At 52.2% G+C, this 49,989-nt stretch carries 53 protein-coding genes; 20 read left to right on the top strand and 33 right to left on the bottom strand.

What is annotated here, in order from left to right; genetic code table 11:
* The first annotated feature begins 260 nt into the window (after positions 1-260).
* Complete coding sequence (locus IBX50_RS02190; RefSeq protein ID WP_292252959.1) at positions 261-1,019, top strand: RNA methyltransferase; 759 nt, start codon at positions 261-263, stop codon at positions 1,017-1,019.
* 11 nt (positions 1,020-1,030) lie between these two features.
* Entirely contained in the window at positions 1,031-2,371 is a 1,341-nt protein-coding gene (locus IBX50_RS02185; RefSeq protein ID WP_292252958.1) for a M48 family metalloprotease, read from the top strand.
* Here IBX50_RS02185 and IBX50_RS02180 read toward each other — a convergent pair.
* From IBX50_RS02180 to fabD, 13 genes are all read right to left on the bottom strand, one after another.
* Entirely contained in the window at positions 2,341-4,434 is a 2,094-nt protein-coding gene (locus IBX50_RS02180; protein ID WP_292252957.1) for an ATP-dependent helicase, read from the bottom strand. The genes IBX50_RS02185 and IBX50_RS02180 overlap by 31 nt on opposite strands.
* On the bottom strand, positions 4,434-5,003 hold the full coding sequence (locus tag IBX50_RS02175; RefSeq protein ID WP_292252956.1) for a DUF1285 domain-containing protein: 570 nt from the start codon (positions 5,001-5,003) through the stop codon (positions 4,434-4,436). The genes IBX50_RS02180 and IBX50_RS02175 overlap by 1 nt, the downstream gene beginning before the upstream one ends.
* A 1-nt stretch (position 5,004) precedes the next feature.
* Positions 5,005-5,682 carry a TetR/AcrR family transcriptional regulator gene (locus IBX50_RS02170; protein ID WP_292252955.1) on the bottom strand — a complete coding sequence of 226 codons (678 nt, stop codon included), beginning with the start codon at positions 5,680-5,682 and terminating at the stop codon, positions 5,005-5,007.
* Between the two features lie 65 nt (positions 5,683-5,747).
* Positions 5,748-6,572, bottom strand: coding sequence for a TatD family hydrolase (locus IBX50_RS02165; RefSeq protein ID WP_292252953.1), 825 nt, complete (start codon positions 6,570-6,572; stop codon positions 5,748-5,750).
* Positions 6,573-6,611: 39 nt separating this feature from the next.
* On the bottom strand, positions 6,612-6,947 hold the full coding sequence (locus tag IBX50_RS02160) for a PilZ domain-containing protein (RefSeq protein WP_292252952.1): 336 nt from the start codon (positions 6,945-6,947) through the stop codon (positions 6,612-6,614).
* Positions 6,940-7,923 (bottom strand): DNA polymerase III subunit delta', encoded by a 984-nt coding sequence (locus IBX50_RS02155; RefSeq protein WP_292252951.1) that lies wholly within the window; start codon positions 7,921-7,923, stop codon positions 6,940-6,942. The genes IBX50_RS02160 and IBX50_RS02155 overlap by 8 nt, the downstream gene beginning before the upstream one ends.
* Positions 7,920-8,579 (bottom strand): dTMP kinase, encoded by a 660-nt coding sequence (tmk, locus tag IBX50_RS02150; RefSeq protein ID WP_292252961.1) that lies wholly within the window; start codon positions 8,577-8,579, stop codon positions 7,920-7,922. The genes IBX50_RS02155 and tmk overlap by 4 nt, the downstream gene beginning before the upstream one ends.
* The gene (mltG, locus tag IBX50_RS02145; RefSeq protein ID WP_292252949.1) at positions 8,572-9,621 is read right to left on the bottom strand and encodes an endolytic transglycosylase MltG; all 1,050 of its coding nucleotides are present in this window, start codon (positions 9,619-9,621) and stop codon (positions 8,572-8,574) included. Before mltG ends, tmk begins: the two co-directional genes overlap by 8 nt.
* Before the next feature lie 10 nt (positions 9,622-9,631).
* Positions 9,632-10,486, bottom strand: coding sequence for an aminotransferase class IV (locus IBX50_RS02140; RefSeq protein ID WP_292252947.1), 855 nt, complete (start codon positions 10,484-10,486; stop codon positions 9,632-9,634).
* An 8-nt stretch (positions 10,487-10,494) separates the two neighbouring features.
* The gene (fabF, locus tag IBX50_RS02135) at positions 10,495-11,733 is read right to left on the bottom strand and encodes a beta-ketoacyl-ACP synthase II (RefSeq protein ID WP_292252946.1); all 1,239 of its coding nucleotides are present in this window, start codon (positions 11,731-11,733) and stop codon (positions 10,495-10,497) included.
* Between the two features lie 150 nt (positions 11,734-11,883).
* Positions 11,884-12,117 carry an acyl carrier protein gene (gene acpP, locus IBX50_RS02130; RefSeq protein WP_292252945.1) on the bottom strand — a complete coding sequence of 78 codons (234 nt, stop codon included), beginning with the start codon at positions 12,115-12,117 and terminating at the stop codon, positions 11,884-11,886.
* Between the two features lie 130 nt (positions 12,118-12,247).
* Positions 12,248-13,000: a 3-oxoacyl-ACP reductase FabG gene (gene fabG, locus IBX50_RS02125; RefSeq protein ID WP_292252944.1), complete on the bottom strand. Its 753-nt coding sequence runs from the start codon at positions 12,998-13,000 to the stop codon at positions 12,248-12,250.
* Between the two features lie 22 nt (positions 13,001-13,022).
* Positions 13,023-13,967 carry an ACP S-malonyltransferase gene (gene fabD / locus IBX50_RS02120; protein WP_292252942.1) on the bottom strand — a complete coding sequence of 315 codons (945 nt, stop codon included), beginning with the start codon at positions 13,965-13,967 and terminating at the stop codon, positions 13,023-13,025.
* Positions 13,968-14,168: 201 nt separating this feature from the next.
* Here fabD and IBX50_RS02115 point away from each other — a divergent pair, with 201 nt between their 5' ends.
* Together IBX50_RS02115 and IBX50_RS02110 are read left to right on the top strand one after the other, a co-directional pair.
* Complete coding sequence (locus IBX50_RS02115) at positions 14,169-14,549, top strand: PA2779 family protein (protein WP_292252941.1); 381 nt, start codon at positions 14,169-14,171, stop codon at positions 14,547-14,549.
* 3 nt (positions 14,550-14,552) lie between these two features.
* Complete coding sequence (locus IBX50_RS02110; RefSeq protein WP_292252940.1) at positions 14,553-15,542, top strand: PA2778 family cysteine peptidase; 990 nt, start codon at positions 14,553-14,555, stop codon at positions 15,540-15,542.
* On the opposite strand, the gene IBX50_RS02105 is transcribed toward IBX50_RS02110, so the two are convergent.
* Positions 15,539-15,865, bottom strand: a complete 327-nt coding sequence (locus IBX50_RS02105; RefSeq protein ID WP_292252939.1) for a hypothetical protein — start codon at positions 15,863-15,865, stop codon at positions 15,539-15,541. The two genes, IBX50_RS02110 and IBX50_RS02105, sit on opposite strands and share 4 nt — an antisense overlap.
* A 63-nt stretch (positions 15,866-15,928) precedes the next feature.
* Positions 15,929-16,657 (bottom strand): 16S rRNA pseudouridine(516) synthase, encoded by a 729-nt coding sequence (locus IBX50_RS02100; RefSeq protein ID WP_292252938.1) that lies wholly within the window; start codon positions 16,655-16,657, stop codon positions 15,929-15,931.
* 48 nt (positions 16,658-16,705) lie between these two features.
* Between IBX50_RS02100 and hisC the strand changes: the two genes are divergently transcribed.
* On the top strand, positions 16,706-17,764 hold the full coding sequence (gene hisC, locus IBX50_RS02095; RefSeq protein ID WP_292252937.1) for a histidinol-phosphate transaminase: 1,059 nt from the start codon (positions 16,706-16,708) through the stop codon (positions 17,762-17,764).
* Positions 17,765-17,831: 67 nt separating this feature from the next.
* Here the strand turns inward: hisC and IBX50_RS20675 are convergent, their stop codons facing one another.
* The 5 genes from IBX50_RS20675 to IBX50_RS02075 are packed head-to-tail and all read right to left on the bottom strand — an operon-like array spanning position 17,832 to position 20,591.
* Complete coding sequence (locus IBX50_RS20675; protein ID WP_366930684.1) at positions 17,832-17,915, bottom strand: helix-turn-helix domain-containing protein; 84 nt, start codon at positions 17,913-17,915, stop codon at positions 17,832-17,834.
* Positions 17,916-17,940: 25 nt separating this feature from the next.
* Positions 17,941-18,666, bottom strand: coding sequence for an LrgB family protein (locus IBX50_RS02090; protein WP_292252935.1), 726 nt, complete (start codon positions 18,664-18,666; stop codon positions 17,941-17,943).
* Complete coding sequence (locus IBX50_RS02085) at positions 18,650-19,009, bottom strand: CidA/LrgA family protein (RefSeq protein ID WP_292252933.1); 360 nt, start codon at positions 19,007-19,009, stop codon at positions 18,650-18,652. The genes IBX50_RS02090 and IBX50_RS02085 overlap by 17 nt, the downstream gene beginning before the upstream one ends.
* Position 19,010: 1 nt before the next feature.
* Positions 19,011-19,865 (bottom strand): formyltetrahydrofolate deformylase, encoded by an 855-nt coding sequence (purU, locus tag IBX50_RS02080; protein ID WP_292252931.1) that lies wholly within the window; start codon positions 19,863-19,865, stop codon positions 19,011-19,013.
* A gap of 3 nt (positions 19,866-19,868) precedes the next feature.
* Positions 19,869-20,591, bottom strand: a complete 723-nt coding sequence (locus tag IBX50_RS02075; protein ID WP_292252929.1) for a YebC/PmpR family DNA-binding transcriptional regulator — start codon at positions 20,589-20,591, stop codon at positions 19,869-19,871.
* A 285-nt stretch (positions 20,592-20,876) separates the two neighbouring features.
* On the opposite strand from IBX50_RS02075, the gene IBX50_RS02070 reads away from it, so the two are divergent.
* Positions 20,877-22,118 carry an EAL domain-containing protein gene (locus tag IBX50_RS02070; RefSeq protein ID WP_292252928.1) on the top strand — a complete coding sequence of 414 codons (1,242 nt, stop codon included), beginning with the start codon at positions 20,877-20,879 and terminating at the stop codon, positions 22,116-22,118.
* A 114-nt stretch (positions 22,119-22,232) separates the two neighbouring features.
* Here the strand turns inward: IBX50_RS02070 and serS are convergent, their stop codons facing one another.
* Positions 22,233-23,504 (bottom strand): serine--tRNA ligase, encoded by a 1,272-nt coding sequence (serS, locus tag IBX50_RS02065; RefSeq protein WP_292252927.1) that lies wholly within the window; start codon positions 23,502-23,504, stop codon positions 22,233-22,235.
* Positions 23,505-23,510: 6 nt separating this feature from the next.
* Positions 23,511-25,970 carry a Lon protease family protein gene (locus IBX50_RS02060; protein WP_292252926.1) on the bottom strand — a complete coding sequence of 820 codons (2,460 nt, stop codon included), beginning with the start codon at positions 25,968-25,970 and terminating at the stop codon, positions 23,511-23,513.
* A gap of 111 nt (positions 25,971-26,081) precedes the next feature.
* On the opposite strand from IBX50_RS02060, the gene IBX50_RS02055 reads away from it, so the two are divergent.
* The 6 genes from IBX50_RS02055 to IBX50_RS02030 all read left to right on the top strand — a co-directional run bounded on the left by IBX50_RS02055 (position 26,082) and on the right by IBX50_RS02030 (position 33,291).
* Positions 26,082-26,954 (top strand): substrate-binding domain-containing protein, encoded by an 873-nt coding sequence (locus IBX50_RS02055; RefSeq protein ID WP_292252925.1) that lies wholly within the window; start codon positions 26,082-26,084, stop codon positions 26,952-26,954.
* A gap of 143 nt (positions 26,955-27,097) precedes the next feature.
* The gene (locus IBX50_RS02050; protein WP_292252924.1) at positions 27,098-28,747 is read left to right on the top strand and encodes a PAS domain-containing methyl-accepting chemotaxis protein; all 1,650 of its coding nucleotides are present in this window, start codon (positions 27,098-27,100) and stop codon (positions 28,745-28,747) included.
* A 42-nt stretch (positions 28,748-28,789) separates the two neighbouring features.
* Positions 28,790-29,704, top strand: coding sequence for a substrate-binding domain-containing protein (locus IBX50_RS02045; RefSeq protein WP_292252923.1), 915 nt, complete (start codon positions 28,790-28,792; stop codon positions 29,702-29,704).
* Positions 29,704-31,533, top strand: coding sequence for a HAMP domain-containing sensor histidine kinase (locus IBX50_RS02040; RefSeq protein ID WP_292252922.1), 1,830 nt, complete (start codon positions 29,704-29,706; stop codon positions 31,531-31,533). Before IBX50_RS02045 ends, IBX50_RS02040 begins: the two co-directional genes overlap by 1 nt.
* The gene (locus tag IBX50_RS02035; RefSeq protein WP_292252921.1) at positions 31,530-31,958 is read left to right on the top strand and encodes a response regulator; all 429 of its coding nucleotides are present in this window, start codon (positions 31,530-31,532) and stop codon (positions 31,956-31,958) included. Before IBX50_RS02040 ends, IBX50_RS02035 begins: the two co-directional genes overlap by 4 nt.
* 16 nt (positions 31,959-31,974) lie before the next feature.
* A complete protein-coding gene (locus IBX50_RS02030; RefSeq protein ID WP_292252920.1) occupies positions 31,975-33,291 on the top strand; it encodes a diguanylate cyclase in 1,317 nt (438 codons plus the stop codon).
* Between the two features lie 202 nt (positions 33,292-33,493).
* On the opposite strand, the gene IBX50_RS02025 is transcribed toward IBX50_RS02030, so the two are convergent.
* The 3 genes from IBX50_RS02025 to IBX50_RS02015 form a co-directional block, all read right to left on the bottom strand.
* On the bottom strand, positions 33,494-35,173 hold the full coding sequence (locus IBX50_RS02025) for an AMP-binding protein (RefSeq protein ID WP_292252918.1): 1,680 nt from the start codon (positions 35,171-35,173) through the stop codon (positions 33,494-33,496).
* 63 nt (positions 35,174-35,236) lie between these two features.
* On the bottom strand, positions 35,237-35,689 hold the full coding sequence (locus IBX50_RS02020) for a MerR family DNA-binding transcriptional regulator (RefSeq protein ID WP_292252916.1): 453 nt from the start codon (positions 35,687-35,689) through the stop codon (positions 35,237-35,239).
* 80 nt (positions 35,690-35,769) lie between these two features.
* Positions 35,770-36,651, bottom strand: coding sequence for an AraC family transcriptional regulator (locus IBX50_RS02015; protein ID WP_292252915.1), 882 nt, complete (start codon positions 36,649-36,651; stop codon positions 35,770-35,772).
* 141 nt (positions 36,652-36,792) lie between these two features.
* Between IBX50_RS02015 and IBX50_RS02010 the strand changes: the two genes are divergently transcribed.
* The 6 genes from IBX50_RS02010 to apbC all read left to right on the top strand — a co-directional run bounded on the left by IBX50_RS02010 (position 36,793) and on the right by apbC (position 42,311).
* Positions 36,793-37,959: an acyl-CoA dehydrogenase family protein gene (locus tag IBX50_RS02010; protein WP_292252914.1), complete on the top strand. Its 1,167-nt coding sequence runs from the start codon at positions 36,793-36,795 to the stop codon at positions 37,957-37,959.
* Positions 37,959-38,738 (top strand): enoyl-CoA hydratase, encoded by a 780-nt coding sequence (locus IBX50_RS02005; protein ID WP_292252912.1) that lies wholly within the window; start codon positions 37,959-37,961, stop codon positions 38,736-38,738. Before IBX50_RS02010 ends, IBX50_RS02005 begins: the two co-directional genes overlap by 1 nt.
* Positions 38,739-38,895: 157 nt before the next feature.
* Positions 38,896-40,017 (top strand): enoyl-CoA hydratase/isomerase family protein, encoded by a 1,122-nt coding sequence (locus IBX50_RS02000; protein ID WP_292252911.1) that lies wholly within the window; start codon positions 38,896-38,898, stop codon positions 40,015-40,017.
* A 51-nt stretch (positions 40,018-40,068) separates the two neighbouring features.
* On the top strand, positions 40,069-40,953 hold the full coding sequence (gene mmsB / locus IBX50_RS01995) for a 3-hydroxyisobutyrate dehydrogenase (protein WP_292252910.1): 885 nt from the start codon (positions 40,069-40,071) through the stop codon (positions 40,951-40,953).
* On the top strand, positions 40,943-41,242 hold the full coding sequence (locus tag IBX50_RS01990) for a hypothetical protein (RefSeq protein ID WP_292252909.1): 300 nt from the start codon (positions 40,943-40,945) through the stop codon (positions 41,240-41,242). Before mmsB ends, IBX50_RS01990 begins: the two co-directional genes overlap by 11 nt.
* Before the next feature lie 262 nt (positions 41,243-41,504).
* Positions 41,505-42,311, top strand: a complete 807-nt coding sequence (apbC, locus tag IBX50_RS01985; protein ID WP_292252908.1) for an iron-sulfur cluster carrier protein ApbC — start codon at positions 41,505-41,507, stop codon at positions 42,309-42,311.
* Between the two features lie 465 nt (positions 42,312-42,776).
* Here the strand turns inward: apbC and fdxB are convergent, their stop codons facing one another.
* The 8 genes from fdxB to IBX50_RS01945 all read right to left on the bottom strand — a co-directional run bounded on the left by fdxB (position 42,777) and on the right by IBX50_RS01945 (position 47,882).
* Positions 42,777-43,061: a ferredoxin III, nif-specific gene (gene fdxB, locus IBX50_RS01980; protein WP_292252906.1), complete on the bottom strand. Its 285-nt coding sequence runs from the start codon at positions 43,059-43,061 to the stop codon at positions 42,777-42,779.
* Positions 43,061-43,276, bottom strand: a complete 216-nt coding sequence (locus IBX50_RS01975) for a CCE_0567 family metalloprotein (protein ID WP_292252905.1) — start codon at positions 43,274-43,276, stop codon at positions 43,061-43,063. The genes fdxB and IBX50_RS01975 overlap by 1 nt, the downstream gene beginning before the upstream one ends.
* A 57-nt stretch (positions 43,277-43,333) precedes the next feature.
* Positions 43,334-43,795 (bottom strand): NifX-associated nitrogen fixation protein, encoded by a 462-nt coding sequence (locus tag IBX50_RS01970; RefSeq protein ID WP_292252903.1) that lies wholly within the window; start codon positions 43,793-43,795, stop codon positions 43,334-43,336.
* Complete coding sequence (locus tag IBX50_RS01965; protein WP_292252902.1) at positions 43,779-44,201, bottom strand: SoxR reducing system RseC family protein; 423 nt, start codon at positions 44,199-44,201, stop codon at positions 43,779-43,781. The genes IBX50_RS01970 and IBX50_RS01965 overlap by 17 nt, the downstream gene beginning before the upstream one ends.
* Before the next feature lie 3 nt (positions 44,202-44,204).
* Positions 44,205-44,693: a NifB/NifX family molybdenum-iron cluster-binding protein gene (locus IBX50_RS01960; RefSeq protein ID WP_292252901.1), complete on the bottom strand. Its 489-nt coding sequence runs from the start codon at positions 44,691-44,693 to the stop codon at positions 44,205-44,207.
* Positions 44,681-46,051, bottom strand: a complete 1,371-nt coding sequence (gene nifN, locus IBX50_RS01955; protein WP_292252900.1) for a nitrogenase iron-molybdenum cofactor biosynthesis protein NifN — start codon at positions 46,049-46,051, stop codon at positions 44,681-44,683. The genes IBX50_RS01960 and nifN overlap by 13 nt, the downstream gene beginning before the upstream one ends.
* 1 nt (position 46,052) lies before the next feature.
* A complete protein-coding gene (gene nifE, locus IBX50_RS01950; RefSeq protein WP_292252898.1) occupies positions 46,053-47,447 on the bottom strand; it encodes a nitrogenase iron-molybdenum cofactor biosynthesis protein NifE in 1,395 nt (464 codons plus the stop codon).
* A 177-nt stretch (positions 47,448-47,624) separates the two neighbouring features.
* Positions 47,625-47,882, bottom strand: a complete 258-nt coding sequence (locus tag IBX50_RS01945; RefSeq protein ID WP_292252896.1) for a hypothetical protein — start codon at positions 47,880-47,882, stop codon at positions 47,625-47,627.
* A gap of 439 nt (positions 47,883-48,321) precedes the next feature.
* On the opposite strand from IBX50_RS01945, the gene IBX50_RS01940 reads away from it, so the two are divergent.
* On the top strand, positions 48,322-48,609 hold the full coding sequence (locus IBX50_RS01940) for a helix-turn-helix domain-containing protein (protein ID WP_292252894.1): 288 nt from the start codon (positions 48,322-48,324) through the stop codon (positions 48,607-48,609).
* A complete protein-coding gene (locus IBX50_RS01935; RefSeq protein ID WP_292252893.1) occupies positions 48,606-49,946 on the top strand; it encodes a type II toxin-antitoxin system HipA family toxin in 1,341 nt (446 codons plus the stop codon). The genes IBX50_RS01940 and IBX50_RS01935 overlap by 4 nt, the downstream gene beginning before the upstream one ends.
* Positions 49,947-49,989 lie beyond the last annotated feature (43 nt).

Genomic DNA, 49,989 nt, shown 5'->3' with positions numbered 1-49,989 from the left:
CTTGAGCGCTTTTCTTCGTACTTAGGCCTAGACTTCAATGGCATAAAATCCCAGCTAGGTTTTGATGAGCTTTGCAACTACGGTGCTATTGCATCATGAAACTGTCTGAACCATTGAACATGATTAAGAATGAGAAAAGCACCAAGGTGGGTGTAAAAACAAAGCGAGCGAAAGCAGGTTGGGACAATGACTATCTGCTCAAACTACTGGGCATCAATTAAGCCCGATTGCCCTGCACCTCCGAATCAACAGGAAACCCTATGCTCAGTAAAAATCAGGCTAAAACCCTACGCGCCCTGCACCGCAAAAAAGCCCGTCGTGAACAGCAGCAGTTTCTGGTTGAGGGTGAAAAGGTGGTGGCCGAGTTGCTGGCATCGAACTGGTCAGTGCAGGCACTTTATGCCACACCCACTTTTACAGCACAGTATGCAGGGCTGATTCAGCAATCTGGAGTATCTATCACGGAATGCTCAGCTGCGGAGCTGACTTCTGTCAGCACCCTGGTCAGCAATGATGCCGCTCTGGCAGTTGTTAACTGCCCCGCTGTTGCTGACAATAATTCACCATCAGCAGATAAATGGGTGTTGGCTCTGGATGACATCAATGATCCCGGCAACCTAGGTAGCCTACTGCGTATTGCCGATTGGTACGGCATCCGGCGTATAGTCTGTTCACCACAAACCACCGAACTGTATAACCCCAAGGTCATTGCTGCCTCCAAAGGCTCTTTTCTGCGTGTACAGGTGGACTATCAGCCGCTGGATGCTTTTTTTGATGCTCTGCCTGCCAACACAGCGGTTCTCGGTGCCTATCTGGATGGTGAGTCCATTCATGCTTTTCGACCACAGCAGCGCGGCGGGATACTCTTGCTGGGCAGTGAAGCTCATGGTATCAGTAGTGCACTGGCAGCAAGGGTGACTCAACGTATCACCATTCCGGCCTTTGGTGCCGCCGAATCACTGAACGTTGCTGTGGCTGCCGCAGTTTTATGTGACAACCTGCGCCGTATTGAATCCTGAGGATAAAACAGATGCAAGACCAAGAATTAAAAACCATGGACCTAAGCCAGCATCAGCTGACCCGCCGCCAGTTGTTGTGGCTGATGGCCATTGCCAGTGGTGGTGTAATGACTGGCTGCTCAGTCAATCCTGCGACTGGCAAGCGCCAGTTGATGCTGATGTCAGCTAGTGAGGAGCACAAGATTGATCAGCAACATGCCCCTCACCAGTTATCCGGTGATTATGGTGTGGTGCAGGACAAGGCATTACAAGCCTATGTGGCCGGTCTTGGTCAGCGAATTGGGGGCCTTTCGCATCGGCCTGAAATGACCTATTCCTGTAATGCCCTGAATGCCAACTATATCAATGCTTATGCCTTTCCCGGTGGCACCATGGGTGTTACCCGTGGCATTCTGCTGAGTATGGAAAGTGAAGCCGAGCTGGCTGCCCTGATCGGCCATGAGGTGGCGCATGTTGCTGCCCGCCACACTGCTCAGCGCATGACCAAACAAACCCTGACCGGTATTGCTGTGGCCGGAGCGGGTGTTGCCATTGCCACCCAGACCAATAACACCACCACCGCTCTGGCACTGGGACTCGGTGGTGTGGCTGCCGGTGCTCTGCTGGCCAGTTACAGCCGCAGTGATGAGCGCCAGGCTGATTCACTGGGTATTGAGTACATGACCCGTGCCGGTTATTCACCCGATGGCATGGTGGATCTGATGGATATGTTGCAGAACTTATCTGGTAGACAGCCCAGCATGATTGAACAGATGTTCTCATCTCATCCAATGAGTGATGAACGCTACCGGGATGCCCAGCGGGAAGCCACTGGACGCTACGGCCAACACCGTAGCCTGCCGATGCATCGTGAGCGTTATATGGACAACACCGCTGGTCTGCGGCGTATCCAACCGGCCATTGAACAACAACAGCGTGCTGAAACCCTGCTGGGTCAAGGTCAGCACGCCGAAGCCATCACTGCACTGGAAAGTTCATTAAAAACCGCTCCACAGGATTACACCGGGCTGGTGATGCTGGGTAAAGCCTGGATGATGCAGGAGCAATACGACAAGGCTCGACCCTATCTGCAGCAGGCAATAGCAGTCTACCCGCAGGAAGCTCAGGCACAACATCTGGATGGTGTGGTGGCATTACAACAGAAACAGCCGGATGTGGCTCTCCAGCGCTTCCAGACTTACCAGCAGTTGTTGCCAGGCAACCCCAATACCGACTTTTTTCTGGGGCTCAGCCATGAAGGTTTACAACAAACACCGGAAGCCAGCCAAGCATTCCGGCGTTTTCTGCAGCAGGGTGGTTCCGGCAAACAGGCGGAATATGCTCAGGCGCGATTGGCAGCCTGGGGCTCCTGACGCACCACCAGTGCTGGCGGCGGTAATGAACTGACCGCCTGCCAGTACTGACGAATCAAAGCAGGAGAAGTGACTACCAGCGGTTTTTTATCAACCTTGTCCGGTTGCTCCAACAGTTTTGCCAGCTGTGAGGCATCTTCTATAGCTGCTTCCTGCAAAAACCGGCTGGGTTGACTGGCATTTTCACTGCGCGCCAGCACCAGCCAATGACGGGCGCGGGTGATGGCAACATAAAACAAACGCCGTTCAGCCTCTTCTTCTGCCGGTGTCAAACGACTAAAACCAGAGGTATAAGGAAAATCCCCTTCATTCAGCCCGTACACACCCACCCAGTCCCACTCCAACCCCTTGGCCGCATGCACTGTAAGTATCACCACCTGTGCGCTTGCTGAGGTCGCCTGATGAGCCGTGCCTTCCTGTCGTGCCTGTTCCAGCTCCGCAATCCACTCACCCAGATCCGTGGTTGGGCTTTTTGCCGCATAACGCCGTAAACCTTCAATCAGTCGCAGGGCTTCATCACCACTTTCCTTGCTGGAGGCTGTTTTGCGTATCTGTTCCAGAGCCTCTGTTTCCTGCAAGGTGCGTTGTATAAATGCAGCAGGTTTGAGGCTGCCTGCCTTTTTTGCCAGTTTCTGCAGGATCTGAAAACGCTTGCTGACCCTGCGTGCCTTGCCTGGTGGTAGCTGACCAACGGTATCTGCCAGTGCCTCGGCACCTCTGATGCGAGCTTGCAACAGAGCCTGGCGTTCCGGTTCGGTCAAATACAGGGTAGGAAAACTCAGCAACTGTAAAAAATCCTGCTGGGCATCCGGGTGCTGAAAATTGATTTGCATCCCTTCCTGACTGTGCAGCGCCAGTCGGGCATAGGCCAGCAAACCTCTTATCTGCGGGCGGTTAAAAATAAAATGCTCTTGCCTTGCCAGCAAAAAAGGTCGGTGTGCCTTGAGTAATTCCAGTTGTACATCCAGGCTTTGTGACCAGCTGCGCACCAGCACTGCGGCCTGCCCTTGCGGGTGTTTTTGTTGCCAGGCATCCAGCTGTTGCAGCAACCAGCCGGAACCCTGTCCCTGCTGCATCTCGGTGGTTGAGGTGGATTTTGCAGCCAGAGTAATCTGACTGGGGCGTTCACGATTATGGGTGATGGCCTGGTTGGCGGTGAGTGCCAGCCCGTGCCCAAAACGAAAGGTATGCGTCAGCGGGTAGTCGGTGACATTCGGAAAATCCTGCTGGAAACGCCGCAGCATGTATTCTGGACGAGCACCACGCCATTCATAGATGCACTGATCCACATCCCCCACCACCATCACGCGTGCGGCACCAGCCAGGGTTTTCAGCAGCGCCTGCTGCACTTCGTTAATATCCTGATACTCATCCACGATTAGGTGATCCAGATAACCCTGCAGCCGACTAACCAGCTCCGGCTGCTGTTGCAGCAGCTTTAAGGGTCGCCACAGCAGGTCATCAAAAAACATCAGCCGCTGGTCTTCCAGCAGAGTTTCCAGCTGTTCAAAAGCCGCCGGAAAATGTTTCTGAGAACCACCTGCATCCAGCGCTTCCAACACCAGCTGCGGATCATCCAGACCACTTTTAACCAGCGTGCAGAAGCTTTTAAAAGCATCCAGTGCATCTTCTTCCAGCCAGGGCTGAATTTCTGCACCCTGTTTTTCTGCCAGCGCAGTTAAGGCCTGACGGGTCAAGCGATCCACCATCCATTCTTCCTGTTGCAGCTGGCGGGATTGTAATAACCCCCAGCGACAGAAGGTTTGTGTCAGCCGGTGCCCAAGTGAATGAAAGGTACGTACATCCGGCAGCACTAAGTGGATGCCTTCACTGGCCTGGATTTCACTGGCTCGTTGAGTCAGTTTATGAATAAAGTCTTCACGGGCGGCTTTGTTGTACATCACCACCAGCAAACGGCTGGGGTTGATGCCTTGTTTCAGTAGATACACTACCCGCTCCACCAATGTGGTGGTTTTACCGGAACCAGCCACCGCCCGCACTCTGGCATGTCCCTGGGCATGGGTGATCACTGCTTGTTGTTCAGGAGTCAGGGATGCCAGCATCAGTCAAAACAGCCCAGCAAGAAGGTGTGACCAGCACTGCGCAGCTGCAGGCAGGTCTGCTGATTAACTTGTACTGATTCGGCCAGATCCACCAGCTGATAAAACACCTGCGGTAAAATACGGGCATCCAGTTGATCCCGCACTCGGACATAAGGCCGTGGCTCTCCATCTGCCAGGGTTTCTACCCACAGCGGATGATCGGCATCCAGCAATAGCTGATCACTGACATTGGTTTCCAGTCGGATCTGCTGATTTGTTCCTTGCTCTTCCACTGCAGCAGCAATAATCAGAAAAGGCACCTCTGCAACCTGCACCCGAACTTTTTCCGCCGGAGTAATCAGGTAATAACAACCATCAGGTTCTTTACGCAGCAGGGTGGAAAACAGACGCACCAGTGAGGTACGCAAAAAGGGTGCACCTTTGTGAAGCCACTGACCCTGATGGTCAATTTTCAGGTCGATATCCAGCACCCGTTGCGGATGCCAGTTATGAATGGGGGGTGAGCCTTTTTCGCCAGGGTTGATATCAATACGTGATGCCAGTTGCATCAGCGAGTCGGTGGTGGACATATCAGGACTTGAGCTGGGCGGGTGTTTCGCCTTCCATACGTTTTCTGCCGCGTTGACCACGATTACCCAGACGCACACCGATTTCCATCATAAAACGGAAAAATTCGTCTTTATCCTGTATCACGTCCTGAAAAAACTCGGATTGATACAGCACCGCAGCACCATGTACAAACGCCCAGGAAGCACAGTAGTGAAAATAAGGCGGCACACTTTCCAGTAGCCCTTCATCCATGCGACCACTGATCAAACCAGACAGGCTTTCCAGGTTCTGGGCACGAAAGCGATGTAATTCTTCGATCATATCGGGAATAACATTAGCCTTGACCAGTTTTTCTTCCAGCCGGTTGAACAACAGGTATTTGGCGGGTTCATGCATACGGAATTCAAAATAAGCACGAGAAAGGGCTTCTTTGTCTTCAGCAATATTGGGCAGGCTGAACAGTGCTGCCATTTCCCGTTCATAATCCAGCATCAGTCGCAGAAAAATTTCAGCCTTGGTGCTGAAGTGTTTGTAGATGGTGCCCTTGCCGATATTGACCTTCTCGGCAATCATTTCCACGGTGACCTTGTCTTCACCCTGCTCCAGGAACAGCTCCAGCGCAGCTTCCAGTATACGGGCTTCACGTTGCCGGAACTCTCTGACACGCCGCGCCTGTTTTTCTACCGGTGATTCAGCCATAACCTGCTCCCCAAGCTGTGACTAACATCGACTTTTCAGTCATCAGAGTAAACGCCTTTTTCAGTTCAGGCAAGAGTCGGGGTTAGTGTCCTTGCTTGCTGCAGCGCACAAGGAAACAGCCGGAAAAAGTTTTCAGTGGTCTGCTGAGCCAGAAACTCACTGTTGAGTCCGCGCAGTTGGGCGATAAACTCTGCCACATCCCGCACATAACCCGGCTCATTCTGCTGTCCACGATGAGGCACCGGTGCCAGATAGGGTGAGTCGGTTTCCACCAGCAAACGATCCAGTGGCAGCACTTTGGCAACTTCCTGCAGGGATTTGGCGGAATTAAAGGTTACTATGCCGGAAAAAGACACATACAAACCCATAGCAATCACACTACGGGCAAATTCCAGATCTTCAGTAAAACAGTGAATCACTCCCTGCCCGCCTTTTTCACAAAAAGGGCGCAGCAGATCCAGGGTGTCTTCACGGGCTTCACGGGTATGCACAATCACCGGTTTATTCAGCACCAGCGCTGCATCCAGATGCCGCTGAAAATATTCCATCTGCAGGCTGCGCTGATCACCGCCATAATGATAATCCAGCCCGGTTTCTCCCAGTGCCACAATATCTTTTGCCTGCCCCCATTCGATCAACTCTTCGGTGCTGACCGGCTGTTCGGGTTCATGCAGGGGGTGAAGTCCGAGTGTCAGGCTGACATCATCAAAAGGGGCTGTGATTTCACGCAGGTGGCCAATCTGCCAGGGGTTTACATTGATGCACAAAAAATGCTGCACCCCACGCAGACGTGCTTTATCCAGTACGCCTGCCAGACCTGCTGCCTCACCGCCAGAGGTTTTGGCAAGATCCAGCATATCCAGGTGACAGTGTGAATCAACCAGCCACATATTAATCCTTGTTTATATTCAAAGGGTTATCTTGAAAAGTTAAATGGTGTGAGTGGGTTTATCACTGTTCAGAATCCCCGCCAGCATATCTTCGATATAACGCTTGGGGGAGTCTTCTTCTTCCAGAAAATGCAGACCTACACCGGGCAATTTACGCCCCTGAGCACCGACGGGAGTACGCCAGACCATTGTGCCGCTGACCATCATGGGTTCATCTTCATCCGGCAGCTGCATGGACACCTGCACTACATCACCCGGACGAAAAGCACGGCTGGTGGGTACAAAAATCCCGCCGCGCTTCAGAAATGGCATGTAGTGGGCATTCAGTGCCTGTTTGTCTTTTAATACCAGTTGCAAGGGTTTGATTTCACTCATGACCCATCTCCTGTGTCAGGGTTATCAGCAGGCTTTCCAGAAACAGCTCAATGTTGGGATTAGCTTTAAGTTGCTGATGGGTGTGCTGCAGCTTTTGTTCCATCTGCAATAATCCCCGCGCACCCAGCAACTGAAACAACTGGCGATACAGGGGTAATTGTCGACTATCCTGTACTGCGGTATCTCCGGCCAGCCCCATTCTCAGGCTGTCTGCCAACCAGCTTTGCAGGTAGTTTAACAAGTGCTTGAGTGGAATGCTTTTAAGTTTACTCGCCTGCTCTACCGGATCTGCCCCACGTACCAGTGCTTCCAGCACCTGCAGCAGTAAATAACGCAGCTGTTCGGCTTCACCTGCTGCCAGTTTTAAAGCTTGTAAAGGACGTCCCCCTGCTGCTTTTAACAGCACTTCCGGATTCTGCTCTTCAGTCAGCTGAGGTTTTAACCAGGCCTGACCTTGTGCCAGCGAAGGAGGCGCCACGGGTGAGTACTGGCAACGACTGCGCAGCGTAGCAGGCAACCCGGATGGCTGGTCACTGACCAGCAAAAACAGGGTACGTGGCTCAGGTTCTTCCAGAGTTTTCAGCAGGGCGTTGGCAGCATTGATGTTCAGTGCTTCGGCTGGCCAGATCAGTACCACCTTGTAGCCTCCCTGCTGGGAGCTTTTTTGTACCAGACTGTTCATTTCCCGCACCTGATCCACCTTGATGGCTTTACCTTCATCCTCCGGCTCCAGCAGGTGCAAATCCGGGAAAAATCCGCTTTGTAGCAACTGGCAGGCATGGCAATGACCACAGGGATGATGAGCATTCGGCTGCTCACAGAGCATAAAATGTGCCAGTGCCCGCGCCAGAGTGCGTTTACCTAGTCCCGGTAAACCGGTAATCAACAAGGCATGAGGAAAACGGTCATCCTCGATCTGTTGCATCCATTGCTGCCAGATCACAGCATGCCAGGGTAAAGGCAGCGCCGGTTTCATGGTGTTTCACCTGAGTAATGCCAGTTTTCAATCAAGGGTTGCAGGTATTCATCCAGCTGCTGTTGTACCTGCGGCAGTGGTAAAGATGCATCCACCACCCGAAAACGCAGCGGATGCTGCAAAGCACGTTGTAAGTAAGCATCTCGCACTCGCTGGAAAAAAGCCTGCTGTTCCTGCTCAAAACGGTCACGCACTTCACCGCGTTTATCCACCCGTTGTGAAGCCAGCTCCACCGGCATATCCAGCAAGAGTGTTAAATTCGGCTGCAGACCTTCTTGTACCAGTTGCTCCAGCAACTCCAGTGTTTGTTCACTCTGTCCCCTACCGCCACCTTGATAAGCAAAACTGGCATCAGTGAAACGATCACACACCACCCAGGTTCCTTTCTGCAAGGCAGGCAGAATCACCTGCTGCAGGTGCTGAGCACGAGCAGCAAACATCAACAAGAGTTCGGTGGTATCACAGGGTTTTTCATCCCCACTATTTAATAACAGTTGACGGATATTTTCAGCCAGAGGTGTGCCACCCGGCTCACGGGTTCTGATCCAATCAATACCGGCTTGATCCAACTGGGCTGTAATATAAGCCATATTGGTGGTTTTACCTACCCCTTCACCACCTTCCAGCGTGATAAAGCAACCGTGACGATTATTCATCATCTGTATCCTGTGGCGCTGCAGCAGGCCAGGAACGATAGTTTTCACTGCGATTTAACTGGAACTCCCTGACTGCAGCATTATGTTCCTGCAGGGTTCTGGAAAACTGATGAGTACCATCCCCTCTGGCAACAAAATACAGGGTTTCCCCTTTTGCCGGAGTAACACTGGCTCTGAGTGCGGCTTCACCCGGCATGGCAATCGGAGTTGGAGGCAGGCCATGGATGGTATAGGTATTCCAGGGTGTAGGTTCACGCAGATCACGGCGAGTAATACGTCCCTGATAACGCTCACCCATGCCGTAGATCACTGTAGGGTCGGTCTGCAATCTCATGCCTTTTTGCAAACGGCGTACAAAAACACCGGCAATATCATGACGCTCATGAGGAGCGCCAGTCTCGCGCTCAACAATTGAAGCCATAATTAGAGCTTCATAAGCATTTTTGTAAGGCAGGTCACTCTGGCGGCTCTGCCAGACATCATCCAGCAGTTCTCGCATTCGACGATTAGCAAGGCGTAACAGATCCAAATCTTTCATGCCCTTGTGGTAGGTGTAAGTATCCGGGAAAAACCAGCCTTCTGCTGCCTGATCCGGCATTCCTACTGCCTCCATGATTTGTGCATCACTCCAGTCGGCAGTAGTCTGCTCAAGCTTTGGAGTATTTGCCAAGGCGTGACGAAACTCCCGAAAAGTCCAGCCTTCCAGCAGAGTCACCCGATAGGTGACAACATCACCCGCTTGCATCCGCTGATGCAGCTGACGCAGCGTCAGTGGTGTTTCGAGTCGATATTCACCAGCACGAATGGGAGCTTGTTCAGGATTGAGTCGCAGCCAGATACGCATGGGTAGCGCACTGCGGATGATCTGCTGCTGTTCCAACTGCTGCAGCAGGCTGATAAAACTGCGACCGGGACTGACTTTCAGCAGTGTGGTTTCTTGCAATGCCAGTGGCTGATTAATCTGCTGATAAAACCAGTAGATGCTGCTTGATCCAATCAGCACCGCCAGCAAGGCGAGCAGTGACAAGGTTTTTTTGATCATTTTGTGCCAGTTAAATCTGTGGCAAGCCCATCTGAGGATGAAACTCGGCCATCAATTTTCGTGTTTCAGAGCCAACCTGCCAGCGTGCCAGACAGCCTTCTGAATGATGCAGTGAGGTCACCGGCCAGATGCCTTGCAGACTATTACAGACAAACACTTCTTCTGCCTGCTGCAGCATATCCAGTCCAGCTTCACTTTCTCGCAGCTTAGCCGCAGTTAAATGCTGCTGCAGTTGTCGCCGCATGACACCAGCCAAAGCACCGGTCATAAGAGAAGGTGTATGCCAGCAACCATCAGCAAACCAGAATACATTACGGGCAATAGCCTCAATAATCTCGCCGCGCAGGTTGTATTGCAGGGCTTCTGGAAAGTGTGTCGGGCAACCTTGTGATGCTAACACCTGACTGAGGCGGTTTAAATGTTTGCTGGCTGCGCGTGGATTAGTGCCGGGACAGGCTTGCCACCAGCATTCAATCCCTGCCGTATAAGCCTGAGCATTCAGTTGTAGCGGTCTGGGATGCAGCAGGCGATGCCATTGTGGTGTCTGGGCACGTTGATAACCCAGACCACCGGGACCAGCCAGCAACATGACCTTGATGGCACCTTCCTGCTGCTGTGCGGCCATCTCGACCAGCTCGGTATTAAGCACCTGCCAGTCAATGGCATTCAGATCGGACTGTAGAGACTCCAGTCCACTGCGTAAACGCCAAAAGTGATCATCACAGAACACTAATTGCCCGTTGTAAACCCGCAGACTGGTAAAAACTCCTTCACCAAAAGCCAGAGCCCGACTGGCCAATAACCAGTCGAGGTCAGCAGGGGAAGGCGTACGCCCATCCAGCAGCATGGTGGGTAACCGTGGCATCAGCAGGATCAGATCTTGCTGAAAATCAGGCTGCCATTGGTGCCACCAAAACCGAAGGAGTTGGACAGCGCATGATCAATTTTCATCTGGCGTGCTGTTTTTGGCACATAATCCAGATTACAACCTTCCTGCGGGTTTTCCAGATTGATGGTCGGTGGTGCCACCTGGTCACGTATCGCCAGCACACTGAATACCGCTTCTACCGCACCCGCAGCACCCAGCAGGTGACCAATCATGGATTTGGTTGAGCTGACTGCAACTTTGCTGGCTGCTGCTCCCAATACCAGCTCTACCGCACGGCTTTCTGCAATATCACCGGCAGGTGTTGAAGTACCATGAGCATTGATGTAATGGATGGATTCAGGGTTTAGACCCGAATCACGAATGGCATTACGCATGGCTGCAGCAGCACCACGACCATCATCCGGCGGTAGAGTCATGTGATAAGCATCATCACTCATACCAAACCCAGTCAGTTCAGCATAAATTTTTGCACCACGAGCCTTGGCATATTCGTACTCTTCCAGCACCAGCACACCGGCACCATCACCCAGCACAAAACCGTCACGGTCTTTATCCCAGGGACGACTGGCGGACTGCGGATCATCATTACGGGTGGACAAAGCGCGAGCAGCAGCAAAACCACCCAGCCCTAGAGGTGTACTGGCACACTCGGCACCGCCACAGACCATCACATCCGCATCACCATAAGCAATGGTACGGGCTGAATAACCGATATTGTGAGTGCCCGTGGTGCAAGCGGTAGTGATGGCAATGTTCGGGCCTTTGTAGCCATAACGGATTGCCAGATTACCGGAGATCATATTAATGATGGAGCCAGGCACAAAAAACGGAGAAATTTTGCGCGGGCCACCCTTTTGCAGGGATTCGTGGTTCTTTTCGATCATTGGCAAACCACCAATACCGGAACCTATTGCACAACCGATGCGGTCGGCATTTTCTTCTGTTGTTTCCAGACCCGAGTCAGCAATGGCTTGTACAGCTGCAGCCATACCGTACTGGATGAAGATGTCCATCTTGCGGGCATCCTTGAGCGGCATGTACTGCTCAACATCAAAGTTTTTGACCTGTGCACCAAAACGGGTACTGAAAGCACTGGCATCAAAGCATTCAATGGGAGCCACGCCACTGCGACCGGCCAGAATACCTTCCCAGGACTCATTCAATGTATTTCCCAGGGGGGTTATCAACCCCATGCCCGTCACCACAACTCGTCTACGCGACATGCCCTTCTCCTCTGCAACTCGGTGATTCTGAATAATTTGCGGGATTATATCCCAAAAAATGAAAAACCGCTGCACCAATAAGGTGAGCGGTTTTCGGCAAGTAGCAAAGCCTTTAGCCTTCTACTTGATCAGACCTGAGTCCGAGAAAGTTTACTGGTGAGCCAGAACGTAGTCGATGGCTTCCTGTACGCTGGTGATCTTCTCGGCTTCTTCGTCCGGGATCTCAGTCTCGAACTCTTCTTCAAGAGCCATAACCAGCTCAACAGTGTCCAGAGAATCAGCGCCCAGGTCCTCGACGAAGGAGGAAGAGTTCTGAATTTCCTCTTCTTTAACACCCAGCTGTTCGGCGACGATCTTTTTTACGCGCTCTTCGATGGTACTCATAATGTTTGGTCACTCCTGATGAGTCTTGCCGTGCATTGGTCTGAAATTGCACGGTAGTTTATAAACCGGAGCGAACTGTTGCAACTAAAAAAACAGGTTTTTCAGTCAAAAAAATTCACTCCGAAGAAAATCAACGCATGCTCATGCCGCCGTTAACGTGCAGCGTTTCACCGGTAATATACGCTGCAGGACTGCTGGCAAGAAAACCAACTGCTGCGGCTATCTCTTCCGGCTGACCCAGACGTGCCAAAGGTACCTGTTTAACCAGGAATTCCTTCTGGGCATCCGGCAGCACTTCCGTCATATCTGTGGCAATAAAACCAGGAGCCACAGCATTAACAGTCACATTCCGCGAACCCAGTTCACGCGCCAGCGAACGAGTAAAACCTTCCATACCGGCCTTGGCCGCTGCGTAGTTGGCCTGACCCATATTACCCATGGTAGCAACCACTGAACTGATATTGATGATGCGACCCCAGCGTGCTTTAGTCATGCCACGCAGGCAAGCCTTGCAAGTGCGATAAACAGACTTGAGGTTGGTGTCCATGACATCATCCCACTCATCGTCTTTCATGCGCATCATCAGGTTATCCTTGGTGATTCCGGCGTTATTGACCAGAATCAAGGGAGCTGAATATTTTTCGGTGATTGCCTTGATAACCGTTTCAACGGACTCAGCATCCGTGACGTTCAGCAACATACCTTCACCAGCCACACCTGCAGCCTGCAGGCCTTCGCTGATTTTTGCAGCACCGGATTCACTGGTGGCTGTACCAATCACAGTGGCACCCATACGACCCAGTTCCAGAGCAATGGCTCGACCGATACCACGGGTGGCGCCGGTAACCAGTGCTACTTTTCCTGCCAGATCTTGCTGACTCATTTTTTATCCTCTCTTTCTGATCTTACTCTGCGCGTAATAACTCAAGCGCAGCCATGACCGAATCAGGGTCATTCACTGCCAGGGATTTTGCCGATTTAACAATACGCTTGTTCAGACCGACCAACACCTTGCCGGGACCACATTCAATGTAGGTGGTCACACCCTGCCCCGCCATGAATTCAACACTTTCGATCCAGCGTACCGGGCGATAAAGCTGCGCCACCAGATTGTCACGAATGGCAGCCACCGCTGCCTCCGGTGCTGCATGAACATTCTGCACCACAGGTACGCGAGGTTTGTTCAGCTGGATCAGGTTCAGCTCATTAGCCAGCTTTTCAGCAGCTGGACGCATTAGCTCACAATGGGATGGCACACTGACAGGCAGAGGCATGGCTTTTTTGGCACCCGCTGCTTGGCAGGCAAGAATGGCTCGCTCCACCGCTTTTACCGAACCGGCAATCACGATCTGACCTGGTGCATTATAATTAACAGCAGCAACAACTTCACCCTGCGCTGCTTCAGCACAGGCTTTTTCAATCTGGTCAGCATCCAGCCCCAGAATAGCAGCCATGGCTCCCTGACCGGGTGGCACAGCGGCCTGCATGAATTCACCACGGGCACGCACCAAGCGTAGACCATCAGCAAAATCCATCGCGCCACTGCACACCAGTGCTGAATATTCACCGAGACTGTGACCGGCAACCCAGTCAGGACGAGCACCCTCCAGTTCCTTCCAGACACGCCACACCGCAACACTGGCGGCCAGAATGGCAGGCTGGGTAATATCGGTTCGATTCAGCTCTTCAGCAGAACCTTCCTGCACCAGATGCCAGAGATCGTAACCCAGAGCTGCAGACGCCTCCTCAAAGGTTGAGCGCACAACCGCGTAGCGCTCTGCCAGTTCCGAGAGCATCCCAATCTGCTGGGAGCCCTGTCCGGGAAAAATAAAGGCCAGGGTAGAAGCCATAAGTCACCTAAGTCCTGTCTTGCTCAGTATTATGGGCGCGCATTCTAGCACAGCCTCAGCAGAAGGCTATGCTTCTTGCTGCCTTTTCATTTTTTTGCTGGATGCTACTCTTTTTACTGAAAATGTCGCAATTTACATACTGTCTTGCTTTTTACCGCAAACTTGTTAGTTTGAAGTTCACCCATAACGGAGCAAAACCCCATGAAACTCTTGTTGAAAACCACCGTTTTCAGCTTGTTGATGCTGTTTGTCACCCTGTCTGCTCAGGCAGGTCTCATCAGCAACCAACAATTATTGCAACAAACAGCACCCACCGCCCTGCAACTTGAATGGCAACAACAACTGTCCAGCCCCCAGGCAAAAGCTCAGTTGATGGCACTGGGTGTAGACCCTGTAGCTGCCCAGGCACGCATTGAGCGTCTGACACCTGAAGAACTGGCTCAATTACAGGCGCGCATGGACGAGTTACCTGCAGGCTCCGGTGTACTCGGTGTTGTCGTGGTGGTGTTTGTTGTGTTCATCATCACCGATCTACTGGGTGCCACGGACATTTTCCCCTTTGTCCGCAGTGTCAATCACTGACCCATGCCCATAGCAGCCTTACGACTGCTGGGTGTTGTATTGCTGGGGCTGCTGGTCGGCTGCAGCAATACACCCTTAACCCAGAATCTGAATCAAAGCCATCTGGAGTATCAGCCACGCCGGCTGTTGCTGAAAGATGTTCCTTTTAATCCCCAGCAGGAGTACCAGTGCGGTCCTGCAGCTTTGGCTACCCTACTGCAACACCAGGGCCTGACCGCTGATCCGGAAGCGCTGGTCGCAGAAGTTTACCTACCGGCACGCCAAGGCTCATTACAAATGGAGATGCTGGCTGCTGCACGCCAACGCGGGTTGATTCCTCATCGCATGGAGGCCAGCCTACAGGATCTGATCCTTGAACTGCAGCAGGGACATCCTGTTCTGGTCTTTCAGAACCTTGGGCTGACTCAGCAGCCTGTGTGGCACTACGCAGTGCTAATCGGTTACGACCTGGATCTGCAAGTGTTTTATCTGCATTCAGGCACCCTGGCCGAACACCCCACCCCTTTTGCATTATTTGAACGCACCTGGCGCAGAGGGGATTACTGGGCCTATCTGCTGCTTCCGAGCGATCAACTGCCCGCGACCGGCAACATGAACAATCACCTGCAAGCCATCCATCAGATGGAACTCACCGGGCAAAATGAAGTGGCAATGACGGGTTATCTGACCGCCGCACAGCACTGGCCGCAGGAAGCCCTGCCGCAATTGATGGCCGCCAATCAGGCCTGGAAACTGCAACAACCCGAACAAACAAGCCAGCTGTTACTGAACCTGTTGAAACAACAACCTGACAACCACGCAGCCTGGAACAATCTGACCCACGTACTGGAACAGGACACTCGTTGCCCGGCTCAAGCACAACAAGCAGCCAGCTGTCGTGACCAGCTCAGTGAGACTGACAACACCGACAAAACCACCGGCAATGCCGATTCATCCCGCTGCCCAATTCAGCACTTGCCTTCCTGCCCCGATACTGAAGCCAGAGAACCTTAAAAAGTCTGGTTTTTGGGCTTGCTTTTGACATCCATGTATTCACGCTGAATGACTGTTTCCAGCGCATTCACAGCATCCACCAGCTCTTCAAAAATGATGCGCTTGTTTCTCAGCTCCTTGATGTGCTCAACCTCTGGGGTATTTTCACCAACCGCAGCAGGCAAATTCAACAAGGTTTTTACATAATCAGCTCTGGCAAGCGCCACCAGTGCCAGCAAAGGTTTAAGATCGTCCAGTGACAACTCCGGAATCAACGGATTGATAATATCCCGGTTGATGGCTTTACGATGAATTTCCAGCTCAATCAGCAGGCGGTTTTTCATGCCTTATTCCTTCTGTTTTTTTAGACCGCTCGAACTACAGATCCTGTAACGCAGAAGTATACCTTAACTCTCTGCAGCTGCAGCAAGCAGTTGAATTTCCACTTCATCCAGCTCGCGCCATTGCCCTGGTGGCAACTGCTGCTCATCCAGTGATACACCACCAACCTGCTCACGGTGCAACAGCTGCACATGATTACCCAGCGCTGCAAACATTCTGCGCACCTGATGATAACGGCCTTCGGTCAGGGTCAGCCGCACCAGTTGATCCGTTTCGCGCACCAGCAGGGCAGGCAGGGTTGGCTCATCATCACCCTCCAGCAACAAACCGGCTTGAATTCGCTCCTCAGCATCCGCCACCAGCGGTTCTGCCAGCTGCGCCCGATAAACTTTTTCCTTGCGGTATTTGGGCGAGGTAATGCGATGCAACCATTGCCCATCATCGGTCAACAGCAGTAATCCGGAGGTATCAACATCCAGCCGCCCAACGGACTGGATACGCTCCCTGGCTGCCAGCCCCTGCAACAAATCGGTCACCAGCGGATGATGACTGCTTTTACTGCTGCACTCATAACCCACAGGTTTGTTCAGCAGCAGATAACGCAAACCCGTGATCTGCAAGTGTTCATCCAGCCAGCAAACCCGGTCCCCTGCACCCACCTGCAAGCCAGAATCCTTGACCACTTCACCATTAACGGTCACTTCTCCCCGGTGCAGGGCTTTTTTTGCCAGACTCCGCGTCAGGTCACTTGAAGCAGTAAGAAATTTATCCAGACGTTGAGTTTTTGATGACATAAGGTTTACTCTTCTCTTTTACTTGAATGACTCACTCAAAGGTTAGCTATGAGCCGCTTCTGGAGCCCTATTGTTCACAGGCTGACACCCTATGTCCCCGGTGAACAACCCAAGATCCCCAATCTGATCAAACTGAACACCAATGAAAACCCCTACGGGCCTTCACCCAGAGTGCTAAGCGCAATACATGAAGCGACGCATGATACGCTAAGACTCTATCCTGATCCTCAAGCGCAGGACTTAAAAGTGGCGTTGGCAGACTATTGTCAGCTAGCACCGGAAAATATTTTTGTCGGTAACGGCTCGGATGAAGTACTGGCCATTGCTTTTCAGGCACTGTTAAAACAGGACAAACCGCTGCTGTTTCCCGATATCAGCTACAGCTTTTATCCAGTTTACTGCCAACTATACGAGGTGGAGTCCCTGCAGGTGCCATTGGACGAGCAGTTTAACATCCGCCTGGAAGACTACCGGCAGCCTAATGGCGGTATTATCTTCCCCAATCCCAATGCCCCAACTGGCAAGGCACTGCCACTGACCAGCATTAAACAGTTGCTGGAGCACAACCGGCACTCTGTGGTTGTAGTCGATGAAGCCTATGTTGATTTTGGTGCCGAATCGGCGGTGGCACTGGTAAAGGATTATCCCAATCTGCTGATTACCCAGACTTTTTCAAAATCCTGGGCGCTGGCAGGTCTGCGGGTCGGTTTTGCCGTGGGTCATCCGGATCTGATCGAAGCACTGAACCGAGTCAAGGATAGCTTCAATTCTTATCCGCTGGATCGTCTGGCACTGGCCGGTGCCATTGCAGCCGTCAAGGATCAGGATTATTTTCACAGCATCTGCCAAAAAATCATCCAATCCCGTGAACAGCTGATTGCAGCGATGAATGCACTGGGCTTTGAGGTGTTACCCTCCTCTGCCAACTTTATTTTTGCCCGTCATCCAAAACATGAAGGCGCCGAGCTGACACAGGAATTACGCAAAAGGGCGCTACTAGTGCGTCACTTTAACAAGCCCCGCATCAGTGACTTTTTGCGCATTACCATTGGTACAGAAGCCGAAAACCAGCAACTAATTGAGCAGCTACACGACCTGCTAGGCTGATCGAGCAAAAACGTCCGTTTTGGGCAGGCACCCAGGCGGGCATCTTCATCACTCTCGGTATTCCAGATCAGCCGCGCACACCAATCCACTGCGACAGGGTTTCAGCCTGATGCGGTGTCGGTTTGGCGTGATAGCGGATACCGGTGAACATGAATACTTTTCTTTGGTGACCCGCCTCAAACCAACCGCATGATCAGTGGAATCAGGAAAGCACTCAACAGGCCGGTGACACCCATGGCCAGTCCGGCAAAGGCACCCGCCAGATTACTGAGACTGAAACACTGCGCTGTGCCAAATCCGTGTGCGGCCAGCCCCATGGCAAACCCCTGTACGGCATGATCCTTGATCTTGAGTAACCGGAAAATGGGCGGCCCCAGCACACAACCAATAGCACCGGTAATCAGCACAATACCGGCTGCCAGCGCTGGATAACCGCCGATCTGCTCAGCAATACCCATGGCAATTGGGGAAGTTACCGACTTGGGTGCCAGTGACAAAAGGGTATCCTCTCGCCCACCCAGCAGCCGGACCAGCAGAATGGTGGAGCCGACCGCAGTCAAAATCCCTGCCACACAAGCCAGCATCAGCGGCACAAACTCCCGGCGAATACGCTCACGATGATCAAACAAGGGCACCGCCAACGCCACAATAGCTGGTCCCAGTAGGAAATGAATGAACTGCGCCCCTTCAAAATAGCTGCTGTAGGGTGTGCCGGTAATCAGTAACAGGCTCACTAGCAGTGCAATCGCCACCAGAACTGGATGTAAAAAGGGTGTACCACCGGCACGGCGGTTGATCCATTGCGCCAGCAAAAACGCCAGCAGGGTCAGCATCAGGTGTAACAGCGGACTGGCTGCCATGTACACCCACAAATCCACAAAAGCCTCAGGAACCGGCATCATCCATCCCCCAACGTTTACGCAAGAACTGCAACACCAACACCGTGACCACCAGTGTCAGAGCGGTACTGACCACCAGTGTAATCAGAATCACCCAGAGATCCTGCTTGAGCAGAATGCCGTGATTGATCAGACCCACACCGGCTGGTACAAACAGCAATGGCAGGTAACGCAGCAGACCTTCTGAAGCCTCCCGCAGCCCCTGCGGCACTTTTTTGAACAGCAGCACCGCCACCAGCAACAAGGCCATACCCAGCACCGGCCCCGGCACAGGTATCGCCGTCAGGCGCACCAGCAGCTCACCCATCAGCTGAAAAAACAGCAGGGCTGCAAATCCGGCCAGCATGTCAGTTGAACACCACAGTCTTATTGACGTACACCAGCACCCGATCTTGCAGATGCCAGGCCAGACCACGCGCCAGTACACTTTTTTCCACATCACGCCCCAGCCGCACCATATCCTGGGCAGTCTGGCGATGGTTCACCCGAACTGTGTCCTGATCAATGATCGGGCCAGCATCCAGCTCTTCGGTGACATAGTGGCAGGTGGCACCAATCAGCTTCACACCCCGCTCATAAGCCTGGTGATAAGGCTTGGCTCCGGCAAAAGACGGCAAAAAGCTGTGATGGATGTTGATAATGCGGTGAGCGTACTTCTGGCACAGAGTTGGTGGAATAATCTGCATGTAACGCGCCAGCACCACACAGTCTGCAGCGGCTTCATCAATCAGACGCTCCACCTCGGCATAGGCTTCGGGCTTGTTGTCTTTGGTCACAGGTACGTGAACAAAAGGAATACCATGCCACTCCACCAGATCCCGCAGGTCATTGTGATTAGAAATCACCAGTGGAATATCACAGGGCAGCTCACCACTCTGCCAGCGGTGCAGTAAATCCACCATGCAGTGAGATTCTTTGGAGCACATCAGCACCACACGCTTTTTCACGTCAGAATCGGCAATATCCCAATCCATTTCGTATTCGCGGGCAATCGGGCTAAAAGCAGTACGAAACTCATCCAACCCAAAGGGCAAAGAAGCAGCACGGATTTCATGGCGCATAAAAAAGCGATTGGCTTCCAGATCCGAGTGGTGGTTGGCTTCGGTGATCCAGCCACCATACATCGCCAGAAAATTACTCACCTTGGCAACGATCCCCACCCGATCCGGGCAGGAGATAGTCAGGGTATAGGTACGTTCCATGAATTACTCAGCCATTTCAGCGTTGTGGTAAACGTTCTGTACATCGTCCAGATCGTTCAGCATGTCCAGAAACTTCTCGAACAGTGCCACATCATCACCGGACAGCTCGGTCATGGTCTGAGGCAGAAACTGGATTTCATCCATGGCAAAGTCGATATCACCAAAAGTATCCGTTAGTGCTGTTCTGGCCTTGGCATACTCAGTATGCGGAGCAAACACCGTGATCTGACCTTCTTCGTTTTCGATATCGGTGACATCCACATCGGCTTCCATCAGGGCTTCCAGTACCGGTTCTTCATCTTCACCGGCAAAAGCCAGAATCGCGCTGTGATCAAACATGTGGCTGACACTGCCGGGCGTGCCGATTTTGCACTTCACCTTGGTGAAACACTGGCGTACATCACCAAAAGTACGGTTGGGATTGTCGGTCAGACAGCTGACAATCACCATGCAGTTACCGGGGCCAAAACCTTCATAACGCGCCACGGAAAAATCTTCACCACCAGCACCCTGAGCTTTTTCCAGCGCCTTTTCAATCACGTGGCTGGGCACCTGATCCTTCTTGGCTCGCTCCATCAACCCTCGCAGGGTCAGGTTACCGGAAGGATCTGTACCACCGGTTTTGGCACAGGCATAAATTTCGCGACCATATTTGCTGTACACCTTGGTTTTGGCGGCAGCCGTTTTGGCCATGGACTCTTTACGGTTCTGAAAGGCGCGACCCATCTTGGCATCCTGTTTATGATTAAGTATCAAATTAAAAGCGCTATTTTATGCTTACACGGACATAAGTGCCATGCCTGAAATACATGCACCAGAAAACACCACTCATCAACCGACATGCCCCGTAGCGCACCACAAAAGTGCGTTACTGGCTTTGCAACAAAATCCCAGCTGCCATAAACATGGGTTGGCACCTTTCTTGCCACGTCCTGCGTCAATGGATACCGATTCGCTGCAGTGTTTCCGTGAATGGATCGTGTTATTTTTATAATAGGTTAAGAAAAGCCAATGAAATATTTTGAATTGCCACTCAGCCAGATCACCGCAAGCCAGGGAAAATCCTCTGCAATGAGAGTTCACAGTCATTTTCAACCCATCATCAGCCTGACCCATCGGCGTGTTGTCGGTTATGAGGCACTGTTACGCGCCCAGAACGCCAACGGACAAACCTGCTCACCACTGGATGCTTTTAACCGGGCACTGGTGGAAAACCGGGTTGAGCGTTTTGATCGCGAATGCATTGCCAGCCACCTGCTGAATTTTGGTCAGATGGACACCGAAAACCAGTGGTTGTTTCTGAACTTGCGTAGTGAAACCATCCAACCGCATAATCATCGCGCAGACCTGCTGGAAAAATTCCTGCGCCGCCGTGGGCTGGGTTGTGAACGCATGGTACTGGAAATACTGGAAGACGCTGTTTCTGATCCAGCTCAGCTACAGGATTTTGTCAGCCACTACAAGGAATCAGGATTTCTGATTGCCATTGATGACTTTGGCACTGGCGCCTCCAATTTTGATCGCATCTGGCAGTTGGAGCCTCACATCGTCAAGCTGGATCGCTCCATGCTGGTGAATGCCCGCAACAATCCGCGCCGCCAACGCTGGTTATCTCGTTGTGTGGCATTACTGCGCGAAACTGGTGCATTGGTGCTGCTAGAGGGTGTGGAAACAGAAGATGATGCCCTGCTGACACTCGATAGTGAAGCCGATCTGGCACAGGGGTTTTATTTTGCTCGTCCCAGCGCCACTGGCGAATATGAAGAAAAAGCCCTGGCTGATTCCATCCATTCCCTGCATCAACACACCCTGCGAGATCAACTGGTGCGCCAGCACAGTCAGTCACGTAAAAAATTGCAGCTGCAAAAACTGCTGAAACAAACGGCAGATGATTTAGAGCAGAACATGGATTTTGCTACTGCCACCCAACCACTGCAAGATCATGAAGCCATTGAACGCATTTACATGCTGGATGCTGAAGGGGTGCAGATTGTCGAAAACATCAGCGCCCGATCAGAAGTCAGTGGTACTGCTTATGCACCTCTCAGCCGCAGTGTGGGCGCTCTGTGGGCAAGGCGTGGTTATTTCCGTCATGCGCTGGAACAACCCGGACAAGTACAAATTTCTCAGCCTTATCTGGGGCTGCCGGATGCCACCCTGGATATCACCCTTTCCATTGCCCTGAACGCCGGCAATCCAGCGCGCCTGCTGGTACTCTGCGCCGATTGCCCTGCCGCTTGGCTGGAGACCTGAGCTATTGCACTTAAGGGCGAGGCTTCCAGCTTCTCAGGCAGCAACGGGGGCGTGACCCGATTGATGCCTGTATTGCGAGTTGCAGCTACTCATGACTGCTGCGCAGTCACCCGCTTATATCAGCTCCAGCCCACCCATGTAGGGTTTCAGCACTTCCGGTACACGGATGCGGCCATCGGCCTGCTGGTAGTTTTCCAATACCGCAACCAGGCAACGACCCACCGCCAGGCCGGAGCCATTAAGGGTATGCAACAGTTCCGGTTTGCCGGTTTCTGGGTTGCGGAAACGCGCTTGCATGCGACGTGCCTGAAAATCCTCGCAATTGGATACTGAAGAAATCTCGCGGTAGGTGTTCTGGCTGGGGATCCACACTTCCAGATCATAGGTCTTGGTCGCACCAAAACCCATGTCGCCGGTACACAGGCTCAGCACACGATAAGGCAGCTCCAGCTTTTGCAGGATTGCTTCAGCATGACCGACCATTTCATCCAGTGCCTGATAAGATTGCTCTGGATGCACCAGCTGTACCATTTCTACCTTCTCGAACTGGTGCTGACGAATCATGCCACGAGTATCTTTACCATAAGCACCGGCTTCCGAGCGGAAACAAGCACTCAACGCGGTCAGTTTCACCGGTAACTGCTCTGCAGGCAGAATTGCATCACGGGCAATATTGGTTAGTGGCACTTCCGCAGTGGGGATCAGGAAATAATCATGATCCACACTCAATTTAAACAGATCTTCAGAAAACTTGGGCAGCTGACCGGTGCCATACAGGCTGTCAGCATTCACAATCAGCGGTACGTTGCACTCTTCATAACCGTGCTCATCTACTTGGGTGTTCAGCATGAACTGCGCCAGTGCACGATGCAGACGAGCCATACCACCACGCATCAGATTAAAACGTGAGCCGGTGAGTTTAGCAGCCGTTTCAAAATCCAGCTGGCCGGATGCTTCACCCAGATCGACATGATCCTTGACGGCAAACTCAAACGAGCGGGGCTCACCCCAGCGACGGACCTCCTGATTGTCCGCCTCATCACGACCCACAGGAACGGATTCATGTGGCAGATTCGGCAAGGTCGCCAGCAGCGCCTGATATTCATCCTGCAGTGTTATCAGTTCAGCCTTGGCAGCATCCAGCTGATCACCCAGGCTGGCCACTTCATCCAGCAGCGGTTGAATGTCTTCACCTGCGGCCTTGGCCTTGCCAATGTTTTTGGAGCGGCTGTTGCGCTCAGCCTGCAGGGTTTCTGTCTGCACTTGCAGGGTTTTGCGCTTTTCTTCCAGCGCAGCAAAAGCGGCTTTATCCAGCTCAAAACCACGTGTTGCCAGGCGCTTAGCCACGGCATCCAATTCACTGCGTAACAGTTTAGGATCTAACATAACGTCTCAATTCTTCCTGGGGTTGGTGTCTTTGCTTTCTTTTTCCCTGGTATCTTTATCTTTACCATCTTTGGCATCCTGCTCATCACCATCCTTGTCACGCAGGCGATCCAGGCGATCGGCTATTTTTCCATAAATGGTATTTTTCGGCCACTTGCCGGTGCTGGTCAACTGTCCTGCTGGCAGGTTCAGCATCAATTGAATGGCTTCTTCCACCTGGCTGACTGCCCAGATATGGAACTGACCTTCACCAATGGCTTCCAGCACTTCTTCACGCAGCATCAACTGGGCAACATTCTGATGAGGGATGATAGCGCCCTGCTCACCCGTCAGGCCACGCGCCCGGCAGACTTCAAAAAAGCCTTCAATTTTTTCGTTCACACCACCGATGGGCTGAACTTCACCCAACTGGTTGATGGAGCCAGTCACGGCCAGATTCTGAGCTACCGGCACTTCCGCCATGGCAGATAACAGACAGATTAACTCACCCAGTGAGGCAGAATCACCATCCACCCCACCGTAGGATTGTTCAAACACAATACTGGCGTCCAACGGCAGGCTGTCTTCTGCACCAAACAGGCCACAGAGGTAACCGGTCAGGATCATCACACCCTTGGAGTGCATCGAACCACCCAGATGCACACTGCGCTCGATATCCAACACTTCACCGTTACCATAATGCACCCGTGCGGTGATCCGTGATGGCTGACCATGCAGAAAATCATGGCTACCAACAACCGTCAGACCATTCACCTGCCCTACCTTGGTGCCACTGGTGCTGATCATAATGAAGTCTTCTTTGATCGACTCCAGTACATGATCTGGATAACGCCCGGCACGGCGACGACGGGCAGCCAAGGCTGCTCGCACATGATCCGCAGTGATGGCAGGACTCAGCTCACGGGTTGCCAGGTAATCCGCTTCTCGCAACAGATGGTTCAGATCAGCCGCATTTAATGAGAGTTTACCCTGATGTTCCGCCATGCGAGCGGCTTCTTCAATCACCCGCATTACACCATCCTTGGCCACCGGCAACATGCCTTCTCGCGCCACCATGCTGGCAATCAGTCGTGTATAAAGCTTCTGGCTCTGCAGGTTACGGGGCATTTCGGTTTCAAACTCAGCCACTACCTTGAACAGCTCAACAAATTCGGGGTCTTGCTCCTGCAGGGCATGCAGCAGTTCATCATCGCCCATCAGCGCCACCGTACAATTCAGCGGGATGGGTTCAGGCTCCAGCGAGACACTGCCGGATACCGACAACTGCCGCTCCAGTGTATCAATGCGCAGGCTGCCAGTGCGCAGTGCCAGCTTCAGACCTTCCCAGGCATAAGGCTGGCTTAACAAGCGTTCGGCATCCAGCAGTAAAAAACCACCATTGGCTCGGTGTAAGGCACCGGGACGAATCAGTGAAAAATCCGTGGCTACAGTACCCTGATAAGTCACATTCTCAACATGCCCAACAATATTGTTGTGGGTCGGCAAGGATTCTTCAATCACCGGGGCATGCAGGCGATCCGCATGACTGACCAGCAGATTAACCTGATAACGTGTGGGGATACGCTTATCCGGTGACACACTGGTCACCGCATCTTCGTCTTCATCATCGGTGTTCAGGAAGATTGCCACGTTATCCAGCAGATCCTGATGCAAAGCATCCAGATATTGCTGAATACGCGGGTAATCCAGATATTTTTCCTTCAGAACCTGCAAGCCTTCTTCCAGCGCATCATTAGTCACTTCTTCATTCAGTGCCTGCTGCTCCAGACGGCTTTGTTTTTCCAGTTGTGCCAGTTCACGCAGTACCAGACGCAGTTTTTTCTCCATGCCTTCAATTTTTTCGCGGAAGTCACGGCGCAGCTCATCATCCAAACCAGCAAACACATCCGCATCCATAGGCTGATCTTCTTCATCCGCCGGTACAAAGGCATAACCACCGGGTGTTTGCAAAATCAGTTTCAACTTCAGCGGTTCCGCTTCAGCAGCCAACGCTTTTAAGGCACTGCTCTGGCGCTCAGAAAAATCATCTTTGATTCTCTCGGCGCGCTCAAAAAAACCTTCGTTATCAAAAGCCGCAGGGATTGCCTGCTTCATGTCCAGAATCAGTTCCTGCATGTTTTCCTTAAAACCCGTGCCCATGCCACCCGGCAGACGCACTGCCCAGGGTTTACGCGGGTTGGCAAAATCATGCAGATACAACCAGTCGGATGGTGCATCCATCTCGGTGGCACGCTGTTCCAGAAAGCGCCGCAGCATGGTACGTTTGCCCAATCCGGCATGACCAACTGCAAAAATATTGTAACCTTTACGATTCACTGCCGTGGCAAACTGCAATGCTTCTTCGGCACGCTGCTGCCCGATAAACGTATCCAGCGGAGAAATATGGCGGGTATCTTCAAAACTGAAATCCCTGACTCGGCAGGCCTTGTAAAGTTTAGTCAGCGGCAGGGGTTTGGGTGTTCTCATCAGTAGCCTTGGTAATCCGTTAAACGATGCAAAATAAAAGGTCGGAAGGGTAACAGTACCGAAGCAAAAGAGCGATAGGCAAACGCCATTTCAGCCGGTAAGATTACAGGCATGACAGTTAAAACCGCCAACAGCGAATGGACAATGACAAAACGGAAAACCACTCTGAATATTCTGATCACCCTGATCCTTGGATTAGTGGTTAGCTTGCCACTCTATGCCAGCCGCATGAACCAATCCAATCTGCCGATGAGCCAGTTCAACTTTCAGGGCTTTGTGCCGGACTCAAAAGAAAACCGCCGTGATGAAGAAGACCCTAACCTGATCCGACTGATGGTCAATCCCAGCTTTTATTGGACAATTAACCGAATTATTGACCAATACCAGCAACAAAATAACCGTCCATTCCGCATTCATCAGGGCAGCTATCAGGACTTTGTCAATCTGATGGAACACGGTGAAACCTTTGATCTGGTGATCCTTGACCAAATGGCGCAGGCACATGAACTGCTGGCACAAAAACATGCCACTGAGGCTCGTGTTCTGGCGATTGGCCGTATTGGTCTGTGGGCGCCGCTGGAAAGTGCTCGCAGCCTGACTGTCATCAACCTGCAAAATGGCCCGATAGGACTAATGCCGGAACACACCATGCAACATCAGGCTGCCAGAGAGGTGTTGGAGCGCGGAGAAATGTTGCGCAGCATGGAGCCTCGCCTGAAAACCACTACTGAATTCCAGGATCTTTACAATCTGATCGAAACAGGTGAAATCCCCATGGGTTTTTTGCCCTGGCAGCGCATTATCGAGGGTGGCATTCAACAACAGCGGGATGTACTCAAGCTCCAAGGTAACCACCACTCTGCCATCCTTTATGCCGCAGCTCTGACCCGTGCTGGCAGTGCACGCATGGATGTTAAACACTTCTGGCAGCAACTTTTTGAACCAGCAAGCCAGAACATCCTGAAACAATCCGGTTTTGATTAGGCATCTTATCAGTTCAAATGTATCAGGAATGTTTCAAAGTACGGGGTTTTCTTCGCTTTTCATGACTTGATGCATTTTTATCTTGTGACTGGTTGGGCTAATATGTGTTTATAAAAATAGCAGCTTCAACAGGAGCATAGAATATGCGTAACAACCAACCCGTTACCCAGAAAGAATTCACCGTCCGATCTGACTGCGCCATTATTTCCCATACGGATTCTCAGGGAAATATCGTATATGTGAATGACGAGTTTGTGGAGTACGCCGGTTTCACTCGTGAAGAATTGATCGGCAAGCCGCACAACATGATTCGTCACCCTGACATGCCTGCAGAAGCTTTTCGTGATATGTGGCAAACCCTTAAATCCGGGCGCGCCTGGCAGGGTATGGTTAAAAATCGCCGTAAAAACGGTGATCACTACTGGGTAAAAGCCACAGCCACACCCCGCGAGGATGGTGGTTATGTCAGTGTGCGCTTGAAGCCCACCCGTGAAGAAGTGCAGCAGGCAGAAGCTCTGTACAAGGCCATGCGTGAGGGCAGTTCTCACCGTTTATCCGGTGGTTATGTTCTGAGTGGTATAGGATCGCGTATTAAAGAGACCTACATCAACCTCAGCCTGACCACCACGGCTTTATTGCCTATGTTCTTGTTTATGCTCACCATGCTGGTGGTTACAGTGTGGCAGTTTATAGCAATCACCGATACCGTGGTGGAACAGGCGTTGATTCCTTTGCTGGTTGCTCTGGGTGTCAGTGGTTTTGTGGCGTTGTTGTGGTTGTATCTGGTGCTGCGCAGCAACGTTAAACGCCTGGAAAAACTTAAAAAAGTCACACTGGAAATCGGTTCCGGTAATCTGGTGGGTAAAACAGCCATCGGCAAGTTTGATGAAATTGGCAGTGTGTTTAATGCCGTAATGATGATGCGTAACCGTCTGTTTGAAATCGTGTTCCAGATCACCCAGTCCTCGAAGGTGCTGACACAGGCGGCCAGTGAAATGCTGGATGCCAGTCAGCAGACCGCCTCCGGTGCCCAGGAGCAGTCCAATGCTTCTGCCAGCATGGCTGCAGCGCTGGAAGAGCTGAGTGCTTCAGTGGATCAGATTGGTGAAAACGCTGATGCAGCCCATGCGGCCTCCATTTCTGCTGGTGAAGTCTCTCAGTCCGGTGCTGAGGCGGTCTATGCCAGCACTCAGGAGATTGCAGGCATTGCGGGTACAGTCAAGGCATCAGCCAGCAAGATGAAAGACCTGGAGCAGCTGTCTGATAATATCGGCCAGATTGTTTCAACCATTCGTGAAATTGCTGAACAAACCAACCTGCTGGCATTAAATGCTGCCATTGAAGCAGCAAGAGCCGGTGAACATGGCCGGGGTTTTGCGGTGGTGGCCGATGAGGTTCGTAATCTGGCTGAACGTACGGCTCATTCCACGGTGGAAATCACCAGTATGGTCAGTCAGATCCAGAAGCGCACGGAAGAAGCTGCAGGTGAGATGCAGGACAGTGTGGAGCGTGTGGAAGCCGGTGTTGAAAAAGCCAAACGTGCCGGACAGTCGGTGGGTGAAATTGAGCAGGAAACTCAGCGTGTGGTACAGGCCACTCAGGATATTCAGATAGTGCTGCAGGAGCAGGCAATGGCAGCGCGTGAAGTCGCGGAAACCGTGGAAGGTATTGCACGACTGGCGGATGGTAATGCGGCTCAGGCTCTGCAGGCACTGACTGCATCCCAGCATGTACAGGAAACCACCCAGGTGATTGACGAGTTGCGTAAACAGTTCAAGGTGTATATGGATTAATCATCACGATGGACATTCGGATACCTCACTGGAGCGATCAATATGAGTGTGCTGCGTCTGGCGTTGGTGATGCTAATGCTGGTTGTTGCAGGCATCAGCAGCGCGGAACCCCGTTTTGTGGTGGGTTTTGCTCAGGATACCCTGGCTAATGACTGGCGCAAGGTTCAGGTGCAGGAGGTACAGGCGGTATTAGCACAACACCCGAATATCCAGTTTATTGTCACCGATGCTCAGGGGAAAACAGCCTTGCAGGCCAAGCATATTGAGGATCTGGCCGCAAAAGGAGTTGATCTGTTAATCACCAGCCCCAGAGATCAGCAGGCACTAACCCCGGTTATCCGGCAGGTGTATGAGTCGGGGATTCCGGTGATTCTGCTGTCGCGGGGTGTCAGTGATGAGAGTTATACCAGTTATGTTTATCACGATAATCGTGCCATCGGACAACAAGCAGCAGAGTATCTGGTAAAGGCTTTGCAAGGGCAGGGGCGTATCCTGATGCTGGAAGGGGTGGCGGGTGCCAGTACCACCTTGGATCGTGGGCAGGGATTTGAAGCGGTGATTAAGAAACACCCGGATATTACCCTGATCAAACGCACCGCCAACTTTTTGCGGGCAGATGCGATTCTGGCTGTTGATGCCTTGCTGGCATCCGGTGAAAGTTTTGATGCCGTTTATGCCCAGAGTGACAGCATGGCAGCTGGGGCGCGTATGGCCATGCAGTTGCATGGTATGGATTTACAACAGGTGCCGCTGGTGGGTATAGATTATATCCGTGAAGCAAGAGAAGCCTTGTTGCTGGGGCAGCAGGCGCTGAGTTTTACCTTTCCCACTGGTGGGCGTGAAGGCGCCGAGCTGGCGATTAGGATACTAAATGGAGAAAGTGTTCCCCGGCAGGTTGAAATTGCCTGTCAGCCAGTGACTCCTGCCACAGCGGTCTCACTGGAGCCCATATTTTAATGCCTGCCCTAACCATCAGAAACAAGCTGCTGATGTTCACTCTGGCAGTGGCGTTGGGTTCGTTATTACTGGCGGGGTATCTGATTGATCGGCAGTTGCTGCAATACCATCGAGATGCAGCCCAGGCAGAAATCAGAGAGGGTTTTAAACGTATTAAATTGGCAACGGAAGAAGTGTCTGAGACTCTGACGATTGAAGCTGAACTCTTGTCATCGTCCGAACCTTTGATTGCTTCGATGGATTTGATTGGTCGTTTTCAGCAACCGAACAATTATCAGGCACTGGTGTTTGATGAAGAAAAACGCCAGCTGGCACAACGCTTGTTGTCTGCAGTTCAGACGGGTCGTGCGCATGAAGCCTTTTTGTACGGGCTGGATATGGAGCCTTATAGCTTTGCACTGAATCACCCACCTCTGGTGCTGCAGGGTTTACAGAGTTATCACAATCAACAACCCCATACACTGGTGCAGGAAATAAATGCTGCCCACTGGTCATCCGATCAACAGCAGCAAGAAATCAGCCTGCGTTATCAGCAGCATCAGGATCTGCCCCTGGGTATCAGCCTGTTTTTCAGTGATAACACCTTGTTAATGGCCTATCGTAATCCAATTTATCGCTCTATCAGTAATCAGTCACAACGCCTGGTGGGGCATCTGGTGTTGATTTTCCAGCTGGATCGAGATTTTATTGATCGCCAATTGATGGGTTTTCTGGATGTGAAACTCTATACCGAGTTTGATCAACTGCCGCAAGGTCAGACCCCTGGTAATTTTTATCAGGCAGAGGGTGGTTTTTACGGTTTGCAGCATTTCACTCAGTTTGCTCAAACGCCCTTCTGGGTACGCCTGCATTATCCCGAGAGCATGTATGAGGAATCCCGCTCGGCAACCCGGCAATCATTGCTGCTGGCAATGCTGGTGACAGCACTTTTGGTCTTGCCACTGAGTTTGTTGTTATTGCGCCGCATTGTGACTCAGCCCTTGTCTGGGCTGGTGCAGGGTGTTGAATTGTTGCGTCAGGGCCATTATCAGCAGCCGTTAAAACTGAGCAGTCATGATGAATTGGGTCAGCTGGCGGCTGCAACCAACCGCATGGCAGAAGAAATTCGTCAGCGGGAGGCCGGTTTAACGGCTGCCAACCTTGATCTGCAACGCCTGAGTGAAATCATGGCGCATCACTTTCAGGAGCCGACACGACGTTTAATGGTGTTTGCTGATCGCTTGAATAAAAAATCTGAGGTGCTGCCGGATGAAGACAGTCGTACCTCGGTGGCCTTTATTCATCAGCAGGCAGAAAGATTGAGCCTGCTGGTGCGGGATGTACAGCGTTATCTGGCGGTGGAACAAAACCTGGCAATCCCGGAACAGTTTTCTGCCCAGCAGGTGCTGGATGAGTTGTTGCGGAGTAAGACTTTTGCACCGCGTTTGCAGGAGTGCGGTGCACAGGTGAGTGTTCCACAATCTTTACCTGTACTGGTTTTTGTTCGTTCACGTTTTGTTCAGCTGCTGAGTATTTTTCTGGATAATGCCATCATTTATCGTAATGCTGAGCGTCCACTTCAGATGCTGATCACAGTAGAAGCCTATGAAAAGGGATATCGCTTCCGATTTGCTGATAATGGCTTGGGCATTGCCCCGGAATACCGTGAACAGGTGTTACAACTGTTTGTGCGACTGGTTTCTGTGAGTAGTGGCATTCCCGGAAACGGCGTGGGGTTGGCATTGGCGCGGCGTATTCTGCAGCTGTCCGGTGGTGATCTGCAGGTTAAGGAGAGTGAAATGGGTGGTTGTGAATTCGTTTTTGAAATTCCACAGGATAATTTTGTATGACTGATACGGATAAACTGTTTTGTGTGCTGCTGGTGGAAGATGACCCGGCAGATGCCCACCTGACACGGGTAGCTTTTAATGAAGCGCGGGTGCTGCTGAATCTGCGTCATGTGGAAGATGGTCAGGCCGCTATGGATGATCTGCTGGCGGGTAAAGAAGACCGTCCAGATCTGATTCTGCTGGATTTAAATATGCCGCGTATGGATGGCCGGGCTTTTCTAAAAGCCATCAAAAGCCATGACAGCCTGCGGCGTATACCGATAGTGGTACTCACCACATCGGACGCAGAAAGTGACATTATTGCTTCTTATGATCTGGGTGCTGCCGGGTTTATTGTTAAACCAATTGAAATTGATCATTTTATCCATCAGGTGCAACAGCTTGAGGGTTACTGGATTTCTTTGGTACAACTTCCACGACACTGATTACATGGAGTTTGTGATGCAGGAACCAACAGAATATCAGGCAGCCAGAAACCGGGTTCCTGTGGTGTTGTTAATTGAAGATGATCCGGGTGATGCCCAATTGGTACATCTTCAGCTGCTGGAACGCAAAGCTGATGCTTTTGTGGTGATTCAGGCTGCCAGCCTGAAAGAAGCACAACAGAAAATTCGCAGTGAGCAGTTGCAACCAAATGTGGTGCTGTTGGATCTGAATTTACCGGATTCTACCGGCACAGAAACAGTACGCTTATGTCGTCGTTTGATTCCAGATGTACCAGTAGTGGTGTTAACCGGACTGGATGATTATCAGGCTACCCAGATGGCCATTGAAGCCGGAGCAGAAGATTTTCTGATCAAAGGCTCTGAAGGCAGCCTGTTGCGCAAGGCTATACGTTATGCCTTGTTACGCCATGAGCGGGACACCAGTGAACGCCTTGCGCTGACTGTTTTTCAGCATGCCCGTGAAGGCATCATGATTACCGATGCTGATGCCGTGATTCTGGAAGTGAATCAATCTTTTACCCGTATTACCGGTTATACCCGTGAAGAGGCCGTTGGTCAGAAACCCAGTCTGCTGAGTTCCGGTCACCATGACACGGCTTTTTATGATGACTTCAGACGAATTTTAAAAGAAGAAGGCAGCTGGCAGGGTGAAATCTGGAATCGCCGCAAAAGTGGTGAGGTTTTTGTGGAAAGCATGACCATCAGTTGTGTCAGGGATGCCGGTGGTAGTATTCGTCAGTATGTTTGTCTGTTCACTGATATCACTGAACAAAAGGCACAACAATCCCAGCTGGAACATCTGGCACATTTTGATGCTCTGACCCGTCTTCCCAATCGGGTGTTGTTCTCTTATCGTTTAAGCCAGTCGATGGCTTACGCACGTCGCCATAACTCCAGACTGGCGGTGGCTTTTCTGGATCTGGATGGGTTTAAACCAGTGAACGATAACCATGGGCACGCGGCAGGAGATTACCTGTTGCAGCAGCTGGCAGATCGTATGAGTGAGTGCCTGCGTGATGAAGATACTCTGGCGCGTTTTGGTGGTGATGAGTTTGCACTGGTGCTGGAGCTGCAGCCGGATCATCCATCACTGGAAAAGCTGCTGGAGCGTTTGCAGCTAGCTATATCTGAGCCGGTCATCTGGGAAGGAAAACCACTGGCGGTAACCGCCAGTATTGGTGTGACCTTTTTCCCGCAGCAGCAGGATGTGGATGCCCAGCAACTGCTGGACCAGGCAGATGAAGCCATGTACGAAGCCAAAAAAGCGGGCAAAAACCGCTATGCACTTCATTCATCATACAGCCCGCGTTGAAACAGTTCAGTAAGATCCTGCAAGCGGTAGGGTTTGGCCAGAAAGTCATCCATCCCTGCTGATCTTATTCGGTCACATTGGTGGCGTTTCCTTCTCGCAACCTACTGCCGGAAAGGGATTATTTCCAGTAATAACAGGGATGAAAAAGTGAAAAAGCCTGCCGCTAGGGGCAGGCTTGATGGTGTTGCCGAGTTCCGGGAGTTTAACGCAGTCCCAGTTCCTCGATACTGACATCACGCATTTTGAACTTCTGGATCTTGCCGGTGACAGTCATCGGGAAATCCTGAGTGAATTTGAAATAACGCGGAACTTTGTAATGGGCAATTTTGCCTTTACAGAAGGCACGTAATTCATCTTCGGTCAGGGTTTTTCCTTCGTGGGTTTTCACCCAGGCCATCACTTCTTCGCCGTATTTCTGATCCGGTACACCAATCACCTGCACATCAGAAATGGCCGGGTGGGTGTAGAAAAACTCTTCCAGCTCCCGTGGATAGATGTTTTCACCACCACGGATGATCATATCCTTGATACGTCCGGTGATGGCAACATAACCTTCATCATCCATCTGTGCCAGATCACCGGTGTGCATCCAGCCGTTGATGATGGATTTTTCTGTGGCATCTTCATTGTTCCAGTAACCCAGCATCACACTGTAACCACGGGTGCAGAGTTCACCCTTCTCGCCACGCTCCACCACATGACCGGACTCAGGATCAACCAGCTTGACCTCAAGGTGGGGGTGGATGGTGCCGACAGTGGACACCCGTTTTTCAAGCGGGGCATCCATACGGGTCTGGAAACTCACCGGGCTGGTTTCCGTCATGCCATAACAGATGGTTACATCTTTCATGTGCATCTTGTCGATGACTTTTTTCATCACTTCAATCGGGCAGTTGGAACCTGCCATGATGCCGGTACGCAGATGACGCAGATCGAACTTGTCAAAGTTCGGATGCTCCAGCTCGGCAATAAACATGGTTGGCACACCATACAGGGCAGTGGCTTTTTCTTCTTCCACCGCTTTTAAGGTTGATTCAGGATCAAAACCATCGGATGGATAAATCATGGTGGCACCATGAGTGACACAACCCAGGTTCCCCATCACCATGCCAAAACAGTGATAAAGCGGCACCGGAATCACCATGCGGTCTTTTTCGGTCAGGTTCATGCCTTCACCAACAAAATAACCGTTGTTGAGGATGTTGTGGTGAGAGAGGGTTGCGCCCTTGGGTGCACCAGTGGTGCCGGAGGTGTACTGGATGTTGATCGGATCATCAAACTGCAGGGTTTTCTGCAGGTCGTGTAATTCCGCTTCTGTGACCTGATCATACATGGACATCAGATCCGACCAGGTGTACATACCTTCGGTGGCAAGATCATCATTCAGGCAGATGACTCGTTTGAGTTCTGGCAGGCGTTCACTGCGGAAGGTTTGGGTGGTGCTGGTTTTTAATTCCGGTGCCAGCTCACAGATCATCTCGGCGTAGTTGGATACCTTGAACACACCTTCCAGAATTAAAGTATTGGTGCCAGATTGTTTCAGGGCATATTCCAGCTCGTGGGTACGGTAGCTGGGGTTGATGTTCACCAGTACCGCACCAATTTTGGCGGTGGCAAACTGGGTGATACACCACTGGGCGTTGTTGGGTGACCAGATGCCAACACGTTCACCACGGGTGATGCCCATTTTCATCAGGCCGCGAGCGCACCGGTTGACCTCCTGCTGGAGTTCTTTATAGGTGTAACGCAGTTTTTGATGGCGTGAGATCAGCGCATCATTGTCAGGAAAGCGTGCAACAGTCTGGTCAAACAAATCACCAATGGTCATACCCAGCAGGGGTTGCTCACTGGTGCCGCTGACGTAGCTTGGTTGTTTGCTCATAAACCCACCTTTTATCTTTGTTGTGTGTTGGTTCAGAACAGCAGGGTAGGGTGTCCGAGGGGGTTACCCTGCCTTTTTTTGTGTTGAATTTAATCCTGCCGAGGTTTTTTTGTCATCACGCTGGCGCAGTTTTTCCAGTGCTTCGCGGCAGCGTTCCTCCGCGGTGTTCAATTCTTCCTGCAGGCGCTGGATGTCCCGCAGTTGTTGCTGCATGTCGGCTTGTTTTTTGGCAAGAATATCCAGCATGTATAACAGCTGTTTTTCATCCCCTTCCGTGGTGGAGTCGTACATGTCGTACAGCTCTTTGCTCTCGGCCAGACTAAAACCCAGGCGTTTGCCGCGTAGCGTCAGCATCAGACGAACACGATCCTTGGGGCTGTAAATGCGTGTCTGACCCTGACGCATGGGATTTAATAATCCCTGCTGCTCATAAAAGCGGATGGTACGGGTAGTGACATCAAATTCTTTGGCCAGATCGCTGATGCTGTAGGTGCGCATTTTTGCCCGATTGTTCATCTTGGATGATTCCATAAGTGCGTGTGATCAACTTTAAATCAAGGTTGACGTTTACGTAAAGGAAAATGTGTCGATTTTTGTCAGTAGCGATTCACACGCCGGTAATTGCCAGGGCTGACACCCATGACTTTTTTGAACAGGCGGGAGAAATAATAACTGTCTTCATAACCCAGTTGTTCAGCAATGCTGCTGATGCTGGATTCGCCGGTATCCAGCAGGTAACAGGCGCGTTCTATTTTCATGTGCAGGTAATGCTGTATCGGGGTTTCACCAGTCAGCTGCCGATAACGGGCAATGAAATGATACCTTGATAAACCGGCGGTTGCAGCCAGGCTGTCCAGATCCAGTCGGCTGTGTAAATGGTTACGCATTTGCTGATGCAGTTGCTCCAGGTTCAGTTCTGTCTGGTGTTTGATCTGCGGGCGCTTGTGAGACAAGGGCAGCGCGGTTAACAGCTGGCGCAGTCGGTTGCTGGCATGGATCAGGGGTTGTTCCTGAAAACCACTGTCCTGCACCGAAAGTAGTCCATTAAAGTCGACTAATAGACGAGGCTGGCGACCCAGATTGATGATGCGATTATTGCCACTGAATCCCAGATATTGACGAAAATAGCTGGATAAAGGGCCGGTGTAATGCACCCAGTGAATGGTCCAGGGGTTGTGATCCGGGGTGGAATAACGATGGGCTTCACCAGAGGGGAGGTACAGCAGGTCACCCGCTTCGATATGCAGCTTTTGCTGACCGGTAAAAACTTCGGCCTCACCTTCGGTGCAGTAGATCAGCAATTCATCATCATGCAGGCGTCGATCCATACAATGCCCGCGTGCCCGATGGTAATGACCAAAGGAAATCGGATACAACTCGCGGGTTAGTGGGTGTTTTTCCAGCAGCTTTAACAGGCGTTGCGGAATAATGTAACGCAGGCTGCCTTGTGGCAGAGGCCAGTCCGAGGTTTGAGACATGCAAGAATCCTTGTGTTATCGCAATATAATCCATCCTGTGCACAATTTAGTCAATTTACGTCTACGTCAACTATTGCTAAGTTGGTGCATAACCTAGCGGGTGCTTGGTTTTCTGCCCCAAAAGAATAATGAGGAATACCAATGAACTTTAACCTGACTGAAGACCAGATTGCTTTCCGTGATGCGGCGCGTGCGTTTGCCCAGAAAGCCATGGCACCTTTTGCTGCTCAGTGGGATGCCGAGCATATTTTTCCGCTGGATGTGATTCGTGAAGCAGGTGAAATGGGCTTCTGTGGCATGTACACCCCGGAAACCCACGGTGGTATGGAATTATCCCGTCTGGATACCAGTGTGATCGTGGAAGAACTGGCCGCGGCCTGCCCATCCACCGCGGCTTACATCACCATCCACAACATGGTCAGCTGGATGGTGGCCAGTTTTGCTCAACCGGATGTGGCCGATGAAATCGCCCCGAAACTGGCCAGTGGTGAATGGCTGGGTTCTTATTGCCTAACTGAACCGGGTGCCGGTTCTGATGCCGGTAGCCTGCGTACCAAGGCAATTAAAGAAGGTGATGAGTACATCATCGAAGGCTCAAAAATGTTCATCTCCGGTGCCGGATCAACCCATGTACTGATTGTGATGGCAAGAACCGGCACACAAGACGAAGGTGCCCGAGGTGTGTCTGCTTTTATTGTTCCGGCTGATGCGGCTGGCATTGAATACGGCAAGTGTGAAGACAAACTGGGCTGGAACAGTCAACCCACCCGCCTGGTGACTTTTGACAAGGTGCGTATTCCGGCCTGTAACCTGCTGGGTAAAGAGGGTGAAGGTTTCAAATTTGCCATGAAAGGCCTGGATGGTGGACGTGTCAACATTGCCACCTGCTCGGTGGGCGCAGCGCAGGCCGCACTGACTCTGGCGCGTAACTACATGCACGAGCGCAAACAGTTCGGCAAGGAGTTGGCGAGTTTTCAGGCTTTGCAATTCAAGTTGGCAGACATGGCAACCGAACTGACTGCTGCGCGTCAGATGGTGCGCTTGGCAGCATTTAAACTGGATCAGGCTGATCCGGAAGCTACTTTGTATTGTGCTATGGCTAAGCGTTTTGCCACCGATGTGTGTTTTAACGTGATTGATGAAGCCCTGCAATTGCATGGCGGTTATGGTTATATCCGTGAGTACCCTCTGGAGCGTTACCTGCGAGATGCGCGGGTGCACCGTATTCTGGAGGGCACCAATGAGGTGATGCGTCTGATTGTGGCGCGTCGGGTATTAGAGGAAGGTGTTCTGGAGGCAATTTACTGATGACCCCTTTACTGAAATATGAAAAACGCGGCCACATTGCACTGGTGACTATCAATAATCCACCGGCCAACACCTGGAATGAAGAATCCCTGAGTGGTTTAAAACAGCTGGTGGAAGGTCTGAATCAGGATCGTGATATTTATGCCTTGGTGATTACCGGTGAGGGCGAAAAATTCTTCTCCGCTGGTGCTGATCTGAATAAATTTGCCGATGGTGACAAGGCGGTGGCACGTGATATGGCGCGGCATTTTGGTCTGGCGTTTGAAGCCCTGACCAACTTCCGGGGTGTCTCCATTGCGGCCATTAATGGTTATGCCATGGGCGGTGGTCTGGAATGTGCGCTGTCCTGTGACCTGCGCGTGGCGGAAGAACAGGCACAGATGGCACTGCCAGAAGCCAAAGTGGGGCTGCTGCCCTGCGCCGGTGGCACCCAGAACCTGCCTTGGCTGGTGGGTGAAGGTTGGGCTAAACGCCTGATTCTCTGTGGTGAACGCATTAAGGCACACAAGGCGCTGGAAATTGGTCTGGTGGAAGAAGTAGTACCCACCGGCAAGGCGCTGGAGCGGGCGCTGGAGCTGGCGGAAATGGCCTGCCAGCAGTCACCCTCTTCCATTGCCTCCTGCAAAAAATTAGTAATGCATGCCCGCGAAGCCAGCAGCCATGAACAGGGCTGGCGTTTAGAGCGAGAACTGTTTGTGGATCTGTTTGATACCGAAGATCAGAAAGAAGGTGTACAGGCCTTTTTGCAGAAGCGCACGGCAAACTGGAAAAATCGCTGAAAGTTTGTGGCGTTGGAAGCTTGGTATGCTCTTGTCAGGACGCGTAAATACATCCCTGTAAGCTCCGGCCGCAACGTCCTGTTGCGGACGGCCTGACAAGAGACACCAAGCTCCCTTGCCAAAGCGAGCCAATGTATAAATAACAAGAGGGTAAGCCATGAGTGATTTACCGGTGCTTTTCACAGAGCTGCCACTGAATAACGGCCAGAAAATCGGGGTGGCAACGCTGAATGCCTCGCGGGCTTTAAATGCCCTGTCGCTGGAGATGATTGAACAGCTGCTGCCAAAGTTTCGCAGCTGGGCCAGTGATACCAGCATTACAGCCGTATGGCTTGAAGGCATGGGTGACAAGGCTTTTTGTGCCGGTGGTGACATTGTGGCGCTGTATCGCTCGATGACTGAATACACCGGTGGCAGTGATCCGGCCAAAGAAAATCCCTACGCTGAAACCTTCTTCACCACAGAATACAAGCTGGATTACCTGATTCACACCTACCCCAAACCCCTGATTGTCTGGGGTAACGGCATAGTGATGGGTGGGGGTATGGGGTTGTTTGCCGGTGCGGCCTTCCGGGTAGTCACCGAGAGTTCACGCTTGGCAATGCCGGAAATCACCATTGGCCTATACCCAGATGTGGGTGGCAGCTGGTTTTTGAATCGTATGCCCGGTCGTACCGGCCTGTTTCTGGGGCTGACCGGTGCCAATATCAATGCTGCTGATGCTCTGTTTGTAGGACTGGCGGATCGTTTTATCACCCACGAACAACGCAATGCGGTACTGGGTGCACTGGAAGAAGCCCCCTGGAGTGAAGATGCCTTCCGTACGGTTAATCAGGTATTACGCGAGTTTGAAAACCGTTCGTTGGATCAACTGCCCGAATCACTCGTACAACAGCATTACGAAGAAATCCAGTTTCTTACCGATGCCGACTCTGCACAGGAGCGGGTGAAAAAAATCACCGCTTATGCCGGAGAAGACAAGTGGTTGCAACGGGCTGCTCATACCCTGGCGGCGGGTTCTCCAACGTCGATGTTACTGATTCAGGAGCAGTTGCAGCGTACACGTCATGCTTCACTGAAAGAGGTGTTCCGTCAGGAGTTGAACCTGTCGATCCATGCTGCCTTGAAGGGTGAGTTTGCAGAAGGTATCCGCGCCTTGCTGATTGACAAGGATAAAAAACCTCGCTGGCACTACCCTACAGTAGGTGCGGTGGAAGCCCAGTGGATCAACAGCTTTTTTGAACCCTTGTGGGATACCAATCCCCTGAGTGATCTTTAACAGAACAACCTATCCAAAGATAAAAACAATAGATAAAACAGGAGGTAACACATGTCTAAAATCGCATTTATCGGTCTCGGCAACATGGGTGGCCCAATGGCACAGAATCTGGTCAAGGCGGGTCATCAGGTGACCGGTTTTGACCTCAGTGCTGATGCATTAAAAGCGCTGGAAGCGGCAGGTGGTAAAACAACAGCCTCTGCTGCGGCTTGTGTTGACGGGGCGGAAGTGGTGATCTCCATGCTGCCAGCCGGTCAGCATGTTGAGGGTCTGTATCTGGGTGATTCTGGCTTGTTCAGCCAGCTGGCTGGCGGCACGCTGGTGATTGATTCCTCTACCATCGCGGCAGAAACCTCTCGCAAGGTGGGCAAGGCTGCTTCAGAAAAAGGCATACGTTTTATTGATGCACCTGTGTCCGGTGGTGTGGGTGGTGCCAAGGCCGGTACGCTGAGTTTTATTGTCGGTGGCAGCGCAGCGGATTTTGAAGTCGCTAAACCCATTCTGCAGAACATGGGTAAGAATATTTTTCATGCTGGTGATACCGGTGCTGGTCAAGTAGCCAAAATTTGCAACAACATGCTGCTGTCGATCCTGATGGTGGGCACCACCGAAGCGCTGGCGCTGGGTGTTAAAAATGGCCTTGATCCTGCGGTACTGTCAGAAATCATGAAACAAAGCTCCGGCGGCAACTGGGCGCTGAATGTTTACAACCCCTGGCCGGGTGTGATGGAGGGTGTGCCTGCCTCCAATAACTATCAGGGTGGTTTTCAGGTGGATCTGATGGCGAAGGATCTGGGGCTGGCGTGGGAAACGGCGCTGGGCAGCAAATCCTCCATCCCGATGGGTTCACTGGCGCGCAACCTGTTTGCCCTGCACGCCCAAAAAGGCAATGGCGGCCTGGACTTCTCCAGCATCCAGAAGATGTTTGCTGAGTAATTGGGGCTTTGGCTGGTTTGTGTCATTAGTCCGGGCTGCTTTGGTTATCCTGAGTGCTGATAATTTAACGCTCATGGATAACCTGCACACAAAAACACTCAGTGTTCGTGTTCGAGACAAACAGCGTTCATTACTCAATCAAATAGCGCGGTTGGTTAACTTTGTCTGGAATTATGTCAACGAGCTCAGCCATCGCTCCATTAAGGAGCGCGTAAAGGCCATTCACGCCAAGATTGCCAATCGCAGAAAAGATGCCCTGGACCAATTCAGCCGTCAACTGGCGAAGTGAACGAAACCTACACCACCCAGACCTGCTCGTGCTGCGGATCTATTTCCGACAGCAGTCCGAAAGGTAGAGCAGGGCTTGGAATCAGAGAATGGATCTGCAGTCTCTCGCGCTCGAGCATGAGCGTCCTGCAGAGGGAATCCTCACCTTTTAGGGTGGGGAGGATGTCAATAACAAGCATCCGGTATCCTTGGTATCAGGTGTTTTGCCAGGTGGCTCAATCAGCGTTAAGATGTCTGGTGTATTTATTTTGAGGAGAGAGACGGTGGCAAATGGCGTAAAGCATATTATTGCAGTGGCTTCAGGTAAAGGTGGTGTTGGTAAATCCACGGTCACTGCCAACCTGGCTCTAGCCATGGCAAAGCTGGGGCAACGTGTTGGCATTCTGGATGCTGATATCTATGGTCCAAGCCAGGCGCAGATGTTTGCAGTTCCAGCCAGTCAGAAGCCTCGCTCTGAAGATGGGCAGAGTTTTGACCCCTTGACGGCTCACGGTATTCAACTGATGTCCATGGCCTTTCTGGTGGATCAGAAAACCCCAATGATCTGGCGTGGCCCTATGGCTTCCGGTGCGTTCCAGCAACTGTTGGATCAGACTCGCTGGGATAACCTGGACTTCCTGTTTATCGATATGCCACCGGGTACGGGTGATATTCAGCTGACCATGGCACAAAAAGTGAAAGTCAGTGGTGCAGTGATTGTGACCACCCCGCAGGATATTGCTCTGCTGGATGCCAAGCGTGGCATTGAAATGTTTCGTCAGGTCAAAATCCCGGTATTAGGTGTGGTTGAGAACATGAGCCTGCATACCTGCTCATCCTGTGGGCATACCGAGCCGGTTTTTGGTGAAGGTGGTGGTGAACGGATTGCCAGTGAATATCAGACAGACCTGTTAGGGCAGCTGCCTCTGTCACTGCACATTCGCCAGCAGATGGATATTGGCCAGCCGGTAGTGATCAGTGAGCCTGAAGGCCAGGTGGCGGCTATTTTTGCGACCATTGCCGCACAGGTGAAAGAAAAAGTGGAAGCAGCACCGGAAGAGCAGGCACCAGAAATTGTTTTTGGTGAATAAGCTGGTGACCTGAATCGAGTAGGAGGGGGAGTTACCTCCCCCGTCCTCTCACACCACCGGGCGTACGGTTCCGTACCACGGCGGTTCATCAAGTACATTTAAGCTGATGGTAACTGTCCAGCAGCGATAAAATTTTGCGCAGGTGGCGTCTGATCCAGCCGTCCAGTTCTTCAAAGACTACCTTCCTTGATGAAGTACCGCGCTTGCTTGACTGCTTGCGCTACACTGCGATTCGGCCTCACGATGGACACCCTTGCCGTTCGGCTAACAGTTCCCCTGATCGGGTCTGTAGTGGACTTTCACCACCGACTCATCCGACCGCCACCACGCGTGATCGGAACAGCGCCTGTCGCGGCGCTACGCGCCATGCCTGGCGCACCACAAAAAAAAGAGCCGGGAGATTTCCGGCTCAATAGGCTACTTCACCCACTATGCAAACTTTTTAATCGGCTGTTTTTGAATGGCTCAGGCTGTCAGAGTCTGGGATTCGTGTGTGTGGCAGCCTTTCGGGCAAACACGGGCGCAGGAGCCGCAGCCGATGCAGTCGCTGGCATCCGCAATAACCATCACACTGCGTACATCATCACAGTCATCATCGTCATCCGGTTCACGTTCTTCCAGGTCAAAAACGTTGCGCGGGCAAACCTTGTAGCAGCGGCCACAACCGATGCAGGTTTCTTCATTAACGGCAGTAACAAACGCGGGTGTCCATTCACTGCCACCACGGGTCAGGCCGGTTATCAGGCTCATCAAGCGGTCTCCTGTTCTGCTGCTTCAAGTTGTTTGCGTGCCTTGTCCCAGGCCTCGCAGGCTTCATAGGTGGATTGTGCTATTTCAGGCAATTTCTGGTATTCACCGGGCAGTCCGTCTTCCACCAGATCGTGCAGCTGCATCGCCCATTCACCGGCAATGCGTTTGGCTTTGCGCATTTCCTTGTCGAGTTTTTTAAGCTCTTCAGGGGTCATGGGATTCTTCTCCTCATCATTTCATTTTTTCTTTAATGATTTTTATGGCATGGGTTTTTATGCGTCTGCTGCACTGCTGTGTGCGGCAACCAGAGCCAGGGCGCTGGTGATAATCTTGTCTGCATCACTGCACATTTTTTCCCAGGATTCAAAACCGAAGCGGTGTACATCACGCAGGGCACGATCCACCACCAGCAGCTTGCCAACACTGATGATGACGCGACCAAAACCTTCATGAGAGATGCTGAACATGGGGGAGGCCATTTTTCCGGAACCGGCTTCCACCCGCATGGCAATGGCACTGTAATAAGCCTTCAGACGGGCAATCAGCTCTTCATCAGGATCACCAATCACCGGGATTTCGCGGCGTTGTTCTTTGGTAACCACATAGGGCTCCAGCAGTTGTGCTGGGGTCAGACTGTCGTTGACACCGTAGCTGTCAAAAGCACGAGTCTGGCGGATCATTTCAGTGATAAAGGGGTGATCTGGTAATACCTGGGTTTCAGCGGTGGCTGTCATGGGTGTTCTCCGTGGCAAAAGTGGATAAATAAACCTGGGGTGGACGGCGGCGTGCCAGCAGGCTGCTGAGGCAAACGCCCAGAGCCAGTCCGGTGACTGCACCCAGCGCTGTCGCCAGATCACCAAAGGGTGAAGCGGCCAGTGCTGCAACAATCAGCAGCAGGCAAGGCAGGATGTAGGCCAGCAGGGTGACGCGCAGCAGTTCGTCTTCTTCGATGTCGGCATGGATCTGCTGACCTTCCTGATAAAGTGATTGCTGTTGTTCATCGAGGGTCAACAGCAGGGTACGGCGACTGCCACCGCAGACTTTTTGTACACCGCAGGTTTTACAGTGAGTCTGGCAGTTGGCCTGCATGGCCAGTTCACCGGCGGTATTACGAATAATTTCACCCTGGGTTCTGATCATGATTTAGCCCTCTTCACTCCAGTCTTCGTTTGCCATGTCGGCAAAACGTTCTGTTGCCACGGATCGTTGTTGCTGACGCAGAGAACGCTGCAACCAGACGGGTGGTTCGTTGTTCCATTCATCCAGCAGCAGGCGCAGTTGCTGTTCAATGGGGGTGCCTTCGTCCACTTTTAATGGTTGGATGTTGGCAGCCAATAACTGGCGAATGGCTGAGGCACCCACAGCGTTGCAATAAACAGCAGCGCAGCCCTGTAACAGGGCAACCTTGGCTTCCAACTTGCCTTCATGACCATCACGATCCGTGTCGCGGCCATGAAACTCGGCCACTTCGGCCAGTTGAAATGTGGTCTGGCTTAACTCGTAGATGGCAAAAGCTTCAGCGGCACCAAAGTGCTGGTTGATGGTCTGCCGGTCGCTGCTGGCAAAAGCAATGCGTAACACGGGCTCCTTGCCGAGCGGGGTCTGACTGCTAACCAGTTTCAGGTGGCGCATGATGTTTCTCCGCGAGCATAAATAGAGGTGCGGGGTGCAATTTCGTGTTTGTGGTGTTCGGATAACAGCAGGTTGGCTAACTCGATCAGGGTGTTACGGCTGCCGGAATAACCGATCCAGAGGTGGTGCTGGGCACCAAGGCGGTCATAAATCGGCCAGCCTGCCCGCAGCAGTGGCAGATCCAGTCGCCGGGCGGTTTCAGCGGCATGGGCGTTACTGATCAGTAGTTGGGCATGGCTGGTTTCGGCTTGGTGTTCCAGGTCTTCCAGATCACCGATCACCACCTGGTTGCAATCCACCTCGGCCAGCAGTGGGGCGTTATGGGGTGCCACAGCGGCCACTACTTCACCTCCCATTTCTCGTACCAGTGCCGTGAAGGCATACAGCAGATCCGGGTCAGAGGCGATGGCAATGCGGGCAAAACCCAGCATAAAGTGGGTATCCAGCTGGGCATCCTGTAACTGGCTACGCTGGCGCTCTAGTCGAGCAGGAACCGGCTGGCCGCTGACACGGTGCAGGGTGTCGACCAGTTGATCCATGGCGTGCAGCCCCATCAGGCTGTTAAAGCGGCTATCTGGTACACCGGTGCGCTGTTGCAGCAGATCAGCGGCCTTGTTCAGGGAGTGACCAATCACCAGAGTATGGCTGGCTTGCCCAAGGGTCTGGAAAGCCTCTACCGGAGTACCGCCCACGGTAACCGGCGAAAAATCTTCATCCACCAGATGCCCATCCAGTGAATCACTCAGATCCGGCAGAATCACCGGCTGCAAACCAAAACTTTCGATCAGATCACGCAGGTATTCCAGATCAGCAGCAGTGAGCATGGAAGATGCCAGCACATTCATTTGTCTGGGCTGCTGACCCACTTGGGTAACATTTTCCGGTACCAGATAACGGATCATGGCTTCCACCGCTAAGGCATAACCACTTTCCATCCCGCCGCTGTAATCCGGTGTGACTACCGGAATCACCGGGGTGTTCGCCAGGTGTGGCTGCTGATGGTAAAAACGTTTTACCAGACCCTGAACATCACTGCCTTGGGTCTCCGAAAGCCCTGTGGTGGGCAGGCCGACCAGTGCCGGTTTGCGTTTGCTGATCACGGTTTCCAATCCTTTAAAAACGTTGTCGTCAGCACCCATCACGGTAGTGGTTTGATCCATAGCGGTGGTTTGCAAAGGAATGGGTTCACGGAAGTGGCGCACAAAAAACACCTTGGCAAAAGCACTGCACCCTTGTGATCCATGCAACATCGGCAGGCTGTTGCGGATGCCAAGAAAGGCCAGAATGGCACCCACCGGCTGGCTGACTTTCAACGGATTAACGGCCAGAGGTTTGTTGCGTTTGATGATTTCCGCCATGTTACACCTCCACCTTGTCAGCCGACTGCCAGGGCGCAGGTTGACGCAGCCCTTGCCAGATTGGGGATTCCATCGTCAGGCAGAGCTGGCGTGCCAGTTCCAGCATGCCGTCGTAACCGGCGTAACCAAACTCACGCTCCTGATTGATGTCGAGGAAAGGAATGCGTGCCTTCAGGGCGGTGTACATGTTGCGACCCCCGGCAATCAGCAGGTCAGCCTGATAATCCCGGATGGTATCCAGCAGCGCACGGGGGCTGCCGTCATCAATCATGCGGGCATCTTCACCCATGATTTCGCGGATGCGCTGTTTGTCTTCTTCGGTGGATTTTTTGGTGCCGGTGGCGACCACCGTCATGCCCAGATCCTGCAGGGCAGAAACAATCGACCAGGATTTCACACCGCCGGTGTAAAGCAGTACCCGTTTGCCTTGCAGGCGTTGCCGCCAGGGTTCCAGCAACTGGTGGATACGGGTTTCTTCACGGGTAATCAGTTGTTCGGTGCGCTGAGTCAGACTGTCATCCTTCAGCAGGCGTGCAAAGGAACGCAGGGCTTCGGAGGTGTCTTCCACACCATAAAAGCTGCCTTCAAACCAGGGGATGCCATATTGGTCACTCATCTTGCGTGCCACATTCAGCAGTGCCTTGGCGCAGACCACCATGTTGACTTCGGCATGGTGCATGGCCTGCACCTGATGGAAACGAGCATCACCGGACAGGGTGCAGATAATGCGCAGTCCTAACTCATCCAGCAGTGGTAATACCTGCCAGAATTCACCGGCAATGTTGTATTCACCAATCAGGTTGATGTTATGTACCTGAATACCGGGGCGTTGAGCTGAGGCGGGAATGGGTTCTGGTTCACCAGTGCCAATCACGTATTTGAACATGGCTTCACCGGCCAGCCGGTTGCCGAGGTTTTTGGTGCCGTAAAAACCGGCAGAATCCACCGGCACCACCGGCAGTTTGAAGTGTTCTGTGGCGGCTTTGCAGACAGCTTCAAAATCATCACCGATCAGTGCCGGAACACAGGTGTTGTAAACAAATACCGCTGCTGGGCTGTAGGAATCAACGGCTTGGCGGATGCTGTGGAACAGGCGTTTTTCACCCCGTCCCATAATCACGTCCTGCTCGTTCAGGTCGGTGGTCATACCAATGCGGTACAAGCGCGGGCCAGAAGAGCGGGTGCCCCGGTTGTCCCAGGAGCTACCGGCGCAGGCAATCGGGCCGTGTACGATGTGGGCGACATCAGCAATGGGCAATAAGGCAATCTGGGCGCCATCAAAGGCGCAGCCACCATCGGAAGCACCGGGTTTGGCAGGAGCGCAGCCACTCTTGGCTTTGGTGTTGTGGTCGCAGGCGGGCTCGTCCATCAGCGCGGCCAGTTCTTTTGCTTGCATGGGCATCCCCCTGAGGTTGCGAATCATCAGGGGTGTTGCAAAGCCTGTGCCACGCCTCAGCCCTGCCGCAAGAGGTAGGAAGGATGCTGTCGGGAGTGCTGGTTGGCAGGATTGTTGTTGTGTTGTAGTTGCAACAGCTACAACAAGAGCAACAAAGGATTGTTGTATTTCTGACAATCAGACGTTTATGAGTGCCTGCTGCCAGAGTTGGTCCAACGCTTCCAACCACTGCCGCATGGTTTGCCAGGGATCAGATTGTGGCAATGTTGGCAGCAACACTTGTAGTTGTTGTTTTTCAGCCGGGGTCAGATGCAGGAAACGATCCAGCGATACCGCATCAATCCAAGGATTGCCGGAGGCAGCGTATTCCCAGTCCAATAATGTCCAGTCATTTTTATGCAACAGCAGGTTGCCGCCATGATTACAGCGCAGCATGTTGTTGCTAGCGCTGTGTGTGTTTCCGGTTAGTTTACTGCTGGCTCAATCATCCGGCGCATCGCTGCCAACATTGAATGTGTACACCTATTCATCCTTCCCCATTGGTTACACCTCTACAATGTACGCCCAGCCTGGCTCGACAATGCTCACAAGGCGCTCGACAAGGCTGTTGCCGAGGCCTACGGCTGGACAGACTACACACCAGAGATGAGTGAGGAAGAAATTTTACGCCGCCTGCTGGCACTCAACCTGGAGCAGGCCATAACAACTGCAGAGTAGGTGCAGGGCTCCAGATGATTCAGATGCGTATTCTGGTGAACGCGAACAACGGGGCAGAATATATGCACTTTGACCCAACAAAATAGATATAATGGTATCCATGCAGCCGATAAAGCTGGCAATAAAGATACTATAATATCTATTTAAGGTGCACCCGATGAGTCGACTTCAACTCGTGTCACCAGCAGAAGTGCAGGAAAATCTGGCTGACTTTCTGCGCCTGGAGCGTAAAAAACAAAAACTCTCGCGTGAAGCCCTTGCAGAACGCTCCGGCGTTCCTGCGCCCACGCTTAAGAAGTTTGAGTTAACCGGCCAGATTTCGCTCCGGCAGTTTGTTTTACTTTGGCAGTGCCTGGATGATTTGCGACGCCTGCATGACTTGACACAACCCAGAGCAAAAAATCAGGCCGAACCACAAACACTGGATGAGGTGCTCAATTCATGAGTTTTACCCCCGTCAGCCAACTGGAAGTCTGGCGCACGCTGGCGAATGCCGAACAGCTGCTGGTAGGGCGATTGGCACAGAATGCCCAGGGGGTTTATTTCCAGTATGAACAAAACTACCTGAAGTGTTCTGACAATCTATCACCCTTTGGGCTGGAGTTTACTGATCGCCTGCAAAAAGCACCATCTGCACCCCATCAGGGTTTAGCCGGTGTTTTTGCTGACTCTCTGCCCGATGGTTGGGGCAACCTGCTGATGGATCGTGTTTTTCGCCAGAAAGGACTGCTGCCCGCGCAGGTCACGCCTATGGATCGCTTAGCCTTTGTGGGCGACCGAGGGATGGGTGCACTCAGCTACCGACCGGCCTCAGATTTTTATTCCAGTAGCCAGCAACCCGACAGCCACCCAGCCATCAATCTGTTTGAGCTGGGTGAACAGGCTCGCAGCCTGTTTGAAGGCCAAACCCAGGAAGTTCTGAGTGCTTTGGTGGCTGCCGGTAGCTCCGGCGGGGCAAGACCCAAAGCCCAGATTTACGCAGCCCCCGGTCAACTCGATGCCTGCCGTACTGAACCCCTGCCGGGTGATGAAGCCTGGCTGGTCAAATTCACCTCGGATCACTTACCGCTTGGGCACGAAGAAGGGCTCTGTGAAGCCGCTTGGTTAACCCTGGCAGCAAGAGCAGGCTTGCAGGTACCCCAGTGGCAACTGCTTCGCCACTCAGAAAAAGGTCGGGAACGCCACTGGCTGGCACTCAAACGGTTTGACTGGGTAACAGGAACAACACAAGCGAACGCCGGACGGCTGCACATGCATACCGCCTGCGGGTTATTGGATGCCGACTTCCGAACCCCCAGTCTGGATTATGAAGACCTGATTAAAGCCACCAGCCTGATTTGTAAAAGCCCGGTGGCAGGTCAGCTGCAATTTATGCGAGCGGCCTTTAACCTTTTTGCCTGCAATCAGGATGATCACAGTAAAAATTGGGCTTTCCTGCAAGATGACCAAGGGCGCTGGTCGCCTGCTCCCTTTTATGATGTCACCTTTAGCCCTCACCCTTATGGTGAGCAGGCCACTGCTTTTGCAGGCTACGGCAAACACCCTCCCGTCAGCGCCCTGCAACAGCTAGCGAAAGCAGCCAGTTTTGCCAACTGGAAAGCAGCTCAGAAGGTGATGAATCAGGTGATTGAACCCTTGGCCGACTTTGCCCAAATTGCCAGAGACCTGGGCATTCACAAGGAAACAACAGCCTTGATTGAAAAGCAGCTAAACGGCATCTGGCAAGACAACAAAGCCTTGCTGGGCGGTGGCTCTGCCCACCCAGCCTCGGCCAAGAGTTGATCCCAGTCATCCGTTGTATACTTTTGCTTCACTCACTTGGTCA

It is taken from the genome of Marinospirillum sp., from assembly GCF_014859565.1.
Note: the sequence above shows the minus strand (reverse complement) of the source record. Positions and strands in the feature narration are given on the sequence as shown.

Coding starts and splice junctions, on each gene's coding strand:
- IBX50_RS02190 (WP_292252959.1), top strand. CDS start 261: ATGCTCAGTAAAAATCAGGCTAAAACCCTACGCGCCCTGCACCGCAAA.
- IBX50_RS02185 (WP_292252958.1), top strand. CDS start 1,031: ATGCAAGACCAAGAATTAAAAACCATGGACCTAAGCCAGCATCAGCTG.
- IBX50_RS02180 (WP_292252957.1), bottom strand. CDS start 4,434: ATGCTGGCATCCCTGACTCCTGAACAACAAGCAGTGATCACCCATGCC.
- IBX50_RS02175 (WP_292252956.1), bottom strand. CDS start 5,003: ATGTCCACCACCGACTCGCTGATGCAACTGGCATCACGTATTGATATC.
- IBX50_RS02170 (WP_292252955.1), bottom strand. CDS start 5,682: ATGGCTGAATCACCGGTAGAAAAACAGGCGCGGCGTGTCAGAGAGTTC.
- IBX50_RS02165 (WP_292252953.1), bottom strand. CDS start 6,572: ATGTGGCTGGTTGATTCACACTGTCACCTGGATATGCTGGATCTTGCC.
- IBX50_RS02160 (WP_292252952.1), bottom strand. CDS start 6,947: ATGAGTGAAATCAAACCCTTGCAACTGGTATTAAAAGACAAACAGGCA.
- IBX50_RS02155 (WP_292252951.1), bottom strand. CDS start 7,923: ATGAAACCGGCGCTGCCTTTACCCTGGCATGCTGTGATCTGGCAGCAA.
- tmk (WP_292252961.1), bottom strand. CDS start 8,579: ATGAATAATCGTCACGGTTGCTTTATCACGCTGGAAGGTGGTGAAGGG.
- mltG (WP_292252949.1), bottom strand. CDS start 9,621: ATGATCAAAAAAACCTTGTCACTGCTCGCCTTGCTGGCGGTGCTGATT.
- IBX50_RS02140 (WP_292252947.1), bottom strand. CDS start 10,486: ATGCCACGGTTACCCACCATGCTGCTGGATGGGCGTACGCCTTCCCCT.
- fabF (WP_292252946.1), bottom strand. CDS start 11,733: ATGTCGCGTAGACGAGTTGTGGTGACGGGCATGGGGTTGATAACCCCC.
- acpP (WP_292252945.1), bottom strand. CDS start 12,117: ATGAGTACCATCGAAGAGCGCGTAAAAAAGATCGTCGCCGAACAGCTG.
- fabG (WP_292252944.1), bottom strand. CDS start 13,000: ATGAGTCAGCAAGATCTGGCAGGAAAAGTAGCACTGGTTACCGGCGCC.
- fabD (WP_292252942.1), bottom strand. CDS start 13,967: ATGGCTTCTACCCTGGCCTTTATTTTTCCCGGACAGGGCTCCCAGCAG.
- IBX50_RS02115 (WP_292252941.1), top strand. CDS start 14,169: ATGAAACTCTTGTTGAAAACCACCGTTTTCAGCTTGTTGATGCTGTTT.
- IBX50_RS02110 (WP_292252940.1), top strand. CDS start 14,553: ATGCCCATAGCAGCCTTACGACTGCTGGGTGTTGTATTGCTGGGGCTG.
- IBX50_RS02105 (WP_292252939.1), bottom strand. CDS start 15,865: ATGAAAAACCGCCTGCTGATTGAGCTGGAAATTCATCGTAAAGCCATC.
- IBX50_RS02100 (WP_292252938.1), bottom strand. CDS start 16,657: ATGTCATCAAAAACTCAACGTCTGGATAAATTTCTTACTGCTTCAAGT.
- hisC (WP_292252937.1), top strand. CDS start 16,706: ATGAGCCGCTTCTGGAGCCCTATTGTTCACAGGCTGACACCCTATGTC.
- IBX50_RS20675 (WP_366930684.1), bottom strand. CDS start 17,915: ATGTTCACCGGTATCCGCTATCACGCCAAACCGACACCGCATCAGGCT.
- IBX50_RS02090 (WP_292252935.1), bottom strand. CDS start 18,666: ATGATGCCGGTTCCTGAGGCTTTTGTGGATTTGTGGGTGTACATGGCA.
- IBX50_RS02085 (WP_292252933.1), bottom strand. CDS start 19,009: ATGCTGGCCGGATTTGCAGCCCTGCTGTTTTTTCAGCTGATGGGTGAG.
- purU (WP_292252931.1), bottom strand. CDS start 19,865: ATGGAACGTACCTATACCCTGACTATCTCCTGCCCGGATCGGGTGGGG.
- IBX50_RS02075 (WP_292252929.1), bottom strand. CDS start 20,591: ATGGGTCGCGCCTTTCAGAACCGTAAAGAGTCCATGGCCAAAACGGCT.
- IBX50_RS02070 (WP_292252928.1), top strand. CDS start 20,877: ATGAAATATTTTGAATTGCCACTCAGCCAGATCACCGCAAGCCAGGGA.
- serS (WP_292252927.1), bottom strand. CDS start 23,504: ATGTTAGATCCTAAACTGTTACGCAGTGAATTGGATGCCGTGGCTAAG.
- IBX50_RS02060 (WP_292252926.1), bottom strand. CDS start 25,970: ATGAGAACACCCAAACCCCTGCCGCTGACTAAACTTTACAAGGCCTGC.
- IBX50_RS02055 (WP_292252925.1), top strand. CDS start 26,082: ATGACAGTTAAAACCGCCAACAGCGAATGGACAATGACAAAACGGAAA.
- IBX50_RS02050 (WP_292252924.1), top strand. CDS start 27,098: ATGCGTAACAACCAACCCGTTACCCAGAAAGAATTCACCGTCCGATCT.
- IBX50_RS02045 (WP_292252923.1), top strand. CDS start 28,790: ATGAGTGTGCTGCGTCTGGCGTTGGTGATGCTAATGCTGGTTGTTGCA.
- IBX50_RS02040 (WP_292252922.1), top strand. CDS start 29,704: ATGCCTGCCCTAACCATCAGAAACAAGCTGCTGATGTTCACTCTGGCA.
- IBX50_RS02035 (WP_292252921.1), top strand. CDS start 31,530: ATGACTGATACGGATAAACTGTTTTGTGTGCTGCTGGTGGAAGATGAC.
- IBX50_RS02030 (WP_292252920.1), top strand. CDS start 31,975: ATGCAGGAACCAACAGAATATCAGGCAGCCAGAAACCGGGTTCCTGTG.
- IBX50_RS02025 (WP_292252918.1), bottom strand. CDS start 35,173: ATGAGCAAACAACCAAGCTACGTCAGCGGCACCAGTGAGCAACCCCTG.
- IBX50_RS02020 (WP_292252916.1), bottom strand. CDS start 35,689: ATGAACAATCGGGCAAAAATGCGCACCTACAGCATCAGCGATCTGGCC.
- IBX50_RS02015 (WP_292252915.1), bottom strand. CDS start 36,651: ATGTCTCAAACCTCGGACTGGCCTCTGCCACAAGGCAGCCTGCGTTAC.
- IBX50_RS02010 (WP_292252914.1), top strand. CDS start 36,793: ATGAACTTTAACCTGACTGAAGACCAGATTGCTTTCCGTGATGCGGCG.
- IBX50_RS02005 (WP_292252912.1), top strand. CDS start 37,959: ATGACCCCTTTACTGAAATATGAAAAACGCGGCCACATTGCACTGGTG.
- IBX50_RS02000 (WP_292252911.1), top strand. CDS start 38,896: ATGAGTGATTTACCGGTGCTTTTCACAGAGCTGCCACTGAATAACGGC.
- mmsB (WP_292252910.1), top strand. CDS start 40,069: ATGTCTAAAATCGCATTTATCGGTCTCGGCAACATGGGTGGCCCAATG.
- fdxB (WP_292252906.1), bottom strand. CDS start 43,061: ATGAGCCTGATAACCGGCCTGACCCGTGGTGGCAGTGAATGGACACCC.
- IBX50_RS01975 (WP_292252905.1), bottom strand. CDS start 43,276: ATGACCCCTGAAGAGCTTAAAAAACTCGACAAGGAAATGCGCAAAGCC.
- IBX50_RS01970 (WP_292252903.1), bottom strand. CDS start 43,795: ATGACAGCCACCGCTGAAACCCAGGTATTACCAGATCACCCCTTTATC.
- IBX50_RS01965 (WP_292252902.1), bottom strand. CDS start 44,201: ATGATCAGAACCCAGGGTGAAATTATTCGTAATACCGCCGGTGAACTG.
- IBX50_RS01960 (WP_292252901.1), bottom strand. CDS start 44,693: ATGCGCCACCTGAAACTGGTTAGCAGTCAGACCCCGCTCGGCAAGGAG.
- nifN (WP_292252900.1), bottom strand. CDS start 46,051: ATGGCGGAAATCATCAAACGCAACAAACCTCTGGCCGTTAATCCGTTG.
- nifE (WP_292252898.1), bottom strand. CDS start 47,447: ATGCAAGCAAAAGAACTGGCCGCGCTGATGGACGAGCCCGCCTGCGAC.
- IBX50_RS01945 (WP_292252896.1), bottom strand. CDS start 47,882: ATGCTGCGCTGTAATCATGGCGGCAACCTGCTGTTGCATAAAAATGAC.
- IBX50_RS01940 (WP_292252894.1), top strand. CDS start 48,322: ATGAGTCGACTTCAACTCGTGTCACCAGCAGAAGTGCAGGAAAATCTG.
- IBX50_RS01935 (WP_292252893.1), top strand. CDS start 48,606: ATGAGTTTTACCCCCGTCAGCCAACTGGAAGTCTGGCGCACGCTGGCG.